The organism is Teichococcus wenyumeiae, from assembly GCF_003696345.1.
GTDB classification, from domain to species: Bacteria; Pseudomonadota; Alphaproteobacteria; order Acetobacterales; family Acetobacteraceae; genus Pseudoroseomonas; species Pseudoroseomonas wenyumeiae.
Window position 1 is genome coordinate 107,716 of record NZ_RFLX01000007.1, and the last position, 54,597, is coordinate 162,312.

Here is a 54,597-nt window from a genome sequence, read left to right on the forward strand (position 1 = left end):
CGAAATCCGTCACCATGGCCACGGTCGCGTAGCAGATCTCCGCCTCACGGGCGAGCTTGGCTTCCGGCATGTTGGTCATGCCGATCACGTCGCAGCCCCAGGCGCGGTACATCTCGCTCTCGGCCTTGGTGGAGAATTGCGGGCCTTCCATGGTCAGGTAGGTGCCGCCGCGCTTGTGCTTCAGCCCGATCCCGCGCGCCGCCGCTTCCACATGGTCGCCGATGCGCGGGCAGACCGGATGCGCCACCGAGACATGCGCCACGCAGCCGGATTCAAAGAAGCTCTTCTTCCGCGCGAAGGTGCGGTCGATGAACTGGTCCACAATCACGAAGGTGCCCGGCGGCAGGTCGCCATTCAGGGAGCCCACGGCGGAAAGCGACAGGATGTCGGTCACACCCGAGCGCTTCAGCGCATCGATATTGGCGCGGTAATTGACATCGGAGGGCGTCAGCGGGTGCCCGCGCCCGTGGCGCGGCAGGAAGACGCAGCGGACACCGTCCAGCCGGCCGAAGAGCAGCGCGTCGGAAGGCTTGCCCCAGGGGGTCTCGACCTCGCGCCATTCGCGATCTTCCAGCCCGTCGATGTCATAGAGGCCGGAGCCGCCGAGCAGGCCGATGACGGGCTCGATGGTGTCGGTCATGGGGAAACACTCCGCAATCGGTGGCAGACATGGAAAGGGCCGCCCTGAACCGGGCGGCCCTGCCTTATCAGAGTGAGGGGGCCACAGGCACCCCTCCTGGATCAACCCTGGGCTTAGTGAACGTTGGCCCAGGTCTTGCGCTTCACGGCATAGGCGAGGCCGCCCAGGATCGCCAGGAAGATCAGCACCCGCACGCCCATGGCGCGGCGGGTCTCCAGTTCCGGCTCGGCGGCCCAGGTCAGGAAGGCCGAAACGTCGCGCGCCATCTGGTCCACGGTGGCCTTGGTGCCATCGGCATAGGTCACCTGACCTTCCTGCGACAGCGGCGGCGCCATCGCGATCTGATGGCCGGGGAAGTACTTGTTGTAGTGCATCCCCTCCATCACCGTCATACCCGCCGGCGGCTCCTCGTAGCCGGTGAGCAGGGCGTGGATGTAGTCGGCGCCGCCGACACGGGCCTTGGTGATGACCGAGAGGTCCGGCGGCAGCGCGCCGTTATTGGCCGCCCGCGCCGCCGCGGTATTCGCGAAGGGATGGCGGAAGCGGTCTGAAGGCCGGCCCGGCCGCTCGAACATCTCGCCATTGTCGTTCGGGCCATCCGGGATCTGGACGCCCGCGGCGACGGCCGTGACCTCATCCGCGCTGAGCCCGATGTCCTGCAGGTTGCGGTAGGACAGCAGGTTCATGGAATGGCAGGCGGCGCAGACATCCTTGTAGATCTGGAAGCCACGCTGCAGCTCACCCCGGTCATAGGTCCCGAAGGGCCCGTCGAAGGAATACTTCGTGTCCGGGATGTGGATCTCGCCCTCGGCGGCCACGGCGCCAGCGGCCAGCCCGAGGGTCATGGCGGCCGCGAGGGCCGCCGATTTCACGAAACGCAGCGCCATATCACGCCTTCTCCATCGGCTGGGCGGTCGCGGCGCCGGGCAGCGGTCCGCCCCCGCGCAGCACGGGTTGGGCAATGCTTTCCGGCAGCGCCAAGGGCTTCTCGATTTTGCCCAGCAGCGGCAGCAGCACCAGGAAGTAGGCGAAGTAATAGGCGGTCGAGAGGCGCGCGATCAGCACGTAGACGCCCTCGGCCGGCTTACCACCCGCCCACATCAGGACGAAGAAGTTCACGGTCCAGAGCAGGAACAGCCAGCGGGCGATCGGGCGGAAGCGCATGGAGCGCACCGGCGAGCCGTCCAGCCAGGGCAGCACGAAGAGCACCAGGATCGAGCCGAACATCGCCAGCACGCCCATCAGCTTGTTCGGCACCGCGCGCAGGATGGCGTAGAAGGGCAGGAAGTACCATTCCGGCACGATATGCGCGGGCGTCGAGAGCGGGTTGGCCGGGATGTAGTTGTCCGGGTGGCCGAGGTAGTTCGGCATGAAGAAGACCAGCACCGCGAAGACCATCATGTAGACCACGATGCCGACGCTGTCCTTGGTCGTGTAGTAGGGGTGGAAGGGCAGCGTGTCCTGCGGACCCTTGGGCTCGATGCCCAGCGGGTTGTTGGAACCCGTGATGTGCAGCGTGGCGACGTGCAGGAAGACCACGCCCGCGATCACGAAGGGCAGCAGGTAGTGCAGGGAGAAGAAGCGGTTCAGCGTCGGGTTGTCGACGGAGAAGCCGCCCCAGAGCAGGGTCACGATGCTGTTGCCGACCAAGGGGATGGCCGAGAACAGGTTGGTGATGACGGTGGCGCCCCAGAAGGACATCTGGCCCCAGGGCAGCACGTAGCCCATGAAGGCGGTGGCCATCATCAGCAGGAAGATGACCACGCCGATCATCCACAGCAGCTCACGCGGGGTCTTGTAGGACCCGTAGTACATGTTCCGCCAGATATGCACGAGGACCACGATGAAGAACATCGAGGCGCCGTTCATGTGCACGTAGCGGATCAGCCAGCCGTAGTTCACGTCGCGCATGATGCGCTCGACGCTGTCGAAGGCCAGGCTGGTATGGGCGGTGTAGTTCATCGCCAGGAAGATGCCGGTGGCGATCATGATCAGCAGGTTGATCATGGCCAGGGCGCCGAAATTCCACAGGTAGTTGAAATTCCGGGGAGTCGGGAAGGTCCCGTACTCCTTGTCCATCATGGTGAAGACCGGCAGGCGCTGGTCGATCCAGCGCACGACGGGGTTCTTGAATTCGCTCTGGTGAAGGCCGGATGCCATGGGTGCGGTCCTCAGCCGATGCGGATCTGGGTATCGGACCGGAATTCATATTCCGGAACGGCCAGGTTCGTGGGCGCGGGGCCGCGGCGGATGCGGCCGGAGGTGTCGTAGGCGCTGCCGTGGCAGGGGCAGAACCAGCCGCCGTATTCACCGCGCGGGTCGGTCGGCTTCTGGCCCAGCGGCACGCAGCCCAGGTGGGTGCAGATGCCGACCACGATCAGCCAGGGCTCGCGCTGCACGCGCGCCTGGTCGGTCTGCGGGTCACGCAGCTCGGCCACATCGACCGTCCTGGCTTCCTCGATCTCCTTGGGCGTGCGGTGGCGCACGAAGACCGGCTTGCCGCGCCACATGACCGTCACGGCCTGGCCTTCGGTGATGTGGCTGACGTCCACGTCGACGCTGGCCAGCGCCAGCACGTCCTTGGCCGGATTCATGGAGTGGATGAAGGGCCACACGATGGCACCCACACCGACCGCCGCGAAGGAGCCAGCAACCAGTTTCAGAAAATCCCGCTTTGACCCGTCCGCGGGGGCATGGTGTTGGCCACCACCCATGGCGGGGGGGCTGCTGCTCGGCGCAGGCGTCTCGGCCATCCTCGTCGTCCCTGTTGGCGGCCGTCCCGATACTCAGGTGGGCCGACCGCTGATCCCTTCCGCGGCAAGATGCGGAGGCGCGTGGACAAGCGTGTTTCCACGCCGTCTTTGTTGCGCCACGGCCATATAAAGCCAGGGCGTAGGGGGTGGCAATCGCCGCCGGCGCGCCCATTTGGCCCGATTGACCATCCGGAGGCCGGTTACGCATGGTGTTGCGCGGCTGAAAACGGCGGGCTAGCGGCAGGCCGGCCTCGTGGCCCGCCATCCCAGGATTATTGCCGCCATGTCCGATACCGCCCCTGGCGTCCCGCTGGACCACCCCCTCGCCCCGGAAGCGCGCGCCTGGTTCGAGTCGCTGCGCGACCGGATCTGCGCCGCCTTCGAGGCGATCGAGGCCGAGGCCGGCAGCGATGCCCGCTTCGGGCGCAAGGCCTGGGACCGCCCCGGTGGTGGCGGCGGCGTGATGAGCGCCATGCGCGGCAAGGTCTTCGAGAAGGTGGGGGTCAATGTCTCCACCGTGCATGGGGAGTTCAGCCCGGAGTTCCGCCGCTCCATCCCCGGCGCTGAGGAGGACCCGCGCTTCCTGGCCACCGGAATCTCGCTGGTGGCGCATATGTGTTCGCCCCGCGTGCCGGCGGTGCATATGAACACGCGCTTCATCGCCACCACCCGCGCCTGGTTCGGCGGCGGCGGCGACATCACGCCCATGGCGCTGGATGCACCCGAGTCGCTGGAGGATGCCGCGACCTTCCACGCCGCCTTCCAGGCCGCCTGCGACAAGCACGACCCCACCTATTATCCGCGCTTCAAGCAGTGGTGCGACGAGTACTTCTTCCTGCCCCACCGCAACGAGCCCCGGGGCCTGGGCGGCATCTTCTATGACTGGCTGGGCCGGGACGACGCCGATGCCTCCCGCCTGCCGGAGCATTTCGCCTTCACCCGCGACGTGGGCGAGGCCTTCCTCGACGTCTATCCGCGCATCGTCCGCCGCCGCATGGCCGAGCCCTTCACCCCCGCCGAGCGCGAGCACCAGCTGCTGCGCCGCGGCCGCTACGTGGAGTTCAACCTGCTGCACGACCGCGGCACGCTGTTCGGCCTGCGCACCGGCGGCAATGTGGAGGCCATTCTGATGTCGCTGCCGCCCGAGGTGAAATGGGCCTGAGCGCCCTCCCCTTGCCGCAGGGCCTGCGCGCCCCCATACCCGCGCCGTGGCGCAAGATCTGACAACCCCGGCCGGGCGGCGCGCCGCCTGGACCAACAGCCTTTTCGTGGACCATGCGGTGCTGCGCCTGTTCTGGCGCAACTGGGGCACGGTGGAGGACGGGCGGCTCTACCGCTCCAACCACCTCGGCCCCCGGCAATTGCGGGCGGTGGCGCGGCGCTTCGGCATCCGCACCATCATCAATCTGCGCGGGCACCGCGAGACCTGCGGCTCCGACGCGCTGGGGCGGCAGGCGGCGGCGGAACTGGGGCTGACCCATGTGGACGCGCCGCTGGAAAGCCGGGGCGCGCCGCACAAGGACCGCATCCTGCGCCTGGCCAAACTGTTCCAGGAGCTGCCGCAGCCCATCCTGCTGCATTGCAAGTCCGGCGCCGACCGCACCGGGCTGGCCGCCGGGCTCTGGCTGATGCTGCAGGGGCGGCCGGTGGAGGAAGCCATGCGCCAGCTCTCCTGGCGCCATGGCCATGTCTCGGCCAGCAAGACCGGCATCCTGGATGCCTTCTTCCGCGAATACGCCCGCTTCACCCGCACCCACGGCCCCAAGCCCTTCCTGGACTGGGTGGAGCAGGATTACGACGAACACGCCCTGCGCGCCGCCTTCCGCTCCCGCCCCTGGGCGGACCGGCTGGTGGACGGCATCCTGCGGCGGGAATAGGGCCTCAGCCCTCGTCGCGCCCCTGCCGGTATTGCGGCAGCCCGTCCGCCAGATGCAGCCAAGAGAGGTGGCTGCTCGTATGGGTGTGGTCGGCGGGCGGCACCTGCTCCGGGTCATCCAGGCTGGCGGTGGTGATGTCGATCTCACCGGGCAGGTCGAGGTTCTGGAAGGTCAGCGGCGTGCCGCAGCGGCGGCAGAAGGAACGCCGGACCTTGTCGCTGGAAGCGAAGCGCAGCGGCGCCCCGGCCGTGAAGCGGAACTCCCTGGCCCGCAGGCTGAACCAGGCGACAGCCGGCGCCCCGGCGATGCGGCGGCAGTCGCGGCAATGGCAGAGGGTGGGGTGGAAGGGCGTCCCTTCCCCTTCGTAGCGGGTTTCCCCGCAATAGCAGCCGCCGGTCAGCATGCGCGCCTCCTTTGATCGGGCCCGGTGCCGCGGTCAGCCGCCCCCTGGCACCGGGCAGGCCAGGTCGCCTTCCTGGCAGGAGAGGTAACGCCGCAACTGCGCCACGCGCTGCTCGGTCAGTTGCTGCCGGCATTGCGCCACCAGCATGGGGCGGATGCTGCCGCCCTCGGCGCCGATGGTGACGAAATCGCATTCCCCATCGCGGAAGCGCAGCCAGGCGCGCTGGGCCTCCCGCAGCGACTGCGCGGCGGATGGGGCGGGCTTCAGCCGGCTCATGATGCGGCCATAGGTCTCGTTCAGCGCCGCATCGGCCTTTCGCAGCCCATCCCCGGCGCAGTCGTTCAGGTCCATCTGAGTGGCATCCGGGCCGCATTCCCGTGCGGCAGCGGGCCAGGCGGCTGAGAGCATCAGGGCGGCGAGCAGAATCAGGGCGCGCATCGGCTTCACTCCACCGCGAAGGCCTGGGTGCGCACCATACGCGCGTAAAGCCGGTCCGCCGCCATCAGTTCTCCGTGCCGGCCCTCCTCCATCGCGCGGCCTTCCTGCATCACCACGATCCGGTCCGCCGCCTGCACCGTGGCCAGGCGATGGGCAATCACCAGGGTGGTGCGGCCCTGCCGCAGCGTCTCCAGCGCCCGGCCGACGGCGGCTTCGTTCTCGGCATCCAGGGCGCTGGTGGCTTCGTCCAGCAGCAGCACGCGCGGGTTGCGCAGCAGGGCGCGGGCCAGGGCCACGCGCTGCCGCTGCCCGCCCGAGAGGCGGGAGCCGCCGGAGCCCAGCACCGTGTCGTAGCCCTGCGGCAGCGCGGCCAGGAAGTCATGCGCGGCGGCGGCGCGGGCGGCGGCCTCCACCTCCGCCCGCGTGGCGCCGGGGTGGCCGCAGGCGATATTGGCCAGCGCCGTGTCATCGAAGATCACCGCATCCTGCCCGACATAGGCGATGGCGGCGCGCAGGCTTTCCAGCGTCACGGCCGTCACCGGCACGCCGTCCAGCAGGATCTGGCCTTCCGTCGCGTCGTACAGGCGGGGCAGCAGCGCTAGGGCGGTGGATTTGCCGGCGCCGGAAGGGCCCACCAGCGCCACGGTCTGCCCCGGATCGGCCTGGAAGGACAGGCCGGCGAGCACCGGCTCCCCATCCTGGTAGCGGAAGCCGACATCGCGGAACTCCACGGCGCCGGGGCCATCCGGCAGCGCGGGCGCATCGGCCGGGGCGGTGATGCGCGGGGCGCGGTCCATCTCGGAGAACACCCGCACCAGTCCGCCGAAGCCTTCCTGCAAGGCGGCGTTCAGCGAGCCCAGGGCGCGGATCGGCTGCGTCGCCACCAGCAAGGCGGCGACGAAGCCGGTGAACTCACCCACCGTGCCGCGCCCGGTGGAGACCTTCCAGCCGACGAAGCAGAGCACCCCCGCCACCGCCACGCCGCCCAGCGCCTCCAGGATCGGGTCGAGCTTGGAGCGCGTGCGGGCGATATGCATCAGCGCCTCCCGCAGCCGGGCGAAGGCCTGCCGGGCGCGGCCTTCCTCCTGCGCCTCCAGCCCATAGGCGCGGACCACGCGGGCGGAGGAAAAACTCTCGGTCAGCATGGCCGCGGCCTCGCCCACCCGCTCCTGCATGCCGCCGGAAGCGCGGCGGATGCGCTTGCCCAGCCGCAGCACCGGCACGATGGCCACCGGGTAGAGCAAGGCCAGGATCAGGCTCATCTGCCAGTCCAGGTAGATCATGGAAGCGACGAGGCCGATGACGGTCAGACCATTGGCCAGGCCGTTGATGGCCTTGGTCAACGCCTCCCGGATCGCCTGCGCATCGGCGGTGAAGCGGGCGGCGTGGCGGGCTGGCGCCTCCCGCGCCAGCACGGCCAGGTCGGCACGGGTCAGGGCGCGGAACAGGTCGTTCTGGATGGATTCGATGACCCGCAGCACCACCGCCTGCACCGAGACCGCCTGCCCGTACTGCGCCGCCGCCTTGCAGGCCGTGAGCACGATGATGGTGGGCGGCACCAGCCAGACGATGCGGGAATCGCCGGCCGTGAAAAGGTCGAAGGCCTGCTGGATGACCAGCGGGTAGAGCGCAGTGAAGCCCGCCAGCGCCAGGGTGCAGAACAGCGCCAGGACGATGCCGGCGCGGTGGTGGCGCATGTAGTCCCGCCAGAGGCGGAGGGTCAGGGCGCGGGTGGTCTCGGGGGGCGGAAGGGCGGCCATGGGGGCCGCTTAGCATGGCTGGGCCATGCGGCGGGAGGCACGGCATGGGCCGCGCCTCCCATCGGGCGGTTCAGCGGGCCGGAGCCTCGGCCGCCTCGGGGGCCGCGAGGCTGAGGCGGGCGCGGCTCTGGGTGGCCATGCAGATCAGGAAGACCACCGTCACGGCGCCCACGTAATGGGCCGGGCCCAGCGGGTCGGCATTGACCAGGAAGGTCACCAGCAGCGGCGTCACGCCGCCGAAGATGGCATAGGCCACGTTGTAGCTGAAGGATACGCCGGTGAAGCGCACGCTGGGCGGGAAGGCATTCACCATCACGAAGGGCACCACGTTGATCACGCCCACCGTGGCACCGGCGAAGGCATAGAGCGGGAGCAGCATCTCCGGCGCCATGTCGGCACCGATATAGAGGGCGTAGGTGCTGACGATCAGCAGCACGCCGCCGATCAGCCCCACCTTCACCGCGCCGAAGCGGTCCAGCAGCACGCCGGAGAACATGGCGCAGACCGTCAGCAGGAAGGTGGCGGCCAGGTTGGCCTTCAGCGTCATCACGGGCGTGAAGCCGTGCAGCTTCTGCATCAGCGCCGGGGTCATCAGGATCACCACCACCACGGCGGCGGTCAGCATCCAGGTCACCAGCATGGAAAGGATGACGGCACCGCGATGGTCGCGCAGCGCCTGCTTCACCGGCAGTTCCTTGCTCAGCGCCGCATGGGCCCGCATTTCCTCGAAGACCGGGGTCTCCTGCAGGAAGCGGCGCAGATACATGGCCAGCAGGCCGGAAACGCCGCCCGCCAGGAAGGGAATGCGCCAGGCCCACTCGCCCACCTCGGCCGGGGTGAAGGCGGCATTGATGCCGGTGGCCATCAACGAGCCCAGCATGATGCCGCCGGTCAGGCCGCCCGTCAGCATGCCGCAGGCCAGACCGACATGCTTGGCCGGCACATGCTCCGCCACGAAGACCCAGGCGCCCGGCCCCTCACCGCCGATGGCCGCGCCCTGCATCACCCGGAAGAGCAGCAGGAAGACCGGGGCGGCATAGCCGATGGTCTCATAGGTCGGCATCAGGCCGATCAGCAGCGTCGGCACCGCCATCAGGAAGACGGAGAGCGTGAACATGCGCTTGCGGCCGACCAGGTCGCCGAAATGCGCCATGATGATGCCGCCCAGCGGCCGCGCCAGATAGCCGGCGGCAAAGATGCCGAAGGTCTGCACCTGTTGCAGCCAATCGGGCATGCCGACGGGGAAGAACAGGTGGCCGATCACGGTGGCGAAGAAGACGTAGATAATGAAGTCGTAGAATTCCAAGGCACCGCCAAGCGAGGCGAGAGCAAGGGTGCGGATATCCTGCCTGTTCAAGGAACGGTTTTGGGCTGCAGCGCCTCTCTCGGCCATCGTGTCGGAACCTTATGAACCCTGGAAAAATCTGTGCGCCTGACTCAGGTACTGCGCAATTTTAGCAAAGCACTTGTTCAGGGAACATTCGGGTTTGGCGAATGCTGCAATGCGGTCGTCGCGGGGCTGTGCAGGCGCGGCGCCGTTTTTTCCAGGTTCTCAGGTCATGATGATGCGTGCCAGCCAGGGCGGAGGATGGTCCACCGCCCCGGCTGACCGCGGCCGGATCAGAGCATCGGCCGGCCGCCGGTGACGGGGATCAGCGCGCCGGTCATGTAGCTGCTCTCGTCCGAGGCCAGCAGCACATAGGCGGGCGCCAGTTCCGCCGGCTGGCCCGCGCGGCCGAGCGGCGTATTCTCGCCAAAGCTCTTCACCGCCTCCTCCGGCATGGTGGAGGGGATCAGCGGCGTCCAGATCGGGCCGGGGGCCACGCAGTTCACCCGTATGCCCTTCTCCGCCACCAGCCCCGCCAGGCCGGCGGTGAAGTTGGCGATGGCGCCCTTGGTGGTGGCATAGGCCAGCAGCGTGGGCGACGGGCTGGTGGCGTTGATCGAGGTGGTGTTGATGATCGAGGCGCCGGACTGCATGTGCTTCAGCGCGGCCTTCGAGAGATAGAACTGCGAGTAGATGTTCGTCCTGAAGGTGAGGTCCCATTCCTCGTCGCTGATGTCGTCGATCTTGTCGAAGGTGAGCTGGTGCGCGGCGTTGTTCACCAGCACCGAGATGCCGCCCAGCTCATCCACCGTGCGCTGCACCAGATCGCGGCAGAAGGCCGGGTCCGTAATGTCGCCAGGGGCCAGGATAGCCTTGCGGCCGGCCTGCTTCACCCATTTGGCGGTTTCCTGGGCGTCGTCATGCTCGTTCAGATACGAGATCACGAGATCGGCGCCTTCCCGCGCGAAGGCGATGGCGACCGCGCGGCCGATGCCAGAATCGCCGCCGGTGATCAGCACCTTCTTGCCTGTCAGGCGGCCGCTGCCCTTGTAGGATTTCTCGCCGTGGTCGGGCTGCGGGTTCATGGGGGCGGTATGGCCCGGAGGCTGCTGCTGCTGCGAAGGCTGCGGCGGCTGCGGACGGCTGGTGTCGTCGTTTGGCATGGTCGGGCCTCCTGTTGTGCTTCGCCCGCACAACGCCGCACCAGCCGGATGGTCACAGCCAAACCACGGAAAACCTTAGTTTTAGCCACGCTCCAGCATTATGCGGCAGGCCTGCGCATCCGGTGTGCAGCCCTCTTGCAGCCACCATTGCCGCACCCGCGCCAGGGCCTGCCCCACCCCCGGCCCCGCCGGAATGCCGGCAGCCAGGGCGTCGCGCCCCTGCAAGGGAAACACCGGCCGGGGCGTGGCGGCAACGCGCCCGCGCAGGGCGCTGCGGTCCACGCCGTCCGATGCCTCGGCGATCCAGGCCAGGTCCGCCGGCAGGCCGGGCGGCGTGCCCGCCAGCCAGCGGCGCAGTGCCGCGCCTTCCAGTTCCGGCGGCGGGCGCAGCTTGGGGTCCGCCAGTTGCCGCAGCCGTTCCGCCTCGGCCGAGGAAAAGCGCAGGCGGCGGGCCAGCGCCTCGGTCTCGGTGCCGGGCGCCAGCAGGGCCGCCAGCCGCAGCAGGGGTTCCACCGGGGCCTGGGGGTCGGCCAGCAGGCGGGACAGGGCGGCACCCTCCCCCGCTTCCGGCAGAATGGCGGGCAGCACGCCGGCCTCGCGCATCAGCGCCAGGGCGCCGCCGGGGTCAGGCGCTTCCAGTAGGCGCTTCAGCTCCATCCAGACCCGCTCGGCGGAAAGCCGCGCCAGCCCCGGCACGGCGTCACGGATGGCGGCCAGCGCCGCCGGGTCCGGCGCCCCGCGGCCGTAGCGGGCATGGAAGCGGAAGAAGCGCAGGAGGCGCAGGTAATCCTCCGCCATGCGCGTCGCCGGGTCGCCCACGAAGCGCACGCGGCCGCCGGCGAGGTCGGCTCGGCCGTCGAAATAGTCCCAGAGGCGCCCACCGGCATCCATGGACATGGCATTGAAGGTGAAGTCGCGCCGCGCGGCATCCTCGCGCCAGTCGGTGCTCCAGGCCACCTGGGCGTGGCGGCCATCGGTCACCAGGTCGCGGCGCAGGCTGGTGACCTCCACCGGCTGGTGGTCCAGCACGGCGGTGACGGTGCCATGCGCCAGCCCGGTCTCGAAGACCTTGATGCCGGCCTCGCGCAGCAGGCGGGAGGCCTCCTCCGGCGCCAGGGCGACGGCGACATCCACGTCATGCACCGGGCGGCCGGCCAGCAGGTCACGCACCGCGCCACCCACCACCCGCGCCCCCGGCAGCGCCGCCAGCACGGCGGCGGGCGCCCCCTGCGAGAGCGAGGCGGGAGGGTCGATGCGGTCGTGCGGCAGGTCGGGTTCGGTCATGGCGCCGGCAAGGCAGCACGTGACGTTCTGTCACGCAATCCGGCCGCATCCAATCCAGCCATGTGGCGTTGCTTAGCTGGAGGCCGGCGCCAGCCGGCAAAACAGGATAGGAGACCATCATGGTTGATGAAAACCGCGTGTCCGGCGCCGCCCGCGATGCCTTTGGCCGCGTGCAGGAAGCCGCCGGCAACCTGACCGGCGACAGCCGCATGCAGGCACGTGGCATGTACAACCAGGCGCAGGGCTCGACCGAGAACATGCTGGGCCAGCTCGGTGACTGCATCCGCGAGCAGCCGCTGACCTCCGTGCTGATCGGCGCCGGCATCGGCTACGTGCTGGGCCGCCTGCGGATCCTCTGATCCCGGCGCGGGCGCGCTACCGCAGCACCAGCGCCAGGTTGCGCAGGATGGCGGCGGTGGCGCCCCAGACATAGTGCCGCTCATGCGGCCAGACCCAGAAGGACCTTTCCCGCCCGCGGAACTGGGCCTTCTGCCGTTGTGGCAGGGCCGGGTCCAGCAGCCGCTTCAGGTCGTATTCGAAGATCAGGTCCACCTCGCCCGGTTCCGGCACCAGCTTCAACGGCGGGTGCAGCAGCGCCACCACGGGCGTGATGCGGTAGCCGGTGCCGGTCAGGTGGTCCGGCAGCCGCCCCATCACCTTCGGCAGGGTCGGGCCGAGGCCTATTTCCTCCCAGGCTTCGCGCAAGGCCGCCTGCTCGGCGCTTTCCCCCGGCTCCATGCGGCCGCCGGGAAAGGCTACCTGCCCGGCATGGCTGGAGAGCCTGGTGGTGCGCAGCGTCAGCAGCACCGTGGGCGAGGGATGCAACACCACCGGCACCAGCACCGCCGCCGCCACGGGCTTGCCCACCTCCTCATGGCCTTCGGTGGCCGTCGGCTCGGCACGATCGCGGCGCACGGGGTCGCGCAGGCGCCGGGCGATCTCCGCCGCGCTCAGCGCCTCGTCGGTGCTGAGCCCCTCGGCTGGCGGGGCGGTCACTTGGCGCCGGCGCGCGGCGCCCGGTTCTCACCCCGGCCATTGCGGCGATGGGCGCGCGGCGCCTCGGCCGGCACGTCGTCGATGGGGAAGAAGACGCCCTCGCTCCAGACGCCCAGCACCTCCCGGCCATCCACCGTCTCGGGTTCGGCCAGGGCCACCAGTTCGTAGAAGACGGCGCGGTTGATGCGCGCCTCCAGCCCGCCGCGCACCTTCACATAGGGGCGAGGCTCCCGCGTGCGGGGGTCCACCGCGACGCGGATGGGGTGGTCGTGGTCGGCGGTGACCATCTCGTCCAGGTTGGTGCGGAAGGTCAGGCATTGCCGCCCCTCGCATTGCCGCCAGAAGACCTCGACGGCGATGAAGGGCGCGTCCTCCACCTCGACGCGGCCGCGCTCCACCGGGGTTTCCAGCCAGTAGGAGCCATCCTCCTCCCGCTTCAGCACGGAGGCGAAGAGGCAGACCAGCTCCTTCCGCCCGATCGGGCTGCCCTTGTAGTGCCAGGAGCCATCGCGCGCGATGCGCATGTCCAGCGAGCCGCAATCCACCCTCGGTCTCGGCGGGCGGCCTTCCTTCGCGCCGCCCGGGCGCAGCCCGGCCAGGGGGAGGCCGCAGGGATCGCCCCCGCGTGCGGCAATGGGGCGGCAGCAATCGCCGCTCACATCCGCCTGTTGCATTGCATTCAATGCTTTGTCCGTGCGCCCACTGGTCATACGCTTTCCAAGTCTCGCTCCTGGATCTTGGTGGCTGGCGAAGAACCTCCGGCCTCCCATATCCAGGCTATATAAGGAGCCCGACCTGCATGGTTGAAGTGGCGGACCCCACTGATCCCACCATCCTTGTTGCGGAAGTCGAGGCCCTGGGCACTCGACTCTCCCGCGTCAAGGCCGCGGTTGGAGAAGTGATCTTCGGGCAACCGGACGTGGTGGAGCAGGTGCTGATCACCATCCTCTCCGGCGGCCATGTGCTGCTGGTGGGCGTGCCCGGCCTGGGCAAGACCCGGCTGGTGGAAACGCTCGGCACCGTGCTCGGGCTCAACGAGGGCCGGGTGCAGTTCACCCCCGACCTGATGCCCGCCGATATCCTGGGCAGCGAGGTGCTGGAGGAAGCCGAGGGCGGCCGCCGTGCCTTCCGCTTCATCAAGGGCCCGGTCTTCTGCCAGCTTCTGATGGCGGATGAGATCAATCGCGCCTCCCCCCGCACGCAGTCGGCGCTTTTGCAGGCGATGCAGGAGCGCAAGGTGGCGGTGGCCGGTCAGTCGCATCCCCTGCCCGCCCCGTTCCATGTGCTGGCGACGCAGAACCCCATCGAGCAGGAAGGCACCTACCCGCTGCCCGAGGCGCAGCTCGACCGCTTCCTGCTGGAAGTGAATGTCGGCTACCCGGACGAGGCCGCCGAGCGGCAGATGCTGCTGGCCACCACCGGCTCCCAGGATGCCAGGGCCCGCCCGGCCATCACGGCGGCGGAGCTGATGGCGGCGCAGGCCCTGATCCGCCGCATCCCGGTGGGCGAGCAGGTGCTGGAGGCTATCCTGAAGCTGGTGCGCGGCGCGCGGCCGGAAACCGGCTCGCTGGAATCCGTGCGCAAGCACCTGGCCTGGGGCCCCGGCCCGCGTGCCGCCCAGGCGCTGATGCTGGCCACCCGCGCCCGCGCCGTTCTGGATGGCCGCCTCGCCCCCAGCGTGGAGGACGTGATCGCCCTGGCGGACCCGGTGCTGCGGCACCGCATGGCGCTGAACTTCTCCGCCCGCGCCGATGGCGTGCAGCTTTCCGACGTGATCGGTGCCCTGAAGGCCAGCCTTGGCTGAGACCGGCACGGCCCCGCGCGCGACCGCCCTGCGCGCCGAGGCGCTGGGCGCCCGGCTGCCGCCGCTGGTGGTGGCGGCCGAGCGGGTGGCCGCGACGGTGATGCAGGGCGTCCATGGCCGCCGCCGCGCCGGCCAGGGCGACGCCTTCTGGCAGTTCCGCCCCTATACGCCCGGCGATGCGCTGAACCGGCTGGACTGGCGGCAAAGCGCCAAGTCCGACCGCCTCTTCGTGCGTGAGACGGAATGGGAAGCGGCCCAGAGCGTCGCTCTCTGGCGCGATGCCGGGGAGACGATGCGCTGGTCCTCCGGCAACCTGCCGCAGAAAGGGGAAAGGGCCGAGTTGCTGCTGCTGGCCCTGGCCTCCCTGCTGCTGCGCGGCGGGGAACGGGTGCGGCTGCTGGGCCTGCGTCGCGCCTTTGCCGGGCGCGGCGTGCTGCCTTCCCTGGCGGAAGCCCTGGAGCGGCACGCGCCGCCGCCGGCTGACGAGAGCCTGCCCCGCCATGCCCGCGCCGTGCTGTTCAGCGATTTCCTTCAGCCGCTGGAGGAGACCCGCGCGGCGGTCGGCGCGCTCTCCGCCCGTGGCGTCACCGGGCATCTGGTGCAGGTGCTGGACCCGGCGGAGGAAACCCTGCCCTATACCGGCCGCATCCGCTTCGAAGCACTGACGGCCGGCGAGGCTCCGCTGCTGCTGCCCCGCGTGGAAGGCGTCCGCGCCCTTTATGCCGAAAAATTGGCTGCGCACCGCGCCGGCCTTTCCACTATTGCCGGTGCCGCCGGTTGGCGCTTCACCACCCACCGTACCGATGCCCCGCCCGAGGCGGCGCTGCTGGCGCTGTGGCAGGCCCTTTCGCCCGGATAACCGCTCATCATGCTGCAACTTGGCCCGATCGGTTTCGTGCTTCCCTGGTTGCTGCTGGCCCTGCCCCTGCTGCCGGCGATCTGGTGGCTGCTGCGCGTGACGCCGCCGGCCCCGCGCCGGCAGGTCTTCCCCGCCCTGCGCCTGCTGCGCGACCTGCCGGTGCCGGAGCAAACGCCCAGCCGCACCCCCTGGTGGCTGTTGCTGCTGCGCCTGACGGCGGCGGCGCTGATCGTGCTGGGGCTGGCCCGGCCGGTCTGGGGTCCGGGCGCCGGCACGGCGGGGGATGGCCCGCTGCTGCTGGTGATCGACGACGGCTGGGCCTCCGCGCCCGACTGGCCCGCCCGCGCCGCAGCCGCCCAGGCGGCGCTGGACACCGCCTCCCGCGAAGGCCGCCGCGCCGCGCTGCTGACCACCGCCCCCACCGACACGCCCGAGAGTACCCGCCCCAGCGCCCTGATGCCGGCCGAGGAACTGCGCGCCCGCGTCACCGCGCTCCGCCCGAAATCCTGGGCGCCGGACCGCGCGGCGGCGCTGGCGGGCTTCCAGTCCTGGCGGCAGAACAATTCCGGCGCGCTGTCCACCCTCTGGCTGGCCGATGGGCTGGAGCATCAGGCGGAAGGCGACGGCAGCACGCCCTTGGCCGAGGCCCTGGCCGCCGCCGGCCCGCTGACCCTGGCCCGCACCGAGAACCGCGCCACCCGCCTGCTGCTGCCGCCGCGCGCCGAGCCTGACCGGCTGCTGGTTTCGCTGCGCCAGACCCCGGCGCCGGCTGGCGGGCAGGCCACCGTACTGGCCCGCACCGGCGACGGACGCGCGCTGGCCAGCACCACCATCGACCTGCCCGCCGGCGCCACGGCCGGGGAAGCCGCGCTGGAGCTGCCGCTGGAGATCCGCAATCAGGTGGTGCGGCTGGATCTCGACGAGGATGAGAGCGCCGGCGCCGCCGTGCTGCTGGACGAGCGCTTCCGCCGCCGCCCGGTGGGGCTGGTCGGCCCCGCCCAGTCCGGCACCGATACGCCGCTGATCGGCGCGCTGTATTACCTGGAGCGCTCGCTCTCCCCCACCGCCGAGCTGCGTTCCGGCAGCATCGAGCAACTGCTGGCCCGCCAGCTTTCCGTGCTGGTCCTGGCCGACCGCCCGGTCTCCGAGGGGCGGGAGCGCGAGGCACTGGACCGCTGGGTGCGGGAGGGCGGCACCCTGGTGCGCTTCGCCGGCCCGCGCTTGGCCGAGCATCCGGATTCCCTGCTGCCGGTGCGCCTGCGCGCCGGGGAGCGGCAGTTGGGTGGCTCGCTCTCCTGGGAACAGCCGCAGCACATGGCGCCCTTCCCCGACAGCTCCCCCTTCGCCGGGCTGGTGCCGCCGGCCGAGGTCACCGTTTCCACCCAGGTCCTGGCCGAGCCCGACCCGCGCCTGTCGGAACGCAGCTGGGCCCGCCTCGCTGATGGCACGCCGCTGGTGACGGCGGAAACGCGCGGCGCCGGGCGCATCGTGCTGTTTCATGTCACGGCCAATGCGGAATGGTCCAACCTGCCGCTCTCCGGCCTGTTCCCCGACATGCTGCGGCGGCTGGTGGCCCTCTCCTCCGGCGTGGCGGGGGCGGAAGGCAGCGCGCCGCTGGCGCCGGTGGAGAACATGGACGGTTTCGGCCGCCTGGGCCCGGCGCCGGGCGGCGTGGCCGCCATCGCCGCCAATGCCTTCGCCGAGACGAAGCCCGGCCCGCGCCACCCGCCGGGCTGGTACGGCGTGCCCGGCGAGGGCGGGGAACGCCGCGCGCTCAACCTGTCCGCCAGCCTGCCCGCCCCGCGCCCCATGGCGGCGCCGCCCGCCGGCACTGGCTTCCAGGCCATCGGCGGCGTGCCGGCGGAGCGCGACCTCGGCCCCTGGCTGCTGGGCGCGGCGCTGCTGCTGCTGGCGCTGGACCTGCTGCTCTCACTGGGGCAGCGCGGGCTGATCGGCCGGCCGGCGCGGCTGGCGCTGCTGGCCCTGGCGCTGCTGGCGCCTCTGGGTTCGGCACGGGCGCAGCAGGCCGGCGACCTGCCGCTGGTCACGCGCATCGGCTATGTGGTCACGGACGATCCCTCGGCCGATGACGTGGTGCGGCAAGGGCTGGCCGGCCTGTCCGAATACGTCAACCGCCGCACCGCCGCAGCACTCGGCGAGCCGGCGGCGGTGAAGCCGGGGCAGGACGACCTTTCGGTGCTGCCGCTGCTCTACTGGGCCATCCTGCCCGAAGCCCAGGCGCCCGACCCCGCCGCCGTGGCCGCGCTGAACGACTACATGCGTAACGGCGGCATCATCCTCTTCGACACGCGGGACGAAGGCTCCGGCGAAGGCTTCTCCCCCGGCGCGCGGGAGGCATTGCAGCGGGTGACGCGCAGCCTCGCCATCCCGCCCCTGGCGCCGGTGACGGCGGAGCATGTGCTGACCCGTTCCTTCTACCTGCTGCAGGACCTGCCGGGGCGCTTCGCCGGCGGGCAGGTCTGGGTATCGCGGGAAGAGGACCGGGCCAATGACAGCGTCAGCCCGGTGATCATCGGCGGCCATGACTGGGCCGGGGCCTGGGCGGTGGATGCGCGGGGCAGCAATCCCTTCGCCGCCATCCCCGGCGGCACGCGGCAGCGGACGCTGGCCTATCGCTTCGGCGTCAACCTCGTGATGTACGCGCTGACCGGCAACTACAAGGGTGACCAGGTGCATGTGCCGGCCATCCTGGAAAGGCTCGGCAACTGATGCAGAACGCCATTTCGGCGGTCGATTTCGCACCCATCCTGCCGGCCTGGCTGCTGGTGGCGCTGGCGGTGCTGGCGCTGCTCGCACTGGTGCCGGCGCTGTGGCGGCGGGCGCGCGGGGTCTGGTGGCGGGCGCTCTCCTTCGCGCTGCTGCTGCTGGCGCTGGGCAACCCGCGGCTGGTGCAGGAAACGCGGGAAACCCGCCCCGATATCGCCCTGCTGGTGCAGGACCGCAGCGACAGCGCCCGCATCGGCACCCGCGGCGCCCAGATGGACGCCGCCCGCGCCACGCTGGAGGCCGATGCCGCCCGCTTCCCGGACCTGGAGCTGCGGACCGTGGACGTGCCGGAAGGCGGCAACCAGGGCACCCGGCTGATGACGGCCATCGACCGTGCCCTGGCCGAGATCCCCCGCGCGCGGCTGGCCGGCGTGCTGGCCCTGACGGATGGGCAGGCGCATGACGTGCCGGCCGCCCCCTCCTTCGACGCGCCCTTCCACACCATCCTGCCCGGTGCGCCCGGGGAGGTGGACCGGCGCATCCGCGTCATCGAGGCGCCGGGCTTCGGCATCGTCGGCCGCAGCGTCGAGCTGCGGCTGGCGGTGGAGGACCTCGGCGTGCCGGCGGCGCAGGCCCAGGGCGCGGTGCGCCTGACCATCCGCCGGGACGGCAACCCGCCCCGCGTGGAAAGCGTGCCGCTGGGGCGGGAACACCGCATCAACATCCCCATCGAGCGCGGCGGGCCATCGGTGGTGGAAATCGCGGCGGACCAGCGGCCGGGCGAGGTCTCCACCCTCAACAACCGCGCCGTGGTCACCATCAACGGCGTGCGGGACCGGCTGCGGGTGCTGCTGGTGTCGGGGGAGCCGCATTCGGGCGAGCGCACCTGGCGCCGGCTGCTGAAGGCCGACCCCAATGTGGACCTGGTGCATTTCACCATCCTGCGCCCGCCGGAAAAGGACGACCTGACGCCGCTGAACGAGCTGGCGCTGATCGCCTTCCCGGTGCGGGAGCTGTTCCAGGTGAAGCTGCGGGACTTCGACCTCATCGTCTTCGACCGCTTCGCCAACCGGGGCATCCTGCCGCCGGTCTATCTGCGCAACATCGCCGATTACGTGCGCGGCGGCGGGGCGCTGCTTCTTTCCGTGGGGCCGGAATTCCTCGGCCCCACCAGCCTGGCCGCGACGCCCCTGGGGCAGGTGCTGCCGGCGCGGCCGCTGGGCGGGACGGAAGGGCTGGCCGAGGGCGCCTTCCGCCCGCGCGTCACCGATGCCGGCGCCCGCCACCCCGTGACGCAGGGCCTGACCGGCGCCAACCAGGGCGATGCCGCGCCGCAATGGGGCCGCTGGTACCGCCACCTGCGTGCCGAGACCGAAAGCGGCACCACCGTGATGGACAGCGGCGACGGCACGCCGCTGATGCAACTGGACCGGGTGGGCGAAGGGCGCGTGGCGCTGCTGCTCTCGGACCAGATCTGGCTCTGGTCACGCGGGCATGACGGCGGCGGGCCGCAGGCGGAACTGCTACGCCGCGCCGCCCACTGGCTGATGAAGGAGCCGGAGCTGGAGGAGGAGGACCTGCTGGCGCGGGTGGAGAACGGCACCCTGTCCGTCACCCGCCGCAGCGTCGAGGCCGGGCCGCCGCCGGAGATCACGGTCACGGCACCGGATGGCACCGTGACCCGCCGGACCGCCGAGGCCGAGGGCGGCGGCCGCGCCGTGCTGAATTTGCCGGCGGAGCAGCCCGGCGTCTGGCAGGCCAGCGATGGCCGCCGCACCGCCTTCGCCGCCGCCGCCGCCGCCAACCCGCTCGAGATCGCCGATCTGCGCGCCGACCCGGGCAAGCTGGCGCCGGTGGCGCAGGCGACCGGCGGCGGCACCCGCTGGCTGGGCAACGAAGCCGCCGCGCCGGCGGTGCCGGAGCTGCGCCGCGTGGCCGCCGGGCGGGACATGGCGGGCGGCACCGGCAGCGGCTGGCTGGGGCTGCGGCGCAACCAGGACCATGTCGTCACCGGCGTCTCCGCCCTGCCCCTGCTGCCGCCCTGGCTGGCGCTGCCGCTGGTGCTGGGCGTGGCCGTGGTGGCCTGGCGGCGGGAGGGGCGCTGACACATGGCCCGCAACGCTGCTGTTGCCCGACAGTTTATTCAGTACGACGGCGACACTGTCGCGGTTGCGTAACGTACACCCCGCCACGGAGACCGCCGGCATCGCGAAAGCAGCAGCCGGGCGTCCGTCAAGCATTGGAGAATGCGTCATGCGGAGTAGAGTCTTTCTTCTACTGACCTTGCTGCTGGGCGCCTGCGCGACGGGGCCAACGCTCAGCCAGCGCCTTGCCGCCTATATCGGCGACACCGAGGCACAGCTGATACAAGCCATGGGCGTGCCCGTGCGGAGCTATGAGACGGAAGGCGTCCTCTTCCTGCAATTCGAGCGGCGCGGCATTGTGCCCCTTCCTGCGCCCGACCCCTTCTATAACTATGGCTATTGGGGCTATCGCCCCTGGCCCTGGCGCCCCTGGCCGAGCACGCCCGCCTATGGCGAGGTGCGATGCGACATCACCTTTGCCCTGCGTAACCAGCGGGTCGATAGCTTCACATTGCATGGTGACGGCTGCTGAGACGCCTATCTGACCCTGCCACGCGTTGTCCCGGTTCCAACCCCTCTGCTTTCCCTCTAAAGGTGCCGTTATGCGCCGTTCGATCTCCCCCACCCGCCTCCTGCCTCTCGCCGCCCTGGCCGCCATGCTGCTGCCAGGCCTGCCGGCCATGGCCCAGATGGGCCGTGGCCCCATGACGCCGAACGCGCCCGCCGCCTCCTCCGCCGCGCCACCGCCCGCGCTGCCCGGGCTGGCCACCCGCAATGCCCCGCCGGCCATTCCGCCGGATGCCAATTTCAACAACCTCGGCCCGACCGAGGCGCTGTTCGACTCGATCAACCGCGGCGACCTTGCCTCCGCCCGGGATGCGGTGTCGCGTGGCGCCGATCTCAACGGCCACAACGTGCTGGGGCTGACGCCGCTGGAATCCGCTGTGGACCAGGGGCGCAACGCCATCGCCTTCTTCCTGCTCTCCGCCCGCGGGGCCGTTCCTTCCTCGGCACCGCCGCCCCCGCCGCTGCCGGGTGCGGAAGGCCCCGCCACCGCCGGCCGCGCCGCGCCGGCCCCCCGCCCCGCCCGCGCGCCGCTCTCCGCGCCGCCCGCGGTTGCGCCACGGGGTGCCGCCGCGCCGGCCACGCCGCTGCCGCGCGCCGATGGCGGCGCAGCCCGCCCGGATGTCGGCTTCCTGGGCTTCGACGCCGGCCGGGGCGGCTGAGCCGCCGTCAGCCGGCGCAGTCCAGCAGTTCGCCCAACTGGCCGGCGCGGCGGCGGATCAGGTCCGCCCGGTTCTGCACATAGGGGCCGGGTGAGGCCGCCGACCATTCCAGCGGGTTCGGCAGCACCACCGCCAGTCTTGCCGCCTGCGCCGCCGTCAGCCGGGCGGCGGGACGGTTGAAGAAGGCCTGCGCCGCCGCCTCCGCGCCATAGATGCCGGGGCCGAACTCCACGATGTTGAGATAGACCTCCAGCACCCTCTGTCGCGGCCAGAGCAGTGCCACCTGCGGCGTCAGCCAGGCTTCCAGCACCTTCCGCAACGGGTCCCGGCCCGGCCAGAGGAACAGGTTCTTGGCCACCTGCATGGTGATGGTGCTGGCGCCGCGCGGGCGGTCCCCCTCCAGCGCCGCCTCCACCTGCCCGCGCAACTGCTGGAAGTCGAAGCCCAGCCACTGGCGGCAGAAGAGATTGTCTTCCGAGGCGATGACGCTGCGCGCCAGGGAGGGGGCGATCTGCTCATAGGGCACCCAGTCCTTGGACAGGCCGTAGCCCTGCGCCGCCCGCAGCAGCATCAGCGGCGTCACCGGCACCGGCACGAAGCGGAAGAACAGGATCAGCAGCGGCGGCCCGAGCAGGAAGGCCAGCCCGAGCCGCTTCAGCCAGCGGTGGCGCAACAGCCCGGGCAGCCGCAGGCGCATCAGTCCCGCCCGCAGGCGTTGTCGCGGCCCCGGAATTCCCAGGGATATTCGAAGCGCCCGGACCAGGCGCCGCTCCGCGCGGCCTTGGCGGCCTTCTCCTCATCGGCATAGGCGCCCTTGGAGAAGCGGGGGCAATCGAAGGCGAAGCCGGTGCGCACCATGGCGGCATTCAGTTCCAGGCTGCCATTGCCGTTGCGGCGCGGCACGCTGCAGGTGGCGACGACGCGGCCATAGGTTTCGCTGCCATCTGGCACGCAGGTGACATCGGCGCCGCCGATCAGCGCCACCAGCGCATCCCGCGCCTGCTTGCCGCAGTCGTAGCTGCCCTGGCCGCGGCCGGTGCAGCGCTGGTCGCTTTCCAACGCGTCGATGCCGCGCAGGCGGATGCGGGTCTGGTCCAGGTCCAGCGTATCGCCGTCGATGATGCGGGCCAGGCCGCTGAGCGGCTCGGTATCGCCGCGTGAACGGCGAGAGGTGCCGCGCTGCTGCGGCTCCTCCTGCACCAGCACGCCCCAGGCGGCGCGCAACATGCGTTCCAGCTTGGCTTCAGTGATCTGGCCGCTGCCGAACAGGCCAGCGACCGCGGCGATCAGGACGATCCAGGGTGCGGCGCCGCGCCGCTTGAAGGCACTCATGGGTGAGGTATCAGGACTATCATAGCGGCGCCTCTGTGCCATGCCTGCGCCGCCACCGCACCTCACATCAGGTGTGGCAGGTTCAATGGCGGCCGCTCCGGGGCATCGGGGCCACGCGCGCGCTTGCTCCGCGCGCGGTTGAGGGCACGGGGGTCCTCCTCCAGGTCCCAGCCGCCGGCATCGCGCCACATGGCATAGGCCTTGGTGAATTCGGCGCCCAGCAGGAAGATCTGCGCGGAATAATAGATCCAGAGCAGCACGATCACCACCGACCCGGCCGCCCCGTAGGTGGAGCCGATGGCGCTGCTGCCGAGGTAGAGGCCGATCAGGCTCTTGCCCAGGTTGAACAGCAGGGCGGTGACCAGCGCGCCCACGATCACGTCCTTCCATTCCAGCTTGCGGTCGGGAAGGATCTTGTAGATGGCGGCGAAGAGCACCGTGATCAGCCCCAGTGAGATCAGGACATTCGCGATGCGGATGATGGTGGAGATGCCGGGCAGATAGATATCCAGCGCTCCCCGCAGCCCGGAGAGCAGGGCGCTGATCACCAGCGAAACGAGCAGCAGGAAGCCCAGCGTCGCCACCAGCCCGAGCGACAGCGCGCGCGCCCGCAGCAGGGAGGAGATGGTGATGCTGGTGACCTGAGCCTTCCAGATCTTGTTGAGGCTGGTCTGGATCTCGCCAAAGACACCGGAGGCGGTGACGATCAGGGTCACGATGCCGATCAGGCTGGCCAGCTTGCCCGTGGTGGGGTTGGAGGCGCTGCGGATGATGCCCTGCACCACCTCCGCCCCCGCCTGCCCCATCAGCCCGCCCAGTTGCGCTTCCAGCGCGCCGCGCGCCGCGTCCTCCCCGAAGGCGAGGCCGGCGATGGCGATGGCGATGATCAGCACCGGCGCCAGGGAGGTGACGGTATAGAAGGCGATGGCCGCTCCCCGGCTCAGTGCCTCGTCCTCGATGAAGCCGAGGATCGTTTGCCGGGCCAACCACCAGGCCTTGTTCACCTGCCGCCTCAACATTGGTCTGGCCTTTCGCTGCCGGGGAAAAACGGGAGCGTAGCGGAGCCGGTTGCGTGATGGCGGCGGAAGCACGGCGATGTGGCCAAGCGGCCACAGTGACACCCCTGCAAATGGCCTTGCCACTCTCCGGAAATCCCGGTCTGCTGCGGTGCAGAAGCGCGAAAGCGCCTGTCACGCGGCCTGGTCTCGCTCATCCTTCGTCGGGAGACGATCTCATGCTGCGACGTGACCTGCTCAGGGGCGCTGCCCTGGCCGCGAGCCTTCCCGCCATTCCCGTGACCCTGCCCCGGCTGGCGCGCCCCGCCATCGCGGCCAGCGCCGCCCGGGTGCTGAAATTCGTGCCGCAGGCCGATGTCACGGTCACTGACCCGGTGATGACCACGGCCTATATCACCCGCCACCACGCCCTGATGGTCTGGGACCAGCTCTATGGCCTGGACGACAGGCTGGTGCCGCAGCCGCAGATGGTGGAAGGCCATGCCGTCGAGGAAGACGGGCTGCGCTGGACCTTCCGGCTGCGGGAGGGGCTGAGGTTCCATGACGGCGAGCCGGTGCGGGGCCGCGACTGCATCGCCTCCATCAAGCGCTGGGCGGCGCGGGACACACTGGGCCAGGCGCTGCTGGCCCGCACCGCCGAGATGGCGGCGCCCGAGGACCGCGTCTTCACCATCCGCCTGACCAAGCCCTACGGCCTGATGCTGGAGACCCTGGCCAAGATCGGCCCGCCGGCCCTGGTGATCATGCCGGAGCGTCTGGCCAGCGGCGACCCTTTCAAGCCCATCACGGAGCTGGTCGGCTCCGGCCCCTATCGCTGGAAGGCGGATGAGCGGGTGGTGGGCGCCCGCGTGGTCTATGAGCGCAACCCGGATTACGTGCCGCGCCAGGGCAGGCCGGAGCACGCCGCCGGCCCCAAGGTGGTGCATTTCGACCGCGTCGAATACGCCGTGATGCCCGACCCGGGCACCGCTGCCTCCGCCCTGAGCAATGGCGAGGTGGATTGGTGGGAGAACCCGCCCAACGACCTGCTGCCTGTGTTGAAGAGCGCGCGCGGTGTGGCGGTGGACCGGGTGGTGACCAACGGCGGCCTCGGCACTGGCGTCTTCAACCACCTGCACCCGCCCTTCGACAACCCGGCCATCCGGCGCGCGGTGCTGATGGCCTCCTCCCAGGCCGATTTCATGACGGCGGCGGCGGGCACCGATCCGAAGATGATGGGCATCGATGTCGGCCTCTTCACGCCCGACACGGCCATGGCCAGCACCGAGGGGCTGGAACTGGTGCGGGAGCCGCGTGACCTGGAAGCGGCACGGAAGGCGCTGAAGGAGGCCGGCTACAAGGGCGAGAAGGTCGTGCTGATGTCGGCCAGCGACAACCCGCTGCTGGCGGCGCTGGGCGAAGTGGGGCGCGACCTGCTGACCAAGCTGGGCATGGAGGTCGATTTCGTGGTGGCGGACTGGGGCACTGTGGTGCAGCGCCGCGCCAGCAAGGCGCCGCCGAGCCAGGGCGGCTGGAACATGTTCCACACCACCTGGAACGGCGTGGACATGCTGAACCCGATGGTGGAGCAGACCCTGCGCGCCAATGGCGACAAGGCCTGGTTCGGCTGGCCCAGCAGCCAGCGCGTCGAGGACCTGCGCGCCGCCTGGCTGGAGGCGCCGGACCTGCCCTCGCAGCAGAAGATCGCCGGGCAGTTGCAGCGCGCGGCGCTGGAGGACGTGGTCTACCTGCCGACCGGCCAATACTTCCAGGACAGCGCCTGGCGCAGCGACATCCGGGACGTGGTGAAGGGCACCTTCGTCTTCTGGGGCGTCAGGCGCGGGTGAGGCGCTCGGGGCGGCGTGCCGGCGCCGCCTCTTCCGGCTCCAGCCCGGCCATGGCGCGCTCGGCGCCCGAGAGGATCAGTTCGGTCGCCAGCCGGGCATAGGCCTCGCGCGCCATGCCGCGTCCGTCGCGGAACCACAGGTAGCTCCAGTTCAGCATGCCGAAGAGCGACATGGTCAGCGGCTTCAGCAGCGTCCGGCTCTGCCCGGCGGAAGGCACCGCCGCCGCGATGGCCTCGGCGAAGACGGCGACGATGCGGCGCTCCAGCGCCCGCAGCACATCCTGCTTGTCCTGTGGCAGAAGCTGGAGATTCGCGATCTGGATCTGGTGCTCGGCATCCGCGTCCCGGTAGGTGTCGAGCAGCGCGGCGGACAGCGCGTGCAGCCGCTCGCGCGGTTCGTCGGTGGAGGCGAAGGCGCGCTCCACCGTCTCCACCAGCGTTTCCAGGTGCAGGTGCAGGATATCGAAGAGCACCTCTTCCTTGGAGACATAGTAGTGGTAGAGCAGCGCCTTGGAGGCGCCGCAGGCCTTGGCGACCATGGTGATGGAGGTGCCGGTGAAGCCATGCTGCGCGAAGAGCCGCGCGGAGGTCTTCAGGATCTGGCGCCGCTTCTCGTCGTAATCTTCCGCCCGTGTCCGAGCCATGCCCACCTCTTCCGGCGCCGAGTGACGTTTCCCTGAGGGCGGATTAAGCGACCGATCGGTTGGTGAAAGCAACCCCGCCGAGGGGTTGGAAAGCGCTTGATTTGACCGACCGGCTGGTCAATTCTTCCGGCACCTCCGTCCTGGCCGCGACATCGTCCCAAGGGATAATGTCAGGCCGGGGCCAAGCAGCCTCTACAGGGAACATCTGAAGTTCCTGGCGTCCAAGAAGGGAGAAGTCGATGCGGAACCTCGCCGCCGGCCTGATGCTGGCGCTCGGCCTGACCACCGCCGCCCATGCCGCCGAACCCGTGCGGGTCGGCGTGGTGCTGTCCGAAACCGGGCCCGGCGCCTCGCTCGGCATTCCCGAAGGCCGATCCATCCGCCTGCTGCCCAAGGAATTCGGTGGCCAGCCCGTGGAATGGATCGTTCTGGACGATGGTTCCGACACCACCCGCGCCGTCACCAACATGCGCAAGCTGATCACCGACAACCGCGTCGATGCTGTGATCGGCTCCACCGTCACCCCCGCTTCCATCGCCATGGTGGAAGTGGCGGCCGAGCAGAAGGTACCGACCATCTCGCTGGCCGGCTCGGCCGCCATCGTGACGCCGGTCGATGACAAGCGCCGCTGGGTCTTCAAGACCGCGCAGAACGACGCGCTGATGGCCACTGCCGTCGCCGACCACATGGCCAAGGCGGGCGTGAAGCGTCTGGCGCTGGTCAGCGTCAGCGATTCCTATGGCGATGGCTGGCTGGGCATCTTCAAGCCGCTGCTGGAGCAGCGGAACATCGCCGTGGTGGCCGATGAGCGCTATGCCCGCACCGATACCAGCGTCACCGGGCAGGCACTGAAGGTGACCTCGGCCCGCCCGGACGCGGTCTTCATCATCTCCGCCGGCACGCCGGCCGCGCTGCCGGCCAAGACGCTGCGCGAGCGCGGCTTCCGCGGCGCGATGTACCAGACGCATGGCGTGGCGAATTCCGATTTCCTCCGCGTCGGCGGCAAGGATGTGGAAGGCACCATCCTGCCCGTCGGCCCCGTGGTGGTGGCGGACCAGCTGCCGGAGACGCATCCCTCGCGCGTAATCGCCCGCCAGTATCGCGATGCCTATGAGGCCGCGCATGGCGCCGGCAGCGTCTCAGCCTTCGGCTCCTATGCCTATGATGCCGGCATCCTGTTGCAGAACGCCATTCCGGTGGCGCTGAAAACGGCGCAGCCCGGCACGCCGGAATTCCGCACCGCGCTGCGCGATGCGCTGGAGGGGCTGAAGGGCGTCGTCTACGTCAACGGCACCGCCAACATGTCCACCACCGACCATGTCGGCCAGGACAGCAACGCACGCGTCATGGCCGTCATCAAGGACGGCAAGTGGCAGGCCCTGCCGCAGTAACGACCCACCGACCATCGCCGGGGACTGGCCGTGGATCTCTCGATTCTTCTCGTGCTCGTGCAGGATGGCGTCGTCAACGGCGCCATCTACGGGTTGCTGGCCCTGGCGCTGGTGATCGTCTTCACTGTCACCCGCGTGATCCTGGTGCCGATCGGCGAATTCGTCTCCTTCGGGGCGCTGACGCTGGCGGCGCTGGAGGCCGGCACGCTGCCGGGCACGGTGTGGTTGCTGCTGATCCTCGGCGCGGCCTCGGCGGCCTGCCGGCTCTGGGCCTCCCGCCGCCATGCCACGGCGAAGTCCATCGCGCTGCAGCTCGGCACCTCGCTGCTGCTGCCGGTGGTGGTGGCCGCGCTGGCCTGGGCAAGCTTGGCCTGGGAAGCGCCGCTGCTGGCCAAGATCATCCTGGCCCTGGCCATCGTGACGCCGATGGGCCCCTATCTCTATGACATCGTCTACCGCCCCATGGCCGATGCCACGGTGCTGGTGCTGCTGATCGTCTCCGTCGCGCTGCACCTGGCCTTGCAGGGGCTGGGGCTGGTCTTCTTCGGTGCCGAGGGTTCCCGCACCACGCCGCTGTCCGAGGCCACGATGGAGATCGGGCCGCTCTTCATCACCGGGCAGTCGGTGGCGATCGTGGTGGTGACGCTGGCGCTGATCGTCGCGCTGTTCCTGTTCTTCGAGAACACGCTGCTGGGCAAGTCGCTGCGCGCCACCGCCGTCAACCGGCTGGGCGCGCGGCTGGTGGCCATCTCCCCGGCGCTCTGCGGCCATGTGGCCTTCACGCTGGCGGCGGTGATCGGCGCGCTGGCCGGCATCCTGATCTCCGCCATCACCACCATCTACTACGACACTGGCTTCCTGATCGCGCTGAAGGGCTTCGTCGCCGCCGTCATCGGGGGGCTTGTCAGCTATCCGCTGGCGGCCGCCAGTGCCATCCTGATCGGGCTGGTGGAAAGCTTCGCCTCCTTCCATGCCAGCGCCTTCAAGGAAGTGCTGGTCTTCATGATCATCATTCCCGTGCTGCTCTGGCGCTCCTTCCGCACGCCCGTGGCGCTGGACGAGGAAGAATAAGATGGCCCCCATGCACCGCATGGCCGCGGGCGCGGCGCTGGCCATCGCCATCCTGGCGCCGCTGCTGCCCGGCTTCCCGCCCTTCTGGGTGACGCTGCTGAGCTATATCGGCCTTTCCGGCCTTGTGGCCCTGGGCCTGGTGGTGCTGGTGGGCGTGGCGGGGCTGACTTCCTTCGGGCAGGCCATGTTCGTGGGCTTCGGCGCCTATACCACCGCCATCCTGACCACCCGCTACGGGCTTTCCCCCTGGCTGACGCTGCCGGTGGCGCTGCTGGTCTCGGGCGGGCTGGCCTGGGCCATCGGCGCGGTGACGCTGCGGCTGAAGGGGCATTACCTCGCCATCGCCACCATCGCCTGGAACGTTTCCTTCTTCTACCTCGTCGGCAACCTGGACTTCTTCCACCGCAACGACGGCATCAGCGGCATCCCGCCCATCACGCTGGCGGGCATCGACTTCGGCGATACGCGTAACTTCTATTTCCTGGTGCTGGCCTGCGTGGTTCTGGCCATCCTGCTGACGCGCAACCTGCTGAACTCCCGCCCTGGCCGCGCCGTGCGGGCGCTGCGCGGCGGCGCGCTGGCGGCGGAATCCTTCGGCGTGAACACCTTCCAGGCGCGCATCCTGGCCTTTGTCTATGCCGGGGTGCTGGCGGGGCTCTCCGGCTGGCTCTACGCGCATCTGCAACGCGCGGTGAACCCCTCCCCCTTCGGCATCAACATGAGCATCGACTACCTGCTCATGGCCGTGGCCGGCGGGGTGCATAACATCGGCGGTGCCTTCCTGGGCGCCGCCATCGTCACGCTGCTGCGGGACCAGTTGCAGACGCTGCTGCCCTCCCTGCTGCATGCCCAGGGCAATTTCGAGATCATCGTCTTCGGCGCGCTGCTGATCCTGCTGCTGCAATTCTCGCCGCGCGGCATCTGGCCGCATCTGGCGAAGCTGGCCGGCCGCCTGCTGCCACAGGGCGAGAAGCCAGCGGTGCCCGAGCCCAGCGAGGCGCAGGTGCTGCCGCCGCGCCCGCAGCCGGAACGCGGCGCCGAGATCCTGCGCGCCACCGCGCTGCGCAAGCAGTTCGGCGGGCTGGTGGCGGTGAATGATGTCGGCTTCCATCTGGCGGCCGGCGAGGTGGTCGGGCTGATCGGCCCCAATGGCGCCGGCAAGAGCACCACCTTCAACCTGCTGACCGGTGTGCTCTCCGCCACCAGGGGCAGCGTCAGCTTCCTGGGCGAGGAAATCTGCGGCCGCGCCGCGCGCCATATCGCGACGCGCGGCGTCGCCCGCACCTTCCAGCACGTGAAGCTGGTGCATGGCATGACGGTGCTGGACAATGTGGCGCTGGGCGCGCATCTGCGCGCCGCCTCCGGCCCCCTGCGCGCCGCGCTGAAGCTGGACCGGGCGGAGGAAGCCAGGATCTTCGCCCTCGCTTGGCAGCAGTTGCACCGCGTCGGGCTGGCGCATTGCGCGCATCTGGTGGCGGATGAGCTTTCGCTGGGCCAGCAGCGGCTGGTGGAGATCGCCCGCGCGCTCTGCCTCGACCCGGTGCTGCTGCTGCTGGACGAGCCCGCCGCCGGGCTGCGCCACCTGGAAAAGGCCGCATTGGCAAAACTGCTGGACAGGCTGCGGGCGGAGGGCATGACCATCCTGCTGGTCGAGCACGACATGGACTTCGTGATGAACCTGACCGACCGGCTGGTGGTGATGAACTTCGGCGCCGAGCTGGCGCAGGGCCGGCCTAAGGAGATCCAGGGCAACCCCGCCGTGATCGATGCCTATCTGGGAAGCGCGGCATGACGATCCTCAGCGTCCGCAACGCCACCGTCACCTATGATGCCATCCTGGCGGTGTCGGATGTTTCCATCGAGGTGCCCAGGGGCAGCATCGTCACCATCCTGGGGCCGAATGGCGCGGGAAAGTCCTCGCTGCTGAACGCCATCATGGGCGTGGTGCCGGCCAGCGGCAGCGTCACTTTCGCCGGGCGCGACCTGCGCGGGGAAAGCGTGGAAGCGCGCGTCAATGACGGCCTTTCCCTGGTGCCGGAAAAGCGCGAGCTGTTTTCCTCCATGACGGTGGAGGACAACCTCCGCCTCGGCCGCTTCCGCCTGCGCCACAAGGGCAGCGCGGAGCCGCTGCTGAACGAGATGTTCGCCCTGTTTCCACGCCTGAAGGAGCGGCGGAAGCAATTGGCCGGCACGCTTTCGGGCGGGGAGCGGCAGATGCTGGCCATGGCGCGCGCCCTGATGGGCGAGCCGCGCCTGCTGATGCTGGATGAACCGAGCCTCGGCCTCGCGCCGCTGATCGTGCGGGAGATCCTGCAGACCGCCGCGAACCTGCGCGACAATGGCACCTCCATCCTGCTGGTGGAGCAGAATGCCCGCGCCGCGCTGCGCATCGCCGACTACGGCTATGTGCTGGAGAATGGCCGCGTGATGCTGGAGGGCGAGCCTGGGATGCTGCAGGCCGATAGCCGCATCATCGAATCCTATCTCGGTGTCCGTTCCGCCGTGTCGGTCTAAGAAGCGCGCCTCACACCCTGTTGTCTGACAACATGACGGCCCTGCTATTGCAGATGGCATGATGTCCGGATGAACATCCGGTCATGCTGCCGGCGCTAGTCGCTGTCAGCGGGACGTCCAGGCAACAAAGGTCACAGGCCATGAAGTTCACTCGCCGCTTGGCTCTTCTCGCACCCGCCGCACTGGCCGCTGCCCGCATCCTGCCGGCCCAGGCCCAGGCCACCTTTCCCAGCCAGACCGTCCGCATCATCGTGCCCTATAGCCCGGGCGGCGCTTCTGATATCGCGGCGCGCCTGATCGCGGAGAAGCTGACGCCGCTGTGGAAGCAGTCGGTGGTGGTGGAGAACCGCACCGGCGCCAATGGCATTGTCGGCAGCGATGCCGTGGCCAAGGCGGCGCCGGATGGCACCACGCTGGGCTTCGTCTCCGTGAACCACGCGGTGAACGCGGCGCTCTACACCACGCCCTTCGACACGCTGAAGGATTTCTCCGTCCTCAGCATCATCTATTCCGTGCCGCTGGTGCTGGTGGCGGCGCCGGACTTCGCCGCCAATTCGGTGCAGGACCTGGCCAAGATGGTGAAGGCGAAGCCGGGCGATGTCACCTTTGCCAATACCGGCGGCGCGGTGCATCTGGCGGCGGAGATGTTCGCGCACCAGGTCGGCGCGGCCATGACCAATGTGCCTTATCGTGGCTCCACCGCCGCGCATCCGGACCTGATCGGCCGCCGGGTGGACGTGATGTTCGACACGCTGCCGGCGGTGCTGGGTCATATCCAGGGCGGCAAGCTGAAGGCCCTAGCCACCACCGCCGCGCAGCGCCTGCCGATCCTGCCGGAATTGCCCACCGTGGCCGAAAGCGGCTTCCCCGGCTTCGAGGCTTCCACCTGGGGCGCCATCATCGGCCCTGCCGGGCTGCCGGGGCCGGTGGCGCAGAAGATCGCCACCGATGCCGCCGCGCAGTTGAAGGAGGAATCGGTGAAGGAGCGGATGGCCGCGCTCGGCGCCACCCCCGTCGGCAGCACGCCGGAGGAAGCGCAGAACTTCGTCCGCGCTGAGCTGACGAAGTGGCAGCAGGTCGTCACCCAGGCCGGCATCCAGAAGCAGTAGCCGGATCGTGCCGGCGCCTCAGGGCGCCGGCCAGTTCTCCAGCACCTCGACGAAGCGCGTCAGCCAGGCATTGGTCTGCGCGCCGTCGATGACGCGGTGGTCGATGGTCAGTGAGACGTAGCACATCGGCCGGATCAGCATGGCGTCGCTGCCGCCGACCTCCCGCACCACGACGCGCTTCTCCAGCTTGCCGATGCCCAGGATGGCGGATTGCGGCTGGTTGATGATGATCGGCGTTGCCACCAGAGAACCCGAGACACCGTGGTTCGAGATGGTGAAGGTGCCGCCGCGCACGTCTTCCGGCGCCAGCTTGTTGGTGCGGGCGCGCTGCGTCACTTCCTGAAGCCGCTGCGCGATGCCGAGCAGCGAGAGCGACTGCGCCTCATGGATCACCGGCACGATCAGCCCATGGTCGCCCAGCGCGGTGCCGATGCCAATATTCATGGAGGAAAAGACCTCCAGGTGCTCCTCATGCCAGCGGCTGTTCACCGTGGGCGCCACCTTCATGGCTTCCACGCAGGCCTGCACGAAATAGGCGGTAAAGGTGAGGTTCACGTCCTGCGCAGCGAATTCGGCCTTCTTCGCGGCGCGATGCGCGATGATGGCGGAAAGGTCGGCCTCGAAGACTGCCGTCACATGCGGCGCCACCGCCACCGAATGCGCCATGTGCTCGGCGATGCGCCGGCGCATCGGGCTGTGCGGGAGGATGCTGGAGCGCAAACCGGAAGGCCCCTGCGCCGCCGGCAAAGGCTTCGGCGCGGGTGGTGGCGGGGCCGTTGGTTGCGCCCGCTGTTCCAGCGCCTGCACCACATCGTCGCGCGTGATGCGGCCGCCCTTGCCGGTGCCGGGTACGCTGCTAGGGTCGATGCCGCTTTCGCTGACCAGCTTGCGCACGGCTGGCGAGAGGCGAAGCTCCGGTTCCGCATGCACGTCCGGCGGCCGGGGGCGCTCAGCCGGCGCGGCGGCGGCGCTGCCCTCCCCCGGCTCGATATGGCCGAGCAGCGCGCCGGGCTCCACATCGCCCTGGGCGATCAGGATGGCAGAGAGGCGGCCACTGGCCGGGGCGGCCACTTCCATGGCGACCTTGTCGGTCTCCAGTTCCACCAGCGGCTCCCCTTCCCGCACCATCTCCCCAACCTGCTTGAACCAGGTGCGGATGGCGGCGGTGGTGCCTTCCTGCGCGATGGGCGACAGGATCTCTGTCAGTGTCATCGTGTCCATGTTCAGAACGCCACCAGCGCGTCGATCTTGTCGCGGATGCGCTGCACCGAGGGCACCACATGGTTCAGCAGCACCGGGTTATGCGGGCTGGGGATATCCGGCATGGTCAGGCGCGCCACGGGGGCATCCAGTTCCATGAAGGCGTCGTCCGCCACCACGGCGGCGATCTCGGCGCCGAAACCGGCGGTGCGCAGGTCCTCGTGCACGATCAAGCAGCGATGGGTGCGGGAGACGGAGTCCAGCACGGCCTCCTTATCCCAGGGCATCAGGGTGCGGAGGTCGATCACCTCGACGGAATGGCCGCTGGCGCGTGCCGCTTCCTCGCAGCGTTCCACCATGGCGCCCCAGGTGACGATGGTCAGCTTCTCACCCCGCAGCGTCACGCGCGCTTTGCCGAAGGGCAGCACATAGTCGTCGCCCGGGTAAGGGCGGCGCGCCCAGGCGGCATCCAGCATGGCGCGGTGCTCCAGGAACATCACCGGGTCGTCGCCGCGCAGCGCGCCGCGCAGCAGGCCCACCGCATCCTCGGCATTGGAGGGCACGGCGACCTTCCAGCCGGGGGAATGGACGAATTGCACCTCGTTGGTCTGGCTGTGCCAGGGATCGCCGCACTTGAAGAAGCCCACCGGCATCCGCAGCACCATGGGCGCGGCGAAGCGGTTGTTGGTGCGCCAGCGCATGGTGCCGCAGTCGTTGATCTGCTCCACCGCCGGGTCGGCATACTTGCGGAACTGGATTTCCGGCACCGGCATCAGTCCGGCCATGGCCATGCCGACGGCGCGGCCGACGATGCCTTCCTCCGACAGGCTGGTGTCGAAGACGCGGCTGGCGCCGAACTTCTCCTGCAAGCCGAGCGTCACGGCATGTACGCCGCCCTTGGGGCCGATATCCTCGCCAAACAGCAGCACGCGCGGGTTCACCGCCAGCTCATGCTCCAGCGTGCGGCGGATGGCGGTGACCATGTTGATGCGCGCGCCCTCGGGCTTCGGCATGTCGTTGCCGGCGGGCGGCGTGATGCCAGCGGCGCGGAGGCCGCCCATCACCTGCGGCTCGGCTTCCGAAAAGACATGGCGCAGCACGCTCTCCGGCTCCGCCACCGGGCGCTGCTCGGCGGCGGCGCGGGCGGTCTCGACGGCGGCCTGGGCCTCGGCGGCCACCGCATCCCATTCGGCTTCGCCCATCACGGCCGGCACCAGGAAGTCACGCAGCTTGGGCAGCGGGTCGCGCGCCCATTCCGCTTCCACCGTGGTGGCGGACTTGTAGGTCTGGGTGTCTTGGAAGGAATGGCCTTGCAGGCGTGGCACGGTCAGGCGCAGCAGGCAGGGGCCTTGACGGTCGCGCACATGCTCCTGCGCCTCCCGCACCAGGGCGGCCGCCGTGGCGGGGTCGGTGCCATCGCCGGAAAGGACATGCAGGCCGCCGAAGGAGGCCAGGTTGGCCGCGATATTGGCGCCCGGCGTCTGGAAGCTGGAGGGTACGGAAATGCCGTAGCCGTTGTCCTCGATATAGAAGAGGACGGGCAGCTTCTGCGTCGTCGCCGCCGTCAGCGCCGCCCAGAAGCCATTGGTGGCCACCGAGGCATCGCCGCCCAGCACCACGCCGATGGCGCGTGCATAGTCCGGGTCCTTCAGCACGGTGCGATGGTATTCCATCGCCTGCGCCCAGCCCACGGTGGGCGTGTATTGCGCGCCGACGCCGCCGCACATCGGCAGCGCCGAGGCCCCCTGCGGATTGGGATAGTTGAAGACGACGCCGATATCCCGCCCGTCCGAATAGCCGCCGGCACGGGCCATGGAGGAACCCAGCGCTTCCTCGATCTCCACCCCCAGCGCCAGCAGCATGGGGCGGGAGCGGTAGTAGCCGCAGGCGGCGTCATGCCGCTCCGTCAGGCCAAGGCCCAGCAGGATCTGCGCCATGTCATGCCCGCGGGCTGAGAACTGGTAGAGAACCTTCTTCTCGGGAACGAGGGTCTTTTCCTCCAGCGCATCCAGGGCGCGGGAGACCTGCATCAGGTAAGCGACCCGGCGCCAGTCCACGGCAGGGTCCGGCGCATTGCTGCGCGCGGGCGAAAATGGCTTGGAAAGGGCAAGCGATCCCATGGTCCGTTTCCCTGTTATCAGGCGGCTTCAGCCGGCAATGCGTTGGCACCAGCCTAGGCTCGCCACAGGGGCAAAACCGTTTCTGTTTTTGCGCGGGATGCGCGGATTCGGGCATAATCCCATCGCCAAACCGGCAGATGAGGCATATTCATGCCTCGCCTTTTCGAGAGGATTCGGCGGTGGCGCAGAGTGTCGACCTGGACCAGTTCGAACGGGCGATTCTCGCCGCGCTGCAAAAGAACGCGCGGCAAAGCGTGCAGGAGCTGGCGGACAGGATCGGCCTCTCCACCTCTCCCACCTGGCGGCGGCTGAAGGCGTTGCAGGATGCCGGGGTGATCCTGGAATACGTGGCGCGGCTGGACCCGGCGAAGCTGGGCTATGGCCAGACGGTCTATGCCAATGTCACCCTGGCCAAGCACAACCGCGACGCCTTGCAGGATTTCGAGAAGGCCATCGTGGAACGGCCGGAAGTGCAGCAGTGCTTTTCCATGACCGGCAGCGCCGACTACATCATCCGCGTCGTGGTGCAGGATGCGGCGCATTACGAGCGCTTCCTGCAGGAGGTGGTCTTCACCAACCCGGCGGTGCAACACATCTCGTCGCATTTCGCCTTGCGGGAGGTGAAGAATACCTCGGCGCTGCCGCTGTAGCCCCGCTGTCAGGCATCCACGATGGGCATGAAGCCGCCCATGATCATGCGCTTGCCATCGAAGGGCATGTCGTGCATCGCCTGCATGCGCGGGTCGGACATCATCCTGGCCATGGCCGCGTCGCGCACCTCCTTGGAGGGGTACTCGATCCAGCTGAAGACCACGACCTCTCCGTCCTCCGCCTTCACGGCGCCACGGAAGTCGGTGAGCTTGCCATCCGGCACATCGTCGCCCCAGCATTCCACCACGCGGGTGGCGCCGAATTCCTTGAAGATCGGCGCCGCCTCGGCCGCGTGGCGGCGGAACGCCTCCTTGTTCGCGGCAGGCACGGCCAGGACGAAGCCATCCACGTAGGACATGGCGCGTTTCCTCCATCTGTTGTATAAGGTTGATATCAACCTACCTGGCCGCATGTCAAAGCCTGTTCCATTCAAGACGACGCTGGAGGTGCGCGACACCTGCCTCTGCCTGCATGTGCAAAGGGCGGCGCGCGCCCTGGCCCGGCGTTTCGATGAGGCGCTGAGGCCTTTCGGCCTCACCAACGGCCAGTTCTCGTTGCTGATGGCGCTGAACCGGCCGCAGCCGGTGCCGATGCGGCCGGTGGCGCAGTTGCTGGCCATGGACCGCACCACCCTGACGGCGGCGTTGAAGCCGCTTCAGCGCGATGGGCTGGTGGCGGTCACCACCGACCCCGCCGACCGGCGCGGCCGCCTGCTGGCTCTCACCCGAGAGGGAGAGGCGCTGCTGGCCCGCGCCGTGCCGGTCTGGCGCGCCGTGCATGGCGCGTTGGAGGCCGGCCTGCCGGGGAGGGCCGAGGACCTGCGCGCGGGCCTGTGCGCCCTGTGCTGAGCCCTCAGGCCAGCCGCGCGCTCATGGTCAGCACGTCGTATTGCGCCACGGTCTCGTTGTTCTGGTTGAAGACCTCGGCATCCCAGCGTACCTCGCCGTAATCCGGCAGGCGGGCGGCGCGCTTGGTCTTCACCGTCAGCCGCACGCGGATGGAATCGCCGGGCGAGACCGGCTTCAGGAAGCGCAGCCGCTCCAGCCCGTAATTCGCCAGCAGCGGCCCCGGCGCCGGGTCCACGAAGAGGCCCGCCGCGAAGCTCAGGATCAGGTAGCCATGCGCCACCCGGCCGGGGAAGAAGGGGTTCGCCTTGGCCGCTTCCTCGTCCATATGGGCGTAGAAGGTGTCGCCGGTGAAGTTGGCGAAGTGCTCGATATCCTCGAGGCTGATGGTGCGCGCCGGGGTCTCGATCGTGTCGCCGATGCTGATCTCGTCGAAGTTCTTGCGGAAGGGGTGCGGGCCTTCCGTGCGGGTCGGCGCGCCCTGCCCCCAGGTCTTGGTCAGCGCGGTCAGCTTGGCGGGCGAACCCTGCAGCGCCGTGCGCTGCATGTAGTGGTACACGCCGCGCAGCCCGCCCATTTCCTCGCCACCGCCGGCACGGCCGGGGCCACCATGCACCAGCGGCGGCAGCGGCGAGCCATGGCCGGTGGCCTCCTTGGCGCTGTCCCGGTCGACCAGGTAGAGCCGGCCGTGGAAGGGCGCGAGGCCCATCACCAGCTGCTCCGTCACCTCGGCATCGTAGGAGAAGGCGGAGGCGACCAGGCTGCCCTCCCCCCGCTGCGCCAGCTCGATCGCCTGGTCCAGGTCGTCATAGGGCAGCAGGGTCGAGACGGGGCCGAAGGCCTCGACATGGTTCACCCGCTCCGCGCGGATCGGGTTGGCGCAATGCAGCAGCACGGGAGACAGGAAGGCGCCGGCATTGGCATCGGCATCCACCACCGCGCAATGCAGCGGGTCGCCGAAGACGATCTCGGATTCCGCCGCCAGCTTCGCGATATTCTCGCGCACGTCGTGGCGCTGCCCCTGGCTGGCCAACGGTCCCATGCCAACCTTCTCGTCACGCGGGTTGCCGATGGCCACCTTGCCCAGCCGTGCCGCCAGCGCATCCCGCACCGCTTCCACACGGTCGCGCGGCACGATGACGCGGCGGATGGCGGTGCATTTCTGGCCCGCCTTGGCCGTCATCTCCCGCGCCACTTCCTTGACGAAGAGGTCGAATTCCGGGCTTTCCGGCGTCACGTCGCTGCCCAGGATGGCGGCGTTCAGCGAGTCCCGCTCCGCGATGAAGCGCACCGCCTCGCGCGAGACCGTGGGATGGTCGCGCAGTTTGCCGGAGGTGGTGGCGGAGCCGGTGAAGGAGACCACGTCCTGCCCCGTCAGGTGGTCCAGCAGGTCGCCGGTGGAACCCGCGACGAATTGCAGCGCGCCCGGCGGCAGGATGCCGGATTCGACGATCATCGCCACCATGGCATGCGCCACGTAGGCGGTGGCCGTCGCCGGCTTGGTGATGACCGGCACGCCGGCCAGGATGGTCGGCGCCAGCTTCTCCAGCATGCCCCAGCAGGGGAAGTTGAAGGCATTCACATGCACGGCCACGCCATGCAGCGGCGTCAGGATATGCGCACCGACGAAGCTGCCGTTCTTCGACAGCGGCTCGAAGGCGCCATCCAGCACGAAACGCTCGCTCGGCAGTTCCTTGCGGCCACGGGAGGCATAGGCGAAGAGCGTGCCGATGCCGCCGTCGATATCGATCCAGCTATCCCGCCGCGTGGCGCCGGTGTCGAAGGACAACTCGTAGAGCGCTTCCTTCCGCTCGGTCAGATAGACCGCCAGGCGCTTCAGCATCTCCGCGCGCTGGTGGAAGGTCAGCATCCGCAACGCCGGACCGCCCACCTTGCGCCCGAAGCGCACCATGGCCCCGAAATCCACGCCCGCCGAGGATGCGGTCGCCATCACGCGGCCATCCACCGCGCTGGGGATCTCGACCGCGCCGGCGCCGGGGGCGACCCAGCGGTTCTCGGCGAAGCTTTGCAGTGTCAGGACCATGGTGTTTCCATCCTGTGTTCAGGTCAGCCGGGCGTGGCGCGCCCGCGCTGCCATTCCTTGAAGGTGGTGTTCGTCTCGGCCAGCTTGCGCAGCAGGGGCGCGGGTTCGGAGCCCACGCCGCCAGCCTTGGCCGCCGCCTCCACCTCGGCCAGCACGGCGCGCAGGCCAAGCTGATCGGCGGCAAACAGCGGCCCGCCCTTCAGGCGCGGGAAGCCGTAGCCATTGGTGAAGACGAGATCGATATCGGAAGGCCGCAGGCTGATGCCTTCTTCCAGGATCTTCGCGGCCTCGTTCGCCATCACCGCCAGCAGGCGGTTCTGGATCTGCTCTGGCGTGAAGGAACGCGGCGTGATGCCGGCGGCCTGACGCTCGGCGGTGATGATGGCATCCACCGCCGGGTCCGGCTCCGCCTTGCCGCTGGCATAGTTGTACCAGCCGGAACCGGTCTTGCGGCCGAGGCGCCCGGCCTCGCAGAGCCGGTCCGCGATGGCGACATAGCGCTCGCCCGGGTCGCGCGTCGCGGCGCGGCGCTTGCGCATGGCCCAGGCGATATCCAGGCCGGACATGTCGCCCACCGCGAAGAGGCCCATGGCGAAGCCATAGGATTCCAGCGCCGCATCCACCTCGCGCGGGCTGGCGCCATCCTCCACCAGGTATTCGGCGTGGCGACGATAGACGGCATAGATGCGGTTGCCGATGAAGCCTTCGCAGACACCGGAGACGATCGGCAGCTTGCCCAGCTTCTTGCCGAAGGCGAGGCCGGTGGCCAGCACATCCGGCGCCGTCTTGGCGCCGCGCACCACTTCCAGCAGCTTCATGATGTTGGCGGGGGCGAAGAAGTGCAGCCCCAGCACATCCTGCGGCCGCTTGGTGAAGGCGGCGATCTCATCGGGGTCGAGGTAGGAGGTATTCGTCGCCAGCACCGCGCCCGGCTTCGCCACGGCATCCAGGCGGCGGAAGATATCCTCCTTCACCGCCATGTCCTCGAAGGCAGCCTCGATGATCAGGTCGGCCTGGGCCAGCGCGTTCCAGTCGGCGGCGGGGGTGATGCGGGCGGTGCGCTCGGCGGCCACGGCCTCCGTCAGGCGGCCGGACTTGGCCTGCTTGGCATAGGCGTCGCGCAGCCGGGCGCCGCAGGCTTCGGCGGCGGCCTCGTCACGTTCGATCACCACCACCGGCAGCCCGGCATCGGCCACCGCCATGGCGATGCCGCTGCCCATGGTGCCGCCGCCGATCACCGCCACCTGGGAGACCGTGCGCGGCTTCACGCCTTCCAGCCCCGGCACGCGGGCGGCTTCCCGCTCGGCCAGGAAGAGGTGGCGCAGCGCGGCGGCCTCGGCGCTGGCACGCAGCGGCAGGAAGAGTTCACGTTCCCGCTTCAGCCCGGCGGGGAAATCCATGGCGGCGGTTTCCCGCAGCAGGCCGACCACCACAGCCACGGCGGGCACGCCCTTGCCCTTCTTGATCGCGGCCTGGGCGGCGGCTTCCTCGGCGGCCTCGTCCCGCGCCGGGATCGGCAGGGTCGAGACCACGCGCTTGGCGGCGCCTGGCGCCAGCCGAACGGCCTCGGCCAGCAGCTCACCCTCCACGACGGCGTCGAGGATGCCGAGCTTCACGGCCTCCGGCGCGCGCAGGATCTTGGCCTCGCCGATCATCTCGATGGCCTTGGCGGTGCCCACCAGGCGCGGCAGCCGCTGCGTGCCGCCGGAGCCTGGCAGGATGCCCAGGCGCGTTTCCACCAGCCCGACGCTGGCCTTGGGCGTGGCGATGCGCAAGTCGCAGGCCATGGCGACTTCCAGCCCGCCGCCCAGTGCAAAGCCGTCGATGGCCGCGACCACCGGCTGCGGCATGGCCTCCAGGGCCGCGACCACGTCCGGCAGGATGGGCTCATCCAGCGGCAGGTCCATTTCCTTGATATCGGCGCCGGCGATGAAGCGGCCCGGGCCGCCATGCAGCACCACGCCCCGCACCGAGGCATCCGCCGCCAGCTCGCGCACGGCTTGCAGCAGCCCCTGCCGCACGGGGCGGGAGAGCGCGTTGACCGGCGCGAAGTCGATCCGCACCAGCGCGACGGCGCCCTCGCGGCTGATCGTGACGGCGGTGTTGGACTGGTCCATGGCAAGCTTTCTCCCATCAGGCGTGGGCAGGGTATGGCCAGCCCGCCAATTGGCAAGCCACCCGCCTCCACACGCCCGGCCAGTTGCCGGCTTCTGGGCGCCGGAAATTATTTGACCGTCCGGACGGTCAATGCAAGGATGAATTCGCGCCCTGGCTTGCCGGCGGGCCAAGAGACCATCCATGGTCCAGCAGCCACGATGAGAGGAAATGGCATGGAACAGGTTTTGCGGGTGGAAAAGCGCGACGGCTGGTGGAAGCTGGTGCTGAACCGCCCCGACAAGCTGAACAGCTTCAATGAGGCGCTGCACACCGCGCTCTACGCCGCGCTGGGCGAGGCCGCCGAAGCGCAAGATTGCCGTGCCGTGCTGCTGACTGGCGAAGGCCGCGGCTTCTGCGCCGGCCAGGACCTGGGCGACCGCAAGCCGGGTGTTGGCGGCCCGCCGGACCTCGGCAGCACGCTGGAGCGCTTCTACAACCCGCTGATCCGCCGCATCCGCGCCCTGCCGAAGCCGGTGGTCTGCGCCGTGAATGGCGTGGCGGCCGGGGCCGGCGCGAATATCGCCATTGCCTGCGACATCGTGCTGGCGGCGCAATCGGCCCGCTTCATCCAGTCCTTTTCCAAGATCGCACTTGTGCCGGATTCGGGAGGCACTTTCCTGCTGCCGCGTCTGATCGGCGAGGCGCGGGCCCGTGCGCTGATGTTCACCGCCGACCCCCTGCCCGCCACCACGGCGGCGGAATGGGGCATGATCTGGAAGGCGGTGCCCGACGACCAGCTGGTGGCGGAATCCGAGGCCCTGGCGGCGAAGCTGGCGGCGCAGTCCACCGAAGGGCTGGGCCGCGTGAAGCAGGCGCTGGAAGCCTCCTTCGGCCATTCGCTGGACCAGCAGCTTGACATGGAACGCGACCTGCAACGCGAGGCCGGCCGCTCCCCCGACTATGCCGAGGGCGTGCGGGCCTTCCTGGAGAAGCGTTCGCCCCGCTTCGGCCAGCGCGACGCCTAGCAACGAAGCAAGCGAGGAAACCCCAGAGATGAGCGCGACGACCCTGGAGCAGAGTTCTGTGCTGCACGCGGTGGAGCGTGCATCGCGCGAAGAGATCCGCGCGCTGCAGCGCGAGCGGATGGCGAAGGTGCTGCGGCATGCCTATGACAATGTGCCGCATTACCGCCGCAGCTTCGATGCCGCCGGGGTCGGCCCGGACGACTTCAAGGACCTGCCGGATATCGCCAAGTTCCCCTTCACGGTGAAGACGGACCTGCGGGACAACTATCCCTTCGGCCTGCTGGCCGTACCGCAGGAGAAGATCGCGCGCATCCACGGTTCCTCCGGCACCACGGGCAAGCCGATCGTGGTGGGCTATACCCAGGGGGATATCGACAACTGGGCGGACCTCGTCGCGCGCTCCATCTATGCCGCCGGCGGGCGGCCGGGGATGAAGGTGCATGTGGCCTATGGCTACGGCCTCTTCACCGGCGGCCTCGGCGCGCATTACGGCGCGGAGCGGCTGGGCTGCACCGTCATCCCGATGTCGGGCGGCATGACCGAGCGGCAGGTGCAGCTCATCAACGACTTCAAGCCGGAAATCATCATGGTCACGCCCAGCTACATGCTGGCGCTGATGGATGAGTTCCGCCGCCAGGGGCTGGACCCGCGCCAGTCCTCGCTGAAGATCGGCATCTTTGGCGCCGAGCCCTGGACCAATGCGATGCGCCAGGAGATCGAGCAGGCCTTCGACATGCAGGCCGTCGATATCTATGGCCTCTCGGAAGTCATGGGCCCGGGCGTGGCGCAGGAATGCGTCGAGACCAAGGACGGCCTGCATATCTGGGAAGACCATTTCTACGCCGAGGTGATCGACCCCAATACCGGCGAAGTGCTGCCGGATGGCGAGATGGGCGAGCTGGTCTTCACCACGCTCACCAAGGAAGGCCAGCCCGTCATCCGCTACCGCACGCGGGACCTGACGCGGCTGCTGCCCGGCACCGCCCGCCCCGGCATGCGGCGGATGGAGAAGGTCACTGGCCGCTCGGACGACATGATCATCCTGCGCGGCGTCAATGTCTTCCCCTCCCAGATCGAGGAAGCCCTGCTGGCGCAGGACTGGTGCAGCGGCCATTTCCAGATCCGCCTGACGCGGGAAGGCCGGATGGATTGCATGACCATCCATGCCGAATGCCGCGCCGGCCTCTGGGATGGCGAGGGGCTGAAGCAGGAGGCCCGCGCGCTGATCGAGCAGATCAAGAACACCATCGGCATCTCCACCAAGGTCGTGATCGAGCAGCCGGGCGGGGTCGAGCGCTCGGTCGGCAAGATGCGGCGGGTGATCGACCGGCGCGATCAGGGCTGATACAACAGGGGCCATGACGCTGGCATGCGCAATGGCCCCAGCCCGGCCAGAGCGCGGCGGCAGGCCGCAGGGCTGGCTCCGACCACAATCCCTTGAGCCGGCCCCTTGCCTCTTCTTACTCAGGATAGTTCTGGCAGGCTGTCGATCCCCTGAAACGAGGGAGGTCGAGAATGCGTGTCATGGTTCTGGTCAAGGCGACACGAGACAGCGAAGCCGGCGTCATGCCGCCGCTCGAACTGCTGGAAGCCATGGGCAAGTACAATGAGGAACTGGCCAAGGCCGGCATCCTCCTGGCCGGCGAGGGCCTGAAGCCTTCATCCCAGGGAAAGCGGGTGGCCTTCGACGGCGCCGACCGCACCGTAACCGACGGCCCCTTCCCGGCTACCGGCGAACTGGTCGCGGGCTTCTGGCTCTGGCAGGTCAAGGACATGGCCGAAGCGGTGGAATGGGTGAGACGATGCCCCAATCCCATGCCCGGCCCCAGCGAGATCGAGATCCGCCCGCTCTTCGAGCTCGAGGATTTCGGGGATGCCATGTCGCCGGAGCTGGCGGCGCGGGAAGAGAAGCTGCGCGGCCAGATCCCCGGCCGCTGAAGCCTCACATCTGGTCGTAATCGATGACCACGTGCTCGCTGGTCGGGCGGGCCTGGCAGGTCAGCACGAAGCCGGCCTTGGTTTCCCAGGGTTCCAGCGAGTAGTTGACCTCCATCTCCACCGTGCCCTCCACCACCTTGGCGCGGCAGGTGCTGCACATGCCGCCCTTGCAGGCATAGGGCAGGTCCAGCCCGGCGCGCAGCGCGGCATCCAGGATGGCCTCACCCTCCGCCACCTTCACCTGCCGGCGGTTGCCATCCACGATCAGGTCGGCCACGCGATGCGCTGCCTCGGCCTCGGCGGCGCTGGGCACCACCTTGGGGCGCGGCCTGCCGCCCAGGGCGGAGACGAAGCGCTCGATATGCACCCGCTCCTCCGGCACGCCCATCTCTCGCAGGGTGACCTCGATCTCGTCGCTCATGCCGGTGGGGCCACAGACAAAAATGTGGTCCACCTGCTCGGCGGGCACCATGTGGCGCAGCAGCACACGCACCTTCTCGCCATCCAACCGGCCGTTCAGGATGGGGATATCCTGTTCTTCCTTGGACAGCACATGGAAGACCGAGAGCCGGCCTAGGAAGCGGTCCTTCAGCTCCTCCAACTGCTCCCGGAACAGCATCTCGCGCGCGGCGCGGTTGCCGTAGAACAGGAAGAAGCGGCTCAGCGGCTCCCGCGCCAGCACCCCGCGCACGATGGAAAGGATCGGCGTGATGCCGGAGCCTGCGGCGAAGCCAACATGGATGCGCGCCTCGCCCGGTGCCGGCGCCACGCCGAAGCGGCCGGTGGGGGTCATCACGTCCAGCTCGTCGCCGGCCTGCAATTCGGTATTGGCCCAGGTGGAGAAGGCGCCGCCATCCACCTGCTTCACCGCGATCCGCAGCTCGCCGTCCTGCGGGCCGGAGCAGATGGAATAGGAGCGGCGGACTTCCTCGTCATCCAGCTTCGTGCGCAGCGTCAGGTACTGGCCCGGCTCAAAGGCATAAAGGTCGCGCAGCTCCCCCGGCAGGTCGAAGGCGATGGAGACGGCGTCCCGCGTTTCCCGCTTCAGGTCGGCGATGCGCAGGCGGTGGAAGCGGGGCGTCGTGGGGGTCGCGGACATGGCTGCTTCCGTCAATGACATTTGAAATAGTCGAAGGGCTCGCGGCAGCTTTCGCAGCGCCACAGCGCCTTGCAGGAGGTGGAGCCGAATTCCGCCAGCAGGCTCGTGTCGTTCGAGCCGCAGCGCGGGCAGGTCACCACATCCTTGCCGAACAGCGCGCGGCGGCCGCTGCCGGGCTGCGGCGGCGCGATGCCGTATTCATGCAGCTTGCGGCGGCCTTCCTCGGTCATCCAATCCGTGGTCCAGGCCGGCGCCAGCACCGTGCGGATTTCCTTGTCCGCGATGCCCGCGCGGGACAGCGCGAGGTCGATCTCCACCGCGATCATGTTCATCGCCGGGCAGCCGGAATAGGTGGGGGTGATGTCCACGCGGACATGGCCGCCTTCCACCACCACATCCCGCAGCACGCCCAGATCGGCGATGGTCAGCACCGGGATCTCCGGGTCCACCACCGCGCTGGCGGCTTCGATGGCCTTCTGCCGCAGCGCCGCGTCGGTCTGCGTCATGGCATTCACCAGGTGGCGTCGGGATAGGTCCGCTGGAGCACCTGCATCTCGGCCAGCATATGGCCCAGGTGCTCGCTGTGCAGGCCGGTGCGGCCGCCCTTCTGCATCCAGCCCGGCGCGGGCTTCTCCAGCGTCGCCTCGGCCAGGATCTCGGACACTGTCTTGTCCCACTCGGCGCGGAAGGAAGCGGGGTCCATCACCACGCCGGCGGCGATCAGCTCCTGCTCGGCGGCATCGGCCTCGAACATCTCGCCGGTATAGGGCCAGAGATGCGCCACCGCCTCGGCGGCGCGGCGGTGGCTTTCCTCGGTGCCATCGCCCAGGCGGATCACCCATTCGGCGGTGTGGCGCAGGTGGTAGGCGCTTTCTTTTTCCGACTTCGCGGCAATGGCGGCCAGCGTGGGGTCGGAGGACTTCATCATCGCGCGCCAGTAGGGGTCGGCGAAGGCGGCGTAGAAGAACTGGCGCAGGATGGTGCGGGCGAAGTCGCCATTCGGCTGCTCGGCCAGCAGCAGGTTGCGGTACTGGCGGGCGTCGCGCAGGTAGGCGTAGCGGTCCTCGTCATTGCCCGCCGCCTCGACCTCGGCCGCATAGGTATAGAGGGAACGCGCCTGGCCCAGCAGGTCCAGGCCCATATTGGCGAGCGCCATCTCTTCTTCCAGCGCCGGGCCGCGCCCGCACCATTCAGACAGGCGATGGCCCATCACCAGCGCATCATCGGCGCGGCGCAGGCAGTAGAGCACCAGCGGGCTTTCATTCACCCGGATCGTGTTGGTCGCCATTCCCGTTTCCTCCCGCGCCGCTCTCACATATGCCCGACTTCGTTGGGCACTTCGTAGAAGGTCGGATGGCGATAGATCTTGGTCTCGGCGGGCTCGAACATCATGCCCTTCTCGCCGGGATCGGAAGCGGTGATGGCATTGGAGGGCACCACCCAGATCGAGAGCCCCTCCCCGCGCCGCGTATAAACGTCGCGCGCCGCCTGCAAGGCCAGCGTGGCATCCGCCGCATGCAGCGAGCCCACATGCTTGTGGGAAAGCCCATTGCGGCTACGAATAAAAACTTCCCACAGCGGGGTCACGGTCTTGGTCATAATCTCGTCTCCCCTCAAGCGGCCTGCTGGCGGGCGCGGCGCTTGGCGGCATGGGCCATGGCGGCCTCGCGCACCCACTCGCCCTCGGCATGCGCCTTGTTGCGGGCGGCCAGGCGGTCGCGGTTGCAGGGGCCATTGCCCGCGATCACCTGCTTGAACTCGTCCCAGTCGATCTCGCCGTAAGCCCAGTGGCCGGTGGTGCCGTCGCCATCCTCATCCGGCACGAAGCGCAGGTCAGGGTCTGGCAGCGTCAGGCCCAGGTATTGCGCCTGCGGCACCGTGGCATCCACGAACTTCTGGCGCAGCTCGTCATTGGAGAAGCGCTTGATCTTCCACTTGGTGGACTGGTCGGAATGCTGGCTGGCGGCATCCGGCGGGCCAAACATCATCAGGCAGGGCCACCACCAGCGGTTCAGCGCGTCCTGCGCCATGGCCTTCTGCTCCTCGGAGCCGCGGCACAGCGTCAGCATGATCTCGTAGCCCTGGCGCTGGTGGAAGCTTTCTTCCTTGCAGACGCGGATCATGGCGCGGGCATAGGGGCCGTAGGAACAGCGGCAGAGCGGGATCTGGTTCATGATGGCCGCGCCATCCACCAGCCAGCCGATGGCGCCGATATCCGCCCAGCTCATGGTCGGGTAGTTGAAGATAGAGGAATACTTGGCGCGGCCGGTCAGAAGCTGCTCGGTCAGTTCTTCCCGCGAAACACCCAGGGTCTCGGCGGCGGCGTAGAGGTACAGGCCGTGGCCGCATTCATCCTGCACCTTGGCCAGCAGCGCGGCCTTGCGGCGCAGCGACGGCGCGCGGGTGATCCAGTTGCCTTCCGGCAGCATGCCGATGATCTCGGAATGCGCATGCTGGGAGATCTGCCGCACCAGCGTCTTGCGATAGGCGGCCGGCATCCAGTCATTGGCCTCGATCCGCTCCTCGGCATCGACGCGCGCCTGGAAGCGGGCTTCGAGCTCCAGCTCCTCGGCGGGGCGGATGGCGGCGGGGGTGTCGTCGCGGCTGTTCAGCGCCTGGGTGTACATGGCCGTTTCTCCCTCGGGCTGCGATCCCGTGGGAAGGAATATATAACAGTTTTTTCTTAATCCAAGAAAAATCGGTAACGCTTTATGCTTCCCGAAAGCGGAGGGCCAGGTCGCGCCCGGCGGGCGGCAGGGGGCCGTCAGCGCGGGTGGCATGGGCATCCAGCCAGGCTTCCGAAGCCGGTAGCAACGCCCGGTAAAGGCCGGCACAAAGTGCCCGCGCCGCATCTCCGGCCCAGTCCACCGGCAGCAGCGCACGCGCCAGCGGCGGGTGGCGCAGCACGGCGCGGCGGTATTCGTGGATCAGCAGCACCCGCGCCGTCAGCGCATCCAGCCCTTCCAGCGCATGGCCCTGTTCCAGCCACATCGCCAGCGGCTCGAAGGCCGCGATGAAGTGGCGATAGGTTTCCGCCAGAGCCTCCAGCGGCCAGCTTTGCGCGGCCAGCCGGTGGCCATCGGCGGTATCGGCCTCGGCCAGCAGGGCAATGGCGCCGCCGGCTTCCGCGGGCACGGGCACTTCCTCCGGCGCCACCCAAAGGCCGGGCTGCGCCTGCCCGAAGCCGGCCTGCTGCAAGGCGGCGCGCATCTCCGACCGGTCCGCCAGCACCAGCCGGAAGCGGCCGGGCGTGCCGGGGGTATGCGGCGCGTAGATGCGGGCGGCGGCTTCCGCGAAGGTCGCCTCCCCCTTGGCCGCCAGTTGGTAGAAGCTGTTGCGGCCCTGGCGCGTGCGCTCCAGCCAGCCATCGGCGGAGAGGCGCGACATGGCGGTACGCACCGCCCCTTCCGCCACGCCCATGGCGCCCAGGATTTCCGTGAGTGTCGCCAGGCTGATGGCGCCCCCGCGCGGCACCACCGCATCGCCGAAGACCGTGATGACCACCGACCAGGTGCGCGAGGGCGCGCTGTTCAGGTGGCGGAAGATTTCCAGCAGGGGCGTGGCGCTCATGCCATCTCTTGTAACGGGGCGGCGGCGCTTGAAAAGGCGGTGGCATAATTTGACCGTTCGGTCGGTGAATGACACCCTGGCACCGGAGGAACCAGCATGAACGACATCACCGACCCCCAGGCCCTGGCCGAGGCCGCCGCCCAGGCAATGTGGCGCACCGATGCCGCTTCCCAGGGGCTTGGCATGCGGCTGTTGCGCGTGGCGCCGGGGGAGGCCGAGATTGCCATGGAGATCGAGCCCCGCATGGCGAATGGCCTTGGCGCCTGCCACGGCGGCTTCCTCTTCGCGCTGGCGGACAGCACCTTCGCCTTTGCCTGCAACAGCTTCGACCGCCGCACCGTGGCCCAGGCCTGCAGCATCACCTACCTGCGGCCGGGCGTGGTCGGCACCACCCTGACCGCCCATGGACGGCAGGTGGCGCAGGCCGGGCGCAGCGGCGTCTATGAAGTGCGGATCACCGACCCGGCGGGCGAGACCATTGCCATCTTCCAGGGCCAGTCACGCGAGATCGGCGGCAGCGTCACCGCCACGGCCCCTTAGCCATGGCGGGCTGCCGCTCACTCCGGCCACGCCGCCCAGCCTTCTATTGCGCACCCTCGCCTGTTCCGGCTTGCGGGCAAGGTCACGGCCGATCCGGGTCGGCCGCCAATCCGGTGCTTGGGCTCCGTGTCGTCTGCTGCGCGACGCCGGCCAGAGCCAGGGTGCGCTCCAGCATCTGTCCATAGATGGGGCGCCCTCCCAGCCACTGGGCAACAAGGCTCGCGATCAGGCACGCGGTCAGCGTCGGCAGGGTGAGCGCATAGGAAGCGGTGAGTTCCATCACCAGCACCACGCCCACCGCCGGCGCGCGCACGGATGCGGTGAACAGCGCGGCCATGGCCACGATCCCGAAGGAGACAGGCGTCAGACCCATGCCGGAGAATGCCTCCGGCATGGCCATCTGCACGAGCTCGCCAAAGGCCAGCCCAAGGCAGGCAGCCAAGGCGAGGATGGGCGCGAAAATGCCGCCGGGTGTTCCGGTGGAATAGCTGCTGACCGAAGTGATGAAGCGGGCCGCCGCCAGCATCAGCAGCGCGGCTATGCCGGGGGTGACACGGGCTATCTCCGAAATGACACCTTCGCCGCCCGTGACGGTGCGGGGCGCGATGACCAGCAGCGCACCCACGACTAGGCCCACCAGGACAGGCCATGCATAGGGCGCCCGCTTCTGCCACGCGGCGGTCAAGTCGAGCATCTTCATGATGCTGAAATTGAACAGAACCCCCACGCCGCCCAGAACCGCCCCCAGCAGCCCGAATAGAGGCAGGGAAGCCAGCGCCGCCTGCCCGGCGGCCAGCGGCAGTTCCGGGCGCGTGCCGGAGATGAACTGGCTCATCGCCGTTCCGGCGATCGTGGCGGCGAAGACCCCCATGTAGGTCCGGAACGTGTAGGGAAACTGCTTCCGCGTTTCCTCGATGACGAAGAGCACGGCGGCCATGGGCGCATTGAAGGCGCAGGCGAGGCCCGCACCCGCACCCGCCGCCAGCAGCGCCTGCCGGTCGACGCCCTTCACGCCGAAGATGTCGGTGGCGATAAGTGCCGCCGAGCCGCCCATGTGAATGGTTGGACCTTCACGGCCTAGAACGTGGCCCGAGCCGATCGCCACAATGCCGGCCACGAATTTCACGGGCAGCACGCGTTCCCAACGCACATGCCTGACACCGGCGATGGCCCCCTCGATTTCGGGAACGCCGCTGCCACCGGCTTCTGGGGCGAAGCGGCGGGTGAGGAAGACGGCGAACACAGTGGCGGCCATGGTGACCAGGGCGCTCGCGCCGATCAGCCTCCAGCCTCCGACATGGCGCGCCAGCCAGTTCGGCCATTCGATGATCTGTTCGATCAAGAGGTGGAACAGCCCGCCGAACACCCCGGTGAGGACACCGGCAACAAGGGCGACAACAACGAAGCGCGCCTGTCGCCAGGGCGTATCGGGCTGGCCAGCGAGGTCCATAGGTCCTCTCCTTCTTGATGCAGCCCAGATGCCCGACCAGCGGGACTCGCAAACAGGCGCACCAAGGCCCTCAGCAGATGCGCTCCTCGGCGAGTGTAGTGGACCCCGTCGCCGGCCTGCCATGATTATGAGGTCGCCTGGATTCCCTGATGCTAGCGGCACCTGAGGCCAGGCAGGCGGCACCGGCCCCGCGACCGCCGGCGGCTTCTACCTCACCGCCGCGTTCGGCCGGCCGTCCAACGCGCCTTAGTCCAGCTGGAACTGCAGCCGCAGGGTGACCGCCTGGAAGCGGTGCGGGTCCTCGCCGCCCTTGATGCGGCCGTTCTGGTATTGCAGCAGCGCCCGCAGCGTCTCATGCGGCCACCAGCCCAGGCTGGCGGACCAGACATCCTGCTCCCCGCCATCGATATCGGCGCTGCGCAAATTCGCGTGGGAGAAGCGCCCGCCCAGCTCCAGCGAGCCCCACTCGCCGCGGGAGGGATCGAAGGGCTCGGGCTTCGGCGCGGCCCAGGCGGCATCCTCCGAACTCCACTGGCGCCGGGGGCCGAAGATCATCCAGGCCGCCTGGGCGTACCAGCCGCCGAACCAGGGGTTCTTGCCGTCCGTGCGGTCCACCGTGATGCGGTACCACTCGCCCGAGGCCCAGAAGGGCCCCGAGGCCACGCCCGCCTCGATGCCGCCGGAAGCCATGCCCTTGGCCTCGATGAAGCCGGTGCTGAGATAGGATTCCGGGGTGATCGTGTATTCTGGCGCATTGGACAGCTCGATGCCCGGCCGCTGCCCGTTCTCCTGCGGCGTACGGAAGCGCCAGAGGCCATCGAGGCCCAGGTGGATGGCCAGGTTTTCCTGCTGCACCACCAGCCCGGCGACGCGGCCCATCACCGCCCTCTCCCGCGCATCGTCGCCATAGCCGACGCGGGGGCCGGTGAAGGCGAAGCTGGCGAGGTAGCGGTCGCCCTGCGCCTGGATCTCCACGCCGGTGCGGCCGCCATCCACGATGGCGCCGGCGAGGTCAACGATCGCCGCCTTCTCCAGGAAGAGCGTAGCGGCCGAGCTTTGCGAATCCTCCATGGTCAGCGTCGGCTCGAAGGCGCCGGCGCGGATGCTGAAGGGCTTCAGGCCGGAATACTCGACCATCGCCTCATAAAGGCGGGACTGGCCCCAGCGCGGCCCATCGAAGCCCTCGCCGCCGAAATCCCAGATGAGGCCAACCGTGACGTCATGCGGCAGCTCCGCCTCGCCACCGAGGCGGAAGCGGCGCGCCTGCATGCCGCCGGCGGGTGCATCGGGCTTGCCGCCCCAGGTCTCGCCGAAATCGAACTGGCCATAGACATAAGGGCGCAGCATGACCTCGCCGAGCCGGATGCCGGCCTTGTCGGAGTCCTGGGCCTGGGCGGCGCTGCCCAGTGTGGCGGCCAGGGCCAGCACGGAAAGGGCGGGCCAGGAAAGGGTGCGTCGGCGCAGCGTCACGGCGGTTCTCATGATCCAGGGTCCGCCGGGGCCTTAGCGGGTGGAATGGCTCAGGCGAAGCCAAGCTCGCGCAGACGTGCGGCGACGCGCGCACTCTCGTCCAGCGGTGCCGCCGGGTGCGGCAGGCCAGGGGCCGGTAGGCGGCTGGCATAGCCGGCGGCGCAAAGGCTTTCGGCCAGCGCGGCATGGCGGCCGGGTGCCTCGCCCGCGATCAGCACGGGCCGGCCGGTGGCGCAGGCCTCGGAGAGCATGGACACACTGTCCGCCGTCACGATCACCGCATCCGCCCAGGCCAGGAAGCCCGCATAAGGGTTCGGCCCCGCGTCGCCCCAGCGGAACAGGCGATGCGGGCTGCCAGCGAGGTCGGCGGCGATGCGCGCCGTGGCCGCCGCCCCGGTGCGGCGGCTGGTGGTGGCCAGGATGGTGGCATCGGGGAAGTGGCGTCGGGCGGCAGGCACCAGGGCTGCGGCGGTGGCCATGTCCAACCCCTCCCCCCGCACCGGGCCGCCCACCAGCAGCGCCACGCGCGGGCCGGGCAGCGTGCCGAGTTCCGCCCATTCCGCCCGTGCCGCCGCCAGCCGCGCGGGAGAAACCCGGTGGGTGGCGCCCAGTATGGGCATGACATTGGCCGCCGGGGCCGGCGAATCGTGCCGCCCGACCACCAGCAGGTCGAATCGGGCTGCCCCGGCGCCGGGGCGCATGCAATGCACGGTGCGGGCGCCGCGCCGGCCGAGCCACAGCGCCACCGGCGCCGCGCGCCGCCCGGCGGAGATCACCAGCCTCGGCCAGGGCGGCACGATCCGCGCCCGCGCCTGGGGCGTCAGCCCCGCCAGGGTGGGCCAGGGCCAGGGCAGCTTGGCCAGCGGCCCCCATTCCAGCGTCACGGTGCGGAAGGGCGCCTCCAGCCGCTCGGCAATGCCCAGGGCCTGGGCCGCCGTGCCCGCGCGCGGGTCCGCCAGCACCCAAACGGGCGCCTCCATCATGGACGCGCCGCCATCAGGGCGTTACGAACGGCGCCAGAAGGAGAGCTTCCCGCCATGACCACCACGCATCTTTCAGACTGGGACCGCGACGCCGCGCTCACCACCGCCCGTATCCTGCTGGAGATCAAGGCGGTCAACTTCCGGCCGGAGGAGCCCTATACCTTCACCTCGGGCTGGAAGAGCCCGGTCTATATCGACTGCCGCAAGATCATCTCCTTCCCGCGCGCCCGCACCCGCATCTGCGACCTGGCCGTGGAGAAGATCAACCGCCACATCGGCTTCGAGAGCATCGAGGCCGTGACGGGCGGCGAGACCGCCGGCATCCCCTATGCCGCCTGGATCGCCGACCGCATGGCGGCGCCGATGTCCTATGTGCGCAAGAAGCCCAAGGGCTTCGGCAAGAACGCGCAGATTGAGGGCGACGTGCCCGAGGGCAAGCGCACCCTGCTGGTGGAGGACCTGACCACCGACGGCGGCAGCAAGATCCGCTTCGCCCAGGCGATGCGCGATGCCGGCGTGATCGTGGACCACACCTTCGTGGTCTTCTTCTACGGCGTCTTCCCCGGCGGGCAGGAGAAGTTGCAGCAAATCAACCTCAACCTGCTGCATCTGGCGACCTGGTGGGACGTTCTCGAAGTCTGCCGGGAACGCCCCTACTTCTCGGAAGGCGCGCTGAAGGAAGTGCGGAAGTTCCTGGAGGATCCGGTCAGCTGGAGCCGCGAGCGTGGCGGCGTCGGCAGCCTGGAAGAGGCTGAGGCCTACAAGGCCAAGGCCGGCTGAAGCGCCGGCCGGAGCTTCGGGTTCATCAGGGGGCGGCGTGCCATGAGGGTGCGCCGCCTGTTTTTTTGCCCTTGTTTGTAGCCTTTGCTACAGCCTCGGCACGGGACACGAGATGGATGCCTGTGGCACGGAGACCCGCCTGATGCTCGACCAGTCCTGCCCGCCGGCAGAGCTTCCGGCCGGGCGCCGGCATGACGCGGCCAGCCTGACCGGCACGCCCAACAGCCTGGGTGAGATCCACCGCACCGTCCGGATTCCCGCCGGCGCTTCCTGGCTGCGGCGGCTGCTGGCCTTCGTGGGGCCGGGCTACATGGTGGCGGTGGGCTACATGGACCCGGGCAACTGGGCCACTTCCATCGCGGGCGGCTCGGCCTTCGGCTACACGCTGCTCTCGGTCGCGCTGCTCTCATCCCTCATGGCCATGCTGTTGCAGGCCATCTGCGCCCGCATCGGCATCGCCTCCGGGCGGGACCTGGCGCAGCTCTGCCGCGAGCGCTTCCCGCGCTGGATGTCCTTTCCGCTCTGGCTGCTGGCCGAGGCCG

At 69.4% G+C, this 54,597-nt stretch carries 53 protein-coding genes (2 of these 53 cut by a window edge); 23 read left to right on the top strand and 30 right to left on the bottom strand.

From position 1 onward, the window contains the following. From EBE87_RS11675 to petA, 4 genes are all read right to left on the bottom strand, one after another. Nucleotides 1-640: the 5' portion of an S-methyl-5'-thioadenosine phosphorylase gene (locus tag EBE87_RS11675; RefSeq protein WP_120639377.1), read on the bottom strand. The gene continues 251 nt to the left of window position 1, outside the view; the window shows 640 of its 891 coding nt (coding positions 1-640); its start codon is at nt 638-640; the stop codon falls past the left edge of the window. Between the two features lie 113 nt (nt 641-753). Then, nucleotides 754-1,527 (bottom strand): cytochrome c1, encoded by a 774-nt coding sequence (locus tag EBE87_RS11680; protein ID WP_120639378.1) that lies wholly within the window; start codon nt 1,525-1,527, stop codon nt 754-756. A gap of 1 nt (nt 1,528) precedes the next feature. Beyond that, nucleotides 1,529-2,800, bottom strand: a complete 1,272-nt coding sequence (locus EBE87_RS11685; protein WP_120639379.1) for a cytochrome b — start codon at nt 2,798-2,800, stop codon at nt 1,529-1,531. A gap of 11 nt (nt 2,801-2,811) precedes the next feature. Then, the gene (petA, locus tag EBE87_RS11690; protein WP_120639380.1) at nt 2,812-3,393 is read right to left on the bottom strand and encodes a ubiquinol-cytochrome c reductase iron-sulfur subunit; all 582 of its coding nucleotides are present in this window, start codon (nt 3,391-3,393) and stop codon (nt 2,812-2,814) included. Between the two features lie 283 nt (nt 3,394-3,676). Between petA and hemF the strand changes: the two genes are divergently transcribed. Then, the gene (gene hemF, locus EBE87_RS11695; protein WP_120639381.1) at nt 3,677-4,555 is read left to right on the top strand and encodes an oxygen-dependent coproporphyrinogen oxidase; all 879 of its coding nucleotides are present in this window, start codon (nt 3,677-3,679) and stop codon (nt 4,553-4,555) included. Nucleotides 4,556-4,601: 46 nt separating this feature from the next. Further along, on the top strand, nt 4,602-5,270 hold the full coding sequence (locus tag EBE87_RS11700; protein ID WP_120639382.1) for a dual specificity protein phosphatase family protein: 669 nt from the start codon (nt 4,602-4,604) through the stop codon (nt 5,268-5,270). 4 nt (nt 5,271-5,274) lie between these two features. Here EBE87_RS11700 and EBE87_RS11705 read toward each other — a convergent pair whose 3' ends face one another. The 6 genes from EBE87_RS11705 to EBE87_RS11730 form a co-directional block, all read right to left on the bottom strand. Beyond that, entirely contained in the window at nt 5,275-5,673 is a 399-nt protein-coding gene (locus tag EBE87_RS11705; RefSeq protein WP_120639383.1) for a GFA family protein, read from the bottom strand. A 33-nt stretch (nt 5,674-5,706) separates the two neighbouring features. Then, nucleotides 5,707-6,111 (bottom strand): lysozyme inhibitor LprI family protein, encoded by a 405-nt coding sequence (locus EBE87_RS11710; protein WP_120639384.1) that lies wholly within the window; start codon nt 6,109-6,111, stop codon nt 5,707-5,709. A gap of 5 nt (nt 6,112-6,116) precedes the next feature. Continuing rightward, the gene (locus tag EBE87_RS11715) at nt 6,117-7,871 is read right to left on the bottom strand and encodes an ABC transporter ATP-binding protein (RefSeq protein ID WP_120639385.1); all 1,755 of its coding nucleotides are present in this window, start codon (nt 7,869-7,871) and stop codon (nt 6,117-6,119) included. Nucleotides 7,872-7,941: 70 nt separating this feature from the next. Next, nucleotides 7,942-9,228, bottom strand: coding sequence for an MFS transporter (locus tag EBE87_RS11720; RefSeq protein ID WP_233553309.1), 1,287 nt, complete (start codon nt 9,226-9,228; stop codon nt 7,942-7,944). 263 nt (nt 9,229-9,491) lie between these two features. Then, nucleotides 9,492-10,361, bottom strand: coding sequence for an SDR family oxidoreductase (locus tag EBE87_RS11725; RefSeq protein ID WP_120639387.1), 870 nt, complete (start codon nt 10,359-10,361; stop codon nt 9,492-9,494). Between the two features lie 81 nt (nt 10,362-10,442). After that, complete coding sequence (locus tag EBE87_RS11730; protein WP_122140003.1) at nt 10,443-11,645, bottom strand: CCA tRNA nucleotidyltransferase; 1,203 nt, start codon at nt 11,643-11,645, stop codon at nt 10,443-10,445. 119 nt (nt 11,646-11,764) lie between these two features. Between EBE87_RS11730 and EBE87_RS11735 the strand changes: the two genes are divergently transcribed. Continuing rightward, nucleotides 11,765-12,004, top strand: coding sequence for a CsbD family protein (locus tag EBE87_RS11735; RefSeq protein WP_120641064.1), 240 nt, complete (start codon nt 11,765-11,767; stop codon nt 12,002-12,004). A 16-nt stretch (nt 12,005-12,020) separates the two neighbouring features. Here the strand turns inward: EBE87_RS11735 and EBE87_RS11740 are convergent, their stop codons facing one another. Then, nucleotides 12,021-12,641 (bottom strand): CoA pyrophosphatase, encoded by a 621-nt coding sequence (locus tag EBE87_RS11740; protein ID WP_233553500.1) that lies wholly within the window; start codon nt 12,639-12,641, stop codon nt 12,021-12,023. Further along, nucleotides 12,638-13,315, bottom strand: coding sequence for a DUF1285 domain-containing protein (locus EBE87_RS11745; protein WP_233553501.1), 678 nt, complete (start codon nt 13,313-13,315; stop codon nt 12,638-12,640). The genes EBE87_RS11740 and EBE87_RS11745 overlap by 4 nt, the downstream gene beginning before the upstream one ends. Before the next feature lie 125 nt (nt 13,316-13,440). Between EBE87_RS11745 and EBE87_RS11750 the strand changes: the two genes are divergently transcribed. The 6 genes from EBE87_RS11750 (at nt 13,441) to EBE87_RS11775 (ending at nt 21,341) form a co-directional block, all read left to right on the top strand. Then, on the top strand, nt 13,441-14,445 hold the full coding sequence (locus EBE87_RS11750; RefSeq protein ID WP_120641065.1) for an AAA family ATPase: 1,005 nt from the start codon (nt 13,441-13,443) through the stop codon (nt 14,443-14,445). Further along, complete coding sequence (locus EBE87_RS11755) at nt 14,438-15,304, top strand: DUF58 domain-containing protein (RefSeq protein ID WP_233560086.1); 867 nt, start codon at nt 14,438-14,440, stop codon at nt 15,302-15,304. Before EBE87_RS11750 ends, EBE87_RS11755 begins: the two co-directional genes overlap by 8 nt. Nucleotides 15,305-15,313: 9 nt before the next feature. Then, nucleotides 15,314-18,034 carry a DUF4159 domain-containing protein gene (locus EBE87_RS11760; RefSeq protein ID WP_199726496.1) on the top strand — a complete coding sequence of 907 codons (2,721 nt, stop codon included), beginning with the start codon at nt 15,314-15,316 and terminating at the stop codon, nt 18,032-18,034. Beyond that, nucleotides 18,034-20,136 (top strand): hypothetical protein, encoded by a 2,103-nt coding sequence (locus tag EBE87_RS11765; protein WP_122140004.1) that lies wholly within the window; start codon nt 18,034-18,036, stop codon nt 20,134-20,136. The genes EBE87_RS11760 and EBE87_RS11765 overlap by 1 nt, the downstream gene beginning before the upstream one ends. Before the next feature lie 148 nt (nt 20,137-20,284). After that, nucleotides 20,285-20,647, top strand: a complete 363-nt coding sequence (locus tag EBE87_RS11770; protein ID WP_147426314.1) for a hypothetical protein — start codon at nt 20,285-20,287, stop codon at nt 20,645-20,647. 70 nt (nt 20,648-20,717) lie between these two features. After that, the gene (locus tag EBE87_RS11775; protein WP_122140005.1) at nt 20,718-21,341 is read left to right on the top strand and encodes an ankyrin repeat domain-containing protein; all 624 of its coding nucleotides are present in this window, start codon (nt 20,718-20,720) and stop codon (nt 21,339-21,341) included. Between the two features lie 7 nt (nt 21,342-21,348). Here the strand turns inward: EBE87_RS11775 and mtgA are convergent, their stop codons facing one another. From mtgA to EBE87_RS11790, 3 genes are all read right to left on the bottom strand, one after another. Next, nucleotides 21,349-22,038: a monofunctional biosynthetic peptidoglycan transglycosylase gene (mtgA, locus tag EBE87_RS11780; RefSeq protein WP_120638103.1), complete on the bottom strand. Its 690-nt coding sequence runs from the start codon at nt 22,036-22,038 to the stop codon at nt 21,349-21,351. Beyond that, nucleotides 22,038-22,673 (bottom strand): thermonuclease family protein, encoded by a 636-nt coding sequence (locus EBE87_RS11785; RefSeq protein WP_158600866.1) that lies wholly within the window; start codon nt 22,671-22,673, stop codon nt 22,038-22,040. Before EBE87_RS11785 ends, mtgA begins: the two co-directional genes overlap by 1 nt. A 62-nt stretch (nt 22,674-22,735) precedes the next feature. Next, on the bottom strand, nt 22,736-23,659 hold the full coding sequence (locus tag EBE87_RS11790; protein WP_233553179.1) for a YihY/virulence factor BrkB family protein: 924 nt from the start codon (nt 23,657-23,659) through the stop codon (nt 22,736-22,738). A 248-nt stretch (nt 23,660-23,907) separates the two neighbouring features. On the opposite strand from EBE87_RS11790, the gene EBE87_RS11795 reads away from it, so the two are divergent. Further along, nucleotides 23,908-25,515: an ABC transporter substrate-binding protein gene (locus EBE87_RS11795; RefSeq protein WP_120638106.1), complete on the top strand. Its 1,608-nt coding sequence runs from the start codon at nt 23,908-23,910 to the stop codon at nt 25,513-25,515. Here EBE87_RS11795 and EBE87_RS11800 read toward each other — a convergent pair. Further along, nucleotides 25,502-26,158 (bottom strand): TetR/AcrR family transcriptional regulator, encoded by a 657-nt coding sequence (locus EBE87_RS11800; RefSeq protein ID WP_120638107.1) that lies wholly within the window; start codon nt 26,156-26,158, stop codon nt 25,502-25,504. The genes EBE87_RS11795 and EBE87_RS11800 overlap by 14 nt on opposite strands. A gap of 239 nt (nt 26,159-26,397) precedes the next feature. Between EBE87_RS11800 and EBE87_RS11805 the strand changes: the two genes are divergently transcribed. From EBE87_RS11805 to EBE87_RS11825, 5 genes are all read left to right on the top strand, one after another. After that, nucleotides 26,398-27,549, top strand: a complete 1,152-nt coding sequence (locus EBE87_RS11805; RefSeq protein WP_120638108.1) for an ABC transporter substrate-binding protein — start codon at nt 26,398-26,400, stop codon at nt 27,547-27,549. 30 nt (nt 27,550-27,579) lie between these two features. After that, nucleotides 27,580-28,620, top strand: coding sequence for a branched-chain amino acid ABC transporter permease (locus EBE87_RS11810; RefSeq protein WP_120638109.1), 1,041 nt, complete (start codon nt 27,580-27,582; stop codon nt 28,618-28,620). Nucleotide 28,621: 1 nt separating this feature from the next. Further along, a complete protein-coding gene (locus EBE87_RS11815) occupies nt 28,622-30,412 on the top strand; it encodes a branched-chain amino acid ABC transporter ATP-binding protein/permease (protein ID WP_120638110.1) in 1,791 nt (596 codons plus the stop codon). Then, the gene (locus tag EBE87_RS11820) at nt 30,409-31,134 is read left to right on the top strand and encodes an ABC transporter ATP-binding protein (protein ID WP_120638111.1); all 726 of its coding nucleotides are present in this window, start codon (nt 30,409-30,411) and stop codon (nt 31,132-31,134) included. The genes EBE87_RS11815 and EBE87_RS11820 overlap by 4 nt, the downstream gene beginning before the upstream one ends. A 140-nt stretch (nt 31,135-31,274) precedes the next feature. Next, nucleotides 31,275-32,243, top strand: coding sequence for a tripartite tricarboxylate transporter substrate binding protein (locus EBE87_RS11825; protein WP_120638112.1), 969 nt, complete (start codon nt 31,275-31,277; stop codon nt 32,241-32,243). 18 nt (nt 32,244-32,261) lie between these two features. Here EBE87_RS11825 and EBE87_RS11830 read toward each other — a convergent pair whose 3' ends face one another. Together EBE87_RS11830 and EBE87_RS11835 are read right to left on the bottom strand one after the other, a co-directional pair. Then, nucleotides 32,262-33,464: a dihydrolipoamide acetyltransferase family protein gene (locus EBE87_RS11830; protein ID WP_199707323.1), complete on the bottom strand. Its 1,203-nt coding sequence runs from the start codon at nt 33,462-33,464 to the stop codon at nt 32,262-32,264. A gap of 2 nt (nt 33,465-33,466) precedes the next feature. After that, on the bottom strand, nt 33,467-35,563 hold the full coding sequence (locus EBE87_RS11835; RefSeq protein WP_120638113.1) for an alpha-ketoacid dehydrogenase subunit alpha/beta: 2,097 nt from the start codon (nt 35,561-35,563) through the stop codon (nt 33,467-33,469). 179 nt (nt 35,564-35,742) lie between these two features. Between EBE87_RS11835 and EBE87_RS11840 the strand changes: the two genes are divergently transcribed. Further along, entirely contained in the window at nt 35,743-36,213 is a 471-nt protein-coding gene (locus tag EBE87_RS11840) for an Lrp/AsnC family transcriptional regulator (protein ID WP_120638114.1), read from the top strand. An 8-nt stretch (nt 36,214-36,221) separates the two neighbouring features. Here the strand turns inward: EBE87_RS11840 and EBE87_RS11845 are convergent, their stop codons facing one another. Further along, nucleotides 36,222-36,572, bottom strand: coding sequence for a DUF1428 domain-containing protein (locus tag EBE87_RS11845; RefSeq protein ID WP_120638115.1), 351 nt, complete (start codon nt 36,570-36,572; stop codon nt 36,222-36,224). 52 nt (nt 36,573-36,624) lie between these two features. Here EBE87_RS11845 and EBE87_RS11850 point away from each other — a divergent pair, with 52 nt between their 5' ends. Beyond that, the gene (locus EBE87_RS11850; RefSeq protein ID WP_120638131.1) at nt 36,625-37,062 is read left to right on the top strand and encodes a MarR family winged helix-turn-helix transcriptional regulator; all 438 of its coding nucleotides are present in this window, start codon (nt 36,625-36,627) and stop codon (nt 37,060-37,062) included. Nucleotides 37,063-37,066: 4 nt separating this feature from the next. On the opposite strand, the gene paaZ is transcribed toward EBE87_RS11850, so the two are convergent. Further along, a complete protein-coding gene (gene paaZ / locus EBE87_RS11855) occupies nt 37,067-39,103 on the bottom strand; it encodes a phenylacetic acid degradation bifunctional protein PaaZ (protein ID WP_120638116.1) in 2,037 nt (678 codons plus the stop codon). 23 nt (nt 39,104-39,126) lie between these two features. After that, nucleotides 39,127-41,220, bottom strand: coding sequence for an FAD-dependent oxidoreductase (locus tag EBE87_RS11860; protein ID WP_120638117.1), 2,094 nt, complete (start codon nt 41,218-41,220; stop codon nt 39,127-39,129). Nucleotides 41,221-41,433: 213 nt separating this feature from the next. On the opposite strand from EBE87_RS11860, the gene paaG reads away from it, so the two are divergent. The 3 genes from paaG to EBE87_RS11875 all read left to right on the top strand — a co-directional run bounded on the left by paaG (nt 41,434) and on the right by EBE87_RS11875 (nt 44,163). Continuing rightward, nucleotides 41,434-42,225, top strand: coding sequence for a 2-(1,2-epoxy-1,2-dihydrophenyl)acetyl-CoA isomerase PaaG (gene paaG, locus EBE87_RS11865; protein WP_120638118.1), 792 nt, complete (start codon nt 41,434-41,436; stop codon nt 42,223-42,225). A gap of 28 nt (nt 42,226-42,253) precedes the next feature. Then, complete coding sequence (gene paaK / locus EBE87_RS11870; RefSeq protein WP_120638119.1) at nt 42,254-43,570, top strand: phenylacetate--CoA ligase PaaK; 1,317 nt, start codon at nt 42,254-42,256, stop codon at nt 43,568-43,570. 170 nt (nt 43,571-43,740) lie between these two features. Next, entirely contained in the window at nt 43,741-44,163 is a 423-nt protein-coding gene (locus tag EBE87_RS11875; RefSeq protein WP_120638120.1) for a YciI family protein, read from the top strand. Between the two features lie 4 nt (nt 44,164-44,167). On the opposite strand, the gene paaE is transcribed toward EBE87_RS11875, so the two are convergent. The 6 genes from paaE to EBE87_RS11905 form a co-directional block, all read right to left on the bottom strand. Then, nucleotides 44,168-45,262: a 1,2-phenylacetyl-CoA epoxidase subunit PaaE gene (paaE, locus tag EBE87_RS11880; RefSeq protein WP_120638121.1), complete on the bottom strand. Its 1,095-nt coding sequence runs from the start codon at nt 45,260-45,262 to the stop codon at nt 44,168-44,170. A gap of 11 nt (nt 45,263-45,273) precedes the next feature. After that, nucleotides 45,274-45,768: a 1,2-phenylacetyl-CoA epoxidase subunit PaaD gene (gene paaD, locus EBE87_RS11885; protein WP_120638132.1), complete on the bottom strand. Its 495-nt coding sequence runs from the start codon at nt 45,766-45,768 to the stop codon at nt 45,274-45,276. Nucleotides 45,769-45,773: 5 nt separating this feature from the next. Then, nucleotides 45,774-46,550 (bottom strand): 1,2-phenylacetyl-CoA epoxidase subunit PaaC, encoded by a 777-nt coding sequence (gene paaC, locus EBE87_RS11890; RefSeq protein WP_120638122.1) that lies wholly within the window; start codon nt 46,548-46,550, stop codon nt 45,774-45,776. 23 nt (nt 46,551-46,573) lie between these two features. Further along, nucleotides 46,574-46,861: a 1,2-phenylacetyl-CoA epoxidase subunit PaaB gene (paaB, locus tag EBE87_RS11895; RefSeq protein ID WP_120638123.1), complete on the bottom strand. Its 288-nt coding sequence runs from the start codon at nt 46,859-46,861 to the stop codon at nt 46,574-46,576. A gap of 14 nt (nt 46,862-46,875) precedes the next feature. After that, complete coding sequence (paaA, locus tag EBE87_RS11900) at nt 46,876-47,889, bottom strand: 1,2-phenylacetyl-CoA epoxidase subunit PaaA (RefSeq protein WP_120638124.1); 1,014 nt, start codon at nt 47,887-47,889, stop codon at nt 46,876-46,878. A gap of 82 nt (nt 47,890-47,971) precedes the next feature. Beyond that, complete coding sequence (locus tag EBE87_RS11905; RefSeq protein ID WP_120638125.1) at nt 47,972-48,832, bottom strand: PaaX family transcriptional regulator C-terminal domain-containing protein; 861 nt, start codon at nt 48,830-48,832, stop codon at nt 47,972-47,974. A 96-nt stretch (nt 48,833-48,928) separates the two neighbouring features. On the opposite strand from EBE87_RS11905, the gene paaI reads away from it, so the two are divergent. Then, nucleotides 48,929-49,372 carry a hydroxyphenylacetyl-CoA thioesterase PaaI gene (gene paaI / locus EBE87_RS11910; protein WP_120638126.1) on the top strand — a complete coding sequence of 148 codons (444 nt, stop codon included), beginning with the start codon at nt 48,929-48,931 and terminating at the stop codon, nt 49,370-49,372. 82 nt (nt 49,373-49,454) lie between these two features. On the opposite strand, the gene clcA is transcribed toward paaI, so the two are convergent. From clcA to EBE87_RS11925, 3 genes are all read right to left on the bottom strand, one after another. Further along, nucleotides 49,455-50,822 carry a H(+)/Cl(-) exchange transporter ClcA gene (gene clcA / locus EBE87_RS11915; RefSeq protein ID WP_120638127.1) on the bottom strand — a complete coding sequence of 456 codons (1,368 nt, stop codon included), beginning with the start codon at nt 50,820-50,822 and terminating at the stop codon, nt 49,455-49,457. A 246-nt stretch (nt 50,823-51,068) separates the two neighbouring features. After that, nucleotides 51,069-52,304 (bottom strand): OprO/OprP family phosphate-selective porin, encoded by a 1,236-nt coding sequence (locus EBE87_RS11920; protein WP_120638128.1) that lies wholly within the window; start codon nt 52,302-52,304, stop codon nt 51,069-51,071. Nucleotides 52,305-52,342: 38 nt separating this feature from the next. Next, the gene (locus EBE87_RS11925; RefSeq protein ID WP_233560088.1) at nt 52,343-53,275 is read right to left on the bottom strand and encodes a mitochondrial fission ELM1 family protein; all 933 of its coding nucleotides are present in this window, start codon (nt 53,273-53,275) and stop codon (nt 52,343-52,345) included. A gap of 54 nt (nt 53,276-53,329) precedes the next feature. Between EBE87_RS11925 and EBE87_RS11930 the strand changes: the two genes are divergently transcribed. Next, nucleotides 53,330-54,055 (top strand): orotate phosphoribosyltransferase, encoded by a 726-nt coding sequence (locus EBE87_RS11930; RefSeq protein WP_120640274.1) that lies wholly within the window; start codon nt 53,330-53,332, stop codon nt 54,053-54,055. Between the two features lie 142 nt (nt 54,056-54,197). Beyond that, nucleotides 54,198-54,597 carry the start of an Nramp family divalent metal transporter gene (locus EBE87_RS11935; RefSeq protein ID WP_120640283.1) on the top strand. It continues 959 nt past the right edge of the window, so the window shows 400 of its 1,359 coding nt (coding positions 1-400); its start codon is at nt 54,198-54,200; the stop codon falls past the right edge of the window.

What these genes read in the sequence shown, in the direction of transcription:
- EBE87_RS11680 (WP_120639378.1), bottom strand. Translation starts at nt 1,527, where the DNA reads ATGGCGCTGCGTTTCGTGAAATCGGCGGCCCTCGCGGCCGCCATGACC.
- EBE87_RS11685 (WP_120639379.1), bottom strand. Translation starts at nt 2,800, where the DNA reads ATGGCATCCGGCCTTCACCAGAGCGAATTCAAGAACCCCGTCGTGCGC.
- petA (WP_120639380.1), bottom strand. Translation starts at nt 3,393, where the DNA reads ATGGCCGAGACGCCTGCGCCGAGCAGCAGCCCCCCCGCCATGGGTGGT.
- hemF (WP_120639381.1), top strand. Translation starts at nt 3,677, where the DNA reads ATGTCCGATACCGCCCCTGGCGTCCCGCTGGACCACCCCCTCGCCCCG.
- EBE87_RS11705 (WP_120639383.1), bottom strand. Translation starts at nt 5,673, where the DNA reads ATGCTGACCGGCGGCTGCTATTGCGGGGAAACCCGCTACGAAGGGGAA.
- EBE87_RS11710 (WP_120639384.1), bottom strand. Translation starts at nt 6,111, where the DNA reads ATGCGCGCCCTGATTCTGCTCGCCGCCCTGATGCTCTCAGCCGCCTGG.
- EBE87_RS11715 (WP_120639385.1), bottom strand. Translation starts at nt 7,871, where the DNA reads ATGGCCGCCCTTCCGCCCCCCGAGACCACCCGCGCCCTGACCCTCCGC.
- EBE87_RS11725 (WP_120639387.1), bottom strand. Translation starts at nt 10,361, where the DNA reads ATGCCAAACGACGACACCAGCCGTCCGCAGCCGCCGCAGCCTTCGCAG.
- EBE87_RS11730 (WP_122140003.1), bottom strand. Translation starts at nt 11,645, where the DNA reads ATGACCGAACCCGACCTGCCGCACGACCGCATCGACCCTCCCGCCTCG.
- EBE87_RS11735 (WP_120641064.1), top strand. Translation starts at nt 11,765, where the DNA reads ATGGTTGATGAAAACCGCGTGTCCGGCGCCGCCCGCGATGCCTTTGGC.
- EBE87_RS11745 (WP_233553501.1), bottom strand. Translation starts at nt 13,315, where the DNA reads ATGCAACAGGCGGATGTGAGCGGCGATTGCTGCCGCCCCATTGCCGCA.
- EBE87_RS11750 (WP_120641065.1), top strand. Translation starts at nt 13,441, where the DNA reads ATGGTTGAAGTGGCGGACCCCACTGATCCCACCATCCTTGTTGCGGAA.
- EBE87_RS11760 (WP_199726496.1), top strand. Translation starts at nt 15,314, where the DNA reads ATGCTGCAACTTGGCCCGATCGGTTTCGTGCTTCCCTGGTTGCTGCTG.
- EBE87_RS11765 (WP_122140004.1), top strand. Translation starts at nt 18,034, where the DNA reads ATGCAGAACGCCATTTCGGCGGTCGATTTCGCACCCATCCTGCCGGCC.
- EBE87_RS11770 (WP_147426314.1), top strand. Translation starts at nt 20,285, where the DNA reads ATGCGGAGTAGAGTCTTTCTTCTACTGACCTTGCTGCTGGGCGCCTGC.
- EBE87_RS11775 (WP_122140005.1), top strand. Translation starts at nt 20,718, where the DNA reads ATGCGCCGTTCGATCTCCCCCACCCGCCTCCTGCCTCTCGCCGCCCTG.
- mtgA (WP_120638103.1), bottom strand. Translation starts at nt 22,038, where the DNA reads ATGCGCCTGCGGCTGCCCGGGCTGTTGCGCCACCGCTGGCTGAAGCGG.
- EBE87_RS11785 (WP_158600866.1), bottom strand. Translation starts at nt 22,673, where the DNA reads ATGAGTGCCTTCAAGCGGCGCGGCGCCGCACCCTGGATCGTCCTGATC.
- EBE87_RS11795 (WP_120638106.1), top strand. Translation starts at nt 23,908, where the DNA reads ATGCTGCGACGTGACCTGCTCAGGGGCGCTGCCCTGGCCGCGAGCCTT.
- EBE87_RS11800 (WP_120638107.1), bottom strand. Translation starts at nt 26,158, where the DNA reads ATGGCTCGGACACGGGCGGAAGATTACGACGAGAAGCGGCGCCAGATC.
- EBE87_RS11805 (WP_120638108.1), top strand. Translation starts at nt 26,398, where the DNA reads ATGCGGAACCTCGCCGCCGGCCTGATGCTGGCGCTCGGCCTGACCACC.
- EBE87_RS11815 (WP_120638110.1), top strand. Translation starts at nt 28,622, where the DNA reads ATGGCCCCCATGCACCGCATGGCCGCGGGCGCGGCGCTGGCCATCGCC.
- EBE87_RS11820 (WP_120638111.1), top strand. Translation starts at nt 30,409, where the DNA reads ATGACGATCCTCAGCGTCCGCAACGCCACCGTCACCTATGATGCCATC.
- EBE87_RS11825 (WP_120638112.1), top strand. Translation starts at nt 31,275, where the DNA reads ATGAAGTTCACTCGCCGCTTGGCTCTTCTCGCACCCGCCGCACTGGCC.
- EBE87_RS11830 (WP_199707323.1), bottom strand. Translation starts at nt 33,464, where the DNA reads ATGGACACGATGACACTGACAGAGATCCTGTCGCCCATCGCGCAGGAA.
- EBE87_RS11835 (WP_120638113.1), bottom strand. Translation starts at nt 35,563, where the DNA reads ATGGGATCGCTTGCCCTTTCCAAGCCATTTTCGCCCGCGCGCAGCAAT.
- EBE87_RS11845 (WP_120638115.1), bottom strand. Translation starts at nt 36,572, where the DNA reads ATGTCCTACGTGGATGGCTTCGTCCTGGCCGTGCCTGCCGCGAACAAG.
- EBE87_RS11850 (WP_120638131.1), top strand. Translation starts at nt 36,625, where the DNA reads ATGTCAAAGCCTGTTCCATTCAAGACGACGCTGGAGGTGCGCGACACC.
- paaZ (WP_120638116.1), bottom strand. Translation starts at nt 39,103, where the DNA reads ATGGTCCTGACACTGCAAAGCTTCGCCGAGAACCGCTGGGTCGCCCCC.
- EBE87_RS11860 (WP_120638117.1), bottom strand. Translation starts at nt 41,220, where the DNA reads ATGGACCAGTCCAACACCGCCGTCACGATCAGCCGCGAGGGCGCCGTC.
- paaG (WP_120638118.1), top strand. Translation starts at nt 41,434, where the DNA reads ATGGAACAGGTTTTGCGGGTGGAAAAGCGCGACGGCTGGTGGAAGCTG.
- paaK (WP_120638119.1), top strand. Translation starts at nt 42,254, where the DNA reads ATGAGCGCGACGACCCTGGAGCAGAGTTCTGTGCTGCACGCGGTGGAG.
- EBE87_RS11875 (WP_120638120.1), top strand. Translation starts at nt 43,741, where the DNA reads ATGCGTGTCATGGTTCTGGTCAAGGCGACACGAGACAGCGAAGCCGGC.
- paaE (WP_120638121.1), bottom strand. Translation starts at nt 45,262, where the DNA reads ATGTCCGCGACCCCCACGACGCCCCGCTTCCACCGCCTGCGCATCGCC.
- paaD (WP_120638132.1), bottom strand. Translation starts at nt 45,768, where the DNA reads ATGACGCAGACCGACGCGGCGCTGCGGCAGAAGGCCATCGAAGCCGCC.
- paaC (WP_120638122.1), bottom strand. Translation starts at nt 46,550, where the DNA reads ATGGCGACCAACACGATCCGGGTGAATGAAAGCCCGCTGGTGCTCTAC.
- paaB (WP_120638123.1), bottom strand. Translation starts at nt 46,861, where the DNA reads ATGACCAAGACCGTGACCCCGCTGTGGGAAGTTTTTATTCGTAGCCGC.
- paaA (WP_120638124.1), bottom strand. Translation starts at nt 47,889, where the DNA reads ATGTACACCCAGGCGCTGAACAGCCGCGACGACACCCCCGCCGCCATC.
- EBE87_RS11905 (WP_120638125.1), bottom strand. Translation starts at nt 48,832, where the DNA reads ATGAGCGCCACGCCCCTGCTGGAAATCTTCCGCCACCTGAACAGCGCG.
- paaI (WP_120638126.1), top strand. Translation starts at nt 48,929, where the DNA reads ATGAACGACATCACCGACCCCCAGGCCCTGGCCGAGGCCGCCGCCCAG.
- clcA (WP_120638127.1), bottom strand. Translation starts at nt 50,822, where the DNA reads ATGGACCTCGCTGGCCAGCCCGATACGCCCTGGCGACAGGCGCGCTTC.
- EBE87_RS11920 (WP_120638128.1), bottom strand. Translation starts at nt 52,304, where the DNA reads ATGAGAACCGCCGTGACGCTGCGCCGACGCACCCTTTCCTGGCCCGCC.
- EBE87_RS11925 (WP_233560088.1), bottom strand. Translation starts at nt 53,275, where the DNA reads ATGATGGAGGCGCCCGTTTGGGTGCTGGCGGACCCGCGCGCGGGCACG.
- EBE87_RS11930 (WP_120640274.1), top strand. Translation starts at nt 53,330, where the DNA reads ATGACCACCACGCATCTTTCAGACTGGGACCGCGACGCCGCGCTCACC.